The organism is Isoptericola halotolerans, from assembly GCF_045689585.1.
GTDB lineage: Bacteria > Actinomycetota > Actinomycetes > Actinomycetales > Cellulomonadaceae > Isoptericola > Isoptericola halotolerans_B.
In genome coordinates this window covers 563,347-618,393 of record NZ_CP140108.1, presented here as the reverse complement: position 1 = coordinate 618,393, position 55,047 = coordinate 563,347, and the positions used below count along the sequence as shown (strand labels likewise).

Sequence of the window (55,047 nt, the reverse complement as noted above, 5' to 3'; positions counted from 1 at the left end):
GCGCCGAACGTCGCCGTGACGAGCGGTGCGAAGGTCTCGACGTCCGGGCACAGCACGACGACGTCGCGTGGTTCGAGCGTGGGGTCCGCGGCGAACAGGCCCACCAGGACGTCGCGCAGCACCTCCACCTGCCGGGAGCGGCCGTGGCAGGCGTGCACCTGCACGCTGCGGTCCGCCCGGGCGAGCTCGATGCGTCCCGCGGGGTCGGGGGCGTCCGTGCGCAGCGACGTCTGCAGCGCGCCGAGCAGCGTCGCCGGGGGAACGGGTGCCGGGTGGTGCGTCACGGCGGCCTCTGCCTCGTCGGGGTCGTGCACCCCGGAGAGCCGCACCTGGAGCTCGACGGCGTCCCGTGCCGTCGACGTGAGCAACGGGTGGCGGGCGGCCGACGGCAGGTCCGCACGCCGCGGGCTCCGGCGGGCCTCCGTGGAGGAGTCCACGGCGTCCCACAGCGCTGCCGACGGGTGCGGCAGCCACAGGTGCACGTCCCGGTCGCGCGCGAGGGCGCGCAGCACCCGCCGCTCGTCCTCCGGCAGCCGGGTCGGGCCGAACACGGACAGCCGGGACGGCAGGTCGACGACGTCCGGGTCCCGTCCCAGCGCCGTGACGGCGTCGCTGAGCGCCTCGGCGGGGCTCGGCGCGTCCAGCAGGTCGCGGACCCGCCGCCACAGCTCCCGCTGCCAGGCCAGGTCGGCCGGTACCGTCCCCCCGGCACCGTCCTTGGCGTCGCCGTCGTGCCACGCCACCAGCAGCGCCGGTCGCTGGCGTGCGTACGCGGTGAACAGGTCGGCCACCCGCTGCGCCAGCGCGAGCCGCCGCGACCGGCGCACCACGTCGTCCGGCCCGCCCACGTACCGGGCCAGCGGTGCCGCCCACGGCTCGTCCAGCGAGTCGTCCACGACCTGCAGCACCGGCCAGACCAGGCGCTCGCGGCGCCACGGGTCGTCGTCGGGCTCGACGCCGGTCACCGCGGCGACGGCGGAGGCGACCAGCCGGGTGGTCGAGCCGAAGTCGACGTTCGCGCACACCCCCGCGCCCGAGCCGCCGTCGCCCAGGTGGTGCGCGAGCCGTTGCGCGAGCCACCGTTCCACGCCACGCGTCGGCACCGCCACGACGTCCGGCGTGAACGGGTCGGTCGGCGGCTCGGCCAGCACCTCGGCCAGGGGCGCGACCAGCGCGTCGGCGCGCTCCGACCGGTGGATGTGCAGCACGCGGTCAGGCTACGCGCGCCCCCCGACAAGCGCCGCGTGGCTCTCATCCCCGTCTCATCGGGCCCTTCTAGGGTGCCGCTCCGGAGGTGGGTCGATGACGAGACGTCTGGCGCGCGAGCTGGGGGTGGTCGGCGGACCGGCCGGCGGGCTGCTGGTGCTGATGTGGACGGTCCTGGCGGGGCTGGTGCTGGCGCACGTCGGGTTCCGGACCTGGCGGGTGCCGGCGGACCCCGGGTACGGCCTCGGCCGCGACCGCGGGTACGGGGACGTCTACTTCACGGTTCTCGTGGTGTGGGTCGTGCTGATGTGCCTGCTGCTGGCGGTGCGCCACCGGTCCGTCCTGCTGGCGGCGTGGGCGACGGCGTTCGGCGTCCTCGCGGTCGACGACTGGTTCGGCCTGCACGAGCGGTTCGGCGTCGTGATCGGCGCCCGGCTCGGCACCACGAGCGGCCTCGGCGAGCTCGTGTGGCTGGGCGGGCTGGCGCTGGTGATCGGCGTGCTGCTGGTCGTCGGGCACCTGCGCGCGGGCGGCCCGGTACGGGCGACGTCGACGCTGCTCATGGTCCTGTGCGCCGGCCTGTTCGTGTGCGGGGTGGTGGTCGACGCGGTGCACGCGGCGGTCTCCGGCGAGCACTGGAACACCGTGGCGCTCGTCGTCGAGGACGGCGGCGAGATCGCGGTGCTCTGCGTGGTGGTGAGCTTCCTGTTCGCCGTGACGTTCTGCGGGCACCGCCCGGCGCCGTTCGCCGGGCGGTGGCGGCGCCTCAGGCCCGCAGGGCCTGGTCCACGTCCTCGATGATGTCCAGCGGGTCCTCGAGCCCGACGGAGAGCCGCACGGTCGTGTCCCGGATGCCGACGCCGGCACGGCCGTCCGGACCCAGCTTGCGGTGCGTCGTCGTCGCCGGGTGCGTGACGATCGACTTGGTGTCGCCGAGGTTGTTGGACAGGTCCACGATGCGCAGCGCGTCCAGGAACCGGAAGGTGCGCTGCTTCGCCTCGTCCGGGGTGGCGCCGTCGGGCACCGCGAGCTCGAAGGTGACCACGGTGCCGCCGCCGGTCTGCTGGGCCTTCGCCAGCTCGTGCTGCGGGTGGGACGGCAGGAACGGGTAGCGGACGCGGGCGATCTCCTCGCGTCCTTCCAGTGCCGTCGCGACCTGCAGCGCGGCGGCGTTCTGGGCGCGCACCCGCACGTCGAGGGTCTCGAGGCCCTTGAGCAGCACCCAGGCGTTGAAGGGGCTCAGGGAGGGCCCGGTGTGCCGCAGGAACGTCTGGACGGGTCCGGAGAGGAACTCCTCGGACCCGAGGATCGCCCCGCCGAGCACGCGCCCCTGCCCGTCGATGTGCTTGGTCGCGGAGTAGACGACGACGTCGGCGCCGAGCTCGAACGGCTTCTGCAGGATCGGCGTGGCGAACACGTTGTCCACCACGACGACGGCGCCGGCCGCGTGGGCGAGCTCGCAGACGCGGCGCACGTCGACCAGGTCCTGCATGGGGTTCGACGGCGTCTCGAAGAACACGACGTCGGCGGGGGTGGCGAGGGCCTCCTCCCACTGGGACGGCACGTGCCCGTCGACGAGGTCGACCCGCACGTCCCACTTGGCCAGGATCTCGTCGTAGATGACGTTGGTGGAGCCGAAAAGGGCACGGGCGGAGACGATGCGGGACCCGGAGGACGCGAGCGCGGCGAGGGTCGTGAACACCGCGGACATGCCGGTCGCGGTGGCGTAGCAGGCCTCGGCGCCCTCGACGAGGCGCAGCCGCTCCTCGAACGTGTGCACCGTCGGGTTGCCGTACCGCGAGTACATGAACCGTGAGGTCTCGCCCTGGAACGCCGCTTCGGCGTCGGCGGCGGAGCCGTACGTGTAGCCCTGGGTGAGGAAGAGCCCCTCGGACATCTCCTCGAAGTCGGAGCGCCGGTGCCCGCCGCGCACGGCGAGCGTCGCCGGGCGGACGCCGTCGGGCAGCGGACCGCGCCCCGACCCGCCGGGCCGCGTCGGGTCCGCGCCGGGGCCGGTGGGCACCTCGGTGCCGGTCACGCGGTGGCCTCGTCGTAGGAGCCCCAGGGCAGGCCGCGCACCTTCCAACCCTGCTGGTCGCGCACCCCGCCGAAGCCGGGCGCGCCCTCGAAGCCCTCGAGGACGTTGTAGGACGGGCCGATGCCCGCGGAGGTGGCGAGCCGAGCGGCCCCGATGGAGCGCTGGCCGGAGCGGCACAGGAAGACGACCGGCCGGTCGGGGCCGACGCCGGCGGTCTCCAGCTCGGCGAGGAAGGCCGGGTTGGGCCGGCCGTCCGCCGTGACCCACTGGGTGAACACGGTGTCCTTGCCGATCCCGGTGAGGTCGGGGACCCCGATGGTGCGCCACTCGCCGTCGGTGCGGACGTCGACGAGCACGGCGTCCGGCTCGGCCGAGAGCAGGTCCCATGCCTGCTGCGGGGTGATGTCCCCGGCGTAGTCCTGTGCGGGTCGCGGTTCGATCGGCGGTTCGGTCGGTGCGTTCACGGCACTCCTCCCATCGGTCGTGGCGGTAGCACCGCGTCCGAGGGCTGGAGGGCCCCCGCGGGTTGCTGCGGCGTCGACGTGCCACGTCACTCGGCCGCTCGGGATGGTCGGTGCGATCGTACGACACCGCGTCCAGGGAGCGGGACGGGCGTCTCGCTGGCTGGTCGCCCTGCCATTGATTCACATCCTGAGACGCGCCGCCCATTTGTTGACACTCCCCGGTGGATCGGTGAACCTGAGAGCAGGTCATGAGCGCCAGCGCGAAGCCCCGGCTCGCTGGCCGGCAACCCTCCCTCGCGGCGGGGTGCCCCGGGTGACGACCTGGCACGGCGCCGACCGGCGACCGGCAAGCGCGGGGAGCCCCTCCCCGGAACGAACGAGGAGGACGTCATGACCACGCTCACGGAGAACCCCGCCTGTCCGGGCGCCGAGGCCGCCGTCGCGGACCTCGCCCCGCTGCTGCCCGTCGTCGGGCACGAGACCCTCGCCCCCCTCGTCGACGGCCGCCGGCTCCCGTACGCGAACCTCGACGTCGCGGCCTCGGCCCCGGCGCTGCAGGCCGTCGCCGACCGCATCACCCGCACCCTCCCGCTGTACGCGTCCGTGCACCGCGGCGCCGGGTACCTCTCGCAGGTCTCCACCTCGCTGTACGAGACGGCGCGCCGCACCATCGGTGAGTTCGTCGGCGCCCGCGACGGCGACGCCACGCTGATCGTGCGCAACACCACCGACGCGCTGAACCTGCTCGCCGGCTGCCTCCCCGCCGCCGACGGCGAGCCCGGCCGGGTGCTCGTCCTCGACGTCGAGCACCACGCGAACTTCCTGCCCTGGCAGCGCGGCGCGGACGCCACGGTGCTGACCGGGCGCGCGACGGCCGCCGCAACCGTCGCCGCGCTGCGTGACGAGCTGGCCGCCGGAGCCGCCGCCGGACGGCCCTACGCCCTCGTGGCCCTCACCGGCGCCTCCAACGTCACCGGCGAGGTCCTGCCGGTCGCCGACGTCGTCAGCGCCGCCCACGCCGTCGGCACCCGGGTGCTCCTCGATGGTGCCCAGCTCGTACCGCACCGCCGCTTCTCGCTGGCCGAGACCGGCGTCGACTACCTCGCGTTCTCCGGGCACAAGGCATATGCGCCGTTCGGTGCCGGGGTGCTGGTGGGCCGGCGTGACTGGCTCGACGCCGGCACGCCCTACCTCGCGGGCGGCGGCGCCGTGCGCAGCGTGCGCGTCGACGGGGCCGAGTGGCACGACGGCCCGGCCCGGCACGAGGCCGGCTCGCCCAACGTGCTCGGCGCGGTGGCGCTCGCGGCGGCCTGCGAGGCGCTGGCGGACGTCGACCCGGTCGCGCTGCGCGAGCACGAGGACGCCCTGCGCGAGCGGCTCGTGGCGGGGCTCGAGGCGGTCGAGGGTGTCGAGGTGGTGCGGCTCTGGGCCGACGCGGCCGACGCCGTCGGTGTGGTGACGTTCACCGTCGCCGGGTACGAGCCCGGCGCGGTGGCCGCGTACCTGTCCGCCGAGCACGGCATCGGGGTGCGCGACGGCCGGTTCTGCGCGCACCCGCTCCTCTCCCGCCTCGGGTACGGCGCGGGGGCGGTCCGCTCGTCCGTGGGCGTCGGCACGGCGGGGGAGGAGGTCGAGCGCCTGGTCTCGGCCGTGGCCGCCCTGGTGGCCGACGGCCCGCAGGCGCGCTACGACGTCGTCGACGGCCTGTGGATCGTCGTCGACGACCCGCGCCCCGTGCCCGAGGGCTCCGGCCTCGAGGGGCTGCTCGCCACCGCCGGGCCCGGCCGCGACGAGGCGTTCGGCTGTGTGCCCGAGGACGCCTGACCCGGCTCTCGGACTGTCGCCAGGCGGGCCAGCGTCTCGCGGACCCCGTCCGCCGAGAAGCTGGTGACCGGCAGCGCGGACGTGCGCGCCGATCGCACCACGCCGCGGACGTCGAGGACGAAGGTGCCGCTGTGCTGCAGCAGCGCGACCTTCCGCAGCCCGGCGTCCGCGTGTCACCGGCGGCCCACACTTCCGCGGCCGGGGCCCGCTGCGCCACGCGTGCGGCGGCGGTCGCGGCCTCGGCGGCAGCGCCCGGTGCGAGCAGCAGGAAGGTCGCGTCCCCGAGGTCTCCGGCGTCGTGCCGGGGACTTGGGGGTGGACCGCCTGCGGGAACAGCTCAGGTCGCTCGCCGCCCGAGAGCCCGACCGTCCCTGACGGACGACAGCCCGACGGGCACCCGCCGGACGTTCACCAGACCGGCGGGTGCCGCTCCGGCCAGCGCAGCACGTCCTCGAGCTGCGCCGCCAGGGCGAGCAGCGTGAGCTCGCCGCCCGGACGGCCGATGAGCTGGATCCCCACCGGCAGGCCGTCGTCCGTCCAGTGCGTGGGGACGGTGAGCGCCGGGAGCCCCGCGACGTTGAGCCACGAGGTGAACGGCGTGTACTGGCACTGCTGGGCGAAGTTGCGGTCCGGGTCCTCGGCGTCGAACCAGCCGACCGGCCGCGGCGTCATGGCCAGCGCCGGGGTCACCACCGCGTCGAGGTCGCCCAGGCCCGCGATGAGCCGACGCTCGAACGTGGACAGGGCCCGCAGCGCCTCGACCAGCGCGCGGGCGGGCACCTCGCGCCCCCGTCCGATCAGCCACCGGGTCAGCGGCTCGAGCTCGTCCAGCGCGGCCTCGTCGTCGATCGGCACCGCCGACGCGCCACCCATCCACAGGCTGCGGAACGCGTCGCCGTACTCGGGTGCCGGGTCCCAGGCGTGGTCGACGACGTCGTGGCCCAGCCCGGTCAGCGCCGCCACCCCGGCGTCCAGCGCCGCGGTGGCCTCCGGTGCCACGGTGATCTCGTAGTAGTCGTCCCAGGCCGACCAGGTGGTCACCCCGAGGCGGAACCTGTCGACCGGGCCGCCGTCCCGCTCGACCACCGCGCCGCGCTGCGCCGCGGCCAGGTATGCCCCGGCCGGCGCGGCGGGGGTGCGGAGCGTGAAGGGGTGCGCCACCGCACCGTCGGGCCGCCGTGCCAGCATCCCCTCCAGCAGCAGCGCGGTGTCCGCGGTGGTCCGGGCGAGCGGCCCGTTGACGACGAGCCCGCCCGGTGACTCGATCCCCGAGCCCGACGGCAGCAGCCCGCGCGACGGCTTCAGCCCGACCACCCCGCAGGCCGCGGCCGGGATGCGCACGGAACCTCCGCCGTCGGACCCCGGGGCGAAGGGGAGCAGCCCGGCCGCGACGGCGACCGCCGCGCCACCGCTGGACCCGCCCGCCCCGCGCTCCAGGTCCCACGGGTTGCGCGCGACCGGCCCGGCGAGCGGCTCGGTGTAGGCGGGAAAGCCGAGCTCGGGTGCGGTGGTGCGCCCGAGGCTGACCGTGCCCGCCGCGTCCAGGTCGAGCACGACGCCGTCGGAGACCTCCGGCACGAACCCGGCCAGCGCGCGCGAGCCGAATCCCGTCGGCACACCGGCGCGGGCGAACAGGTCCTTGTCGCCCGTCGGCATGCCCCACAGGGCGCCCGACGGCGGCCCGAGCGCCGCGACGCGTTCCCGCGCCAGGTCGGGGGTCACCTGGGAGAACGCTCCGAGGCGGTCGTTGCGGGCCGCGATGCGGGCCAGGAAGTGCTCGCTCACCTCGGCCGGGGTGAGCTCGCCGGCGCGGAGGCGGTCACGCAGCTCGACGGCGGTCAGCTCGTGCAGGGCGTCCATGCCCCCGACCCTACGACGGCGCCGAGCAGGAGGTTGGGCCCGAATCGATGGCCCAAAGCGGGCGTATCCTCCTGCTCGGCAGGCTCAGAGGGGCGTGACCGTCCCCGAGAAGTGCTGCTGGCGCCGCCGGCCGTTCCAGCCGACGTAGCCGAACCCGTCCTGCTCCTGGGTCACCGCGAGGTCCACCGTGCCGGGTAGCAGCACCGGCTTGGCGAACTCCACCGTCCACCGGTACGTGTCCCCGCGCTGGTGCCCGACGTCGGCCAGGGCCCGGGCGGCGGTGTACATGCCGTGCGCGATCGCCCGCGGGAACCCGAACGCCTTCGCCGACAGCGCGGACAGGTGGATCGGGTTGCGGTCCCCGGAGACGGCGCCGTAGGCGCGACCCGTGCCGGGGCCCAGCGCCCAGCGGCCCGTCGGCAGGGGCGGGTGCCAGTCCGCGCGGGGCTCGTGGTCGGGCGCCGGCCGGTCCGGGAGCTCGAAGCCCTTGGCGAGGTACGTCGAGACCCCCCGCCAGACGGGCCGCCCCGTCGTCGGGTCCGCGGCGTCGCGCCAGACCTCCGCGACCAGGTCCACCTGCACGCCACGGCGGTGGGGACGCAGGTTCTCCGCCCACGCCCGCACCTCGAGCTCGTCCCCGAGCCGGACCGGCTCGCGCAGCTCGACGGCGTTGGCCAGGTGCACCATGCCGAGCAGCGGCAGCGGGAAGTCGCCCCGCACCATGACGGCGGTGGCCAGCGGGAACGCGAGCACGTGCAGGTAGCCCGCGGGCAGCACGTCCCCGACGGGCTCGTGCAGCAGCCGCTGGTACTCGTGCAGGTGGCGGGCCAGGCGCGCGGTCGACACGCCCGGGACCCGGTAGGCGACGTCGGGCAGGGTCAGCTGGTCGCCCGTCGCGTCCTCGGCACCCCGGCCGTCCGAGGGCGGGCGCCCCGCGCCGACGACCGGGAGCGCCGGCAGGGCCCGGCCGGCGGCGATCCGGCCCGACGCCGCTGCTCCGCGCGCGTAGAGCCCGCCGAGCCCCGGGAGGCTCGGCTGGCTCTCGACCCGCAGCGTCGCGCCGTCGCTGGTCCGCAGCGGTTCGGCCGTCACTGGCCCACCATGTGCTGACCGCACACCCGCAGCACCTGCCCGTTGACACCGGCCGCGGCCGGGGAGGCGAGGAATGCGACCGCCTCGGCGACGTCGACCGGCTTGCCGCCCTGCGCGAGCGTCGGCAGCCGGCGCGCCACCTCCCGGGTGGCGAACGGGATCGAGGACGTCATGTCGGTCTCGATGAAACCGGGAGCGACGGCGTTCGCCGTCCCGCCCCGGGCCGCCAGGAGCGCCGCCGTCGCGCGCGTGTGCCCGATGACGCCGGCCTTGGAGAACGCGTAGTTGGACTGGCCCTTGTTCCCGGCGATCCCGGACGTCGAGGCGAGGGAGACGATGTGCAGCCCCTCCAGCCCCGCGGCGAGCAGCGTCTCGTTGATCCGCAGCTGCGCGGCGAGGTTCACCGCCACGACCGACTCCCACTGGGCGGGCCTCATGTTCGCGAGCAGCTTGTCGCGCAGGATGCCCGCGTTGTGGACGACGACGTCGAGGCCGCCGTGCCGCTCGCGGGCGTGGGCGAGGATGCGCGTCCCCGCGTCCTCGGCGGTCACGTCGAGCTGCAGGGCCGTGCCACCCACCGCGTTGGCGGTGCGGCTCAGACCCTCGCCGGCCGCGGGGACGTCCACGCAGACCACCGTGGCGCCGTCGCGCGCGAGCGTCGTCGCGATGGCCGCCCCGATGCCGCGGGCGGCGCCGGTCACGACGGCGACCTTGCCCGCCAGCGGGCGGTCGGTGGTGAGGTCCGCGGCGTCGGCCGACCCGCCCGGACCGACGCGCAGCAGCTGCCCGTCGACGTAGGCGCTCTTGGCGGACAGGAAGAACCGCAGCGCCGCGAGGGTCGGGCCCGCGTCGACGGCCGCGCCGCCGGTCAGCATCACACCGTTGCCGGTGGCACCGCCGCGCAGCTCCTTGGCGAGCGAGCGCAGGAAGCCGTCGACCCCGTTCCGGGTGGCGGCCACCGCGGGCGAGTCACCGTCGGCGGGTGCCCGGGAGACGGTCACGACCCGGCCGTTGCCGGCCAGCTGCCGCAGCACGGAACCGGCGGCGAGGACCGGAGCGGCCACGTCGGTGGGTGCGGACGCCTCGGTGAGGACGAGGATCACGGCACCCCAGCGGACGTCGTCGGCGGGCTGGCGGCGGACGTCGAGGTCCCAGCCGAGCAACGCCTGGGCGACGGCGTCGGCGTCGCCCTTCGAGGCGTCGTCGGACACCAGGAGGACGGGGCCGACGGTGAGCGGTTCGCCGGCCCGGAACCGCCGCAGGATGGCGGGCCGGGGGAGTCCCAGCTTCTTGGCGAGGGTCTGGGTGAACCCGGAGTTGACGGCCTGGGTGTAGCGGTCGGTCATCAGGTTTCCTTCCCGGGTCAGACGGACTCGACGATCGCGGTGGCACCGAGCCCGCCGGCGGCGCAGACGGAGATCAGGGCTCGAGCGGTCTCGCCCGTCTCGGCGGCACGCTGCGCCACCAGCTTGGCGGCGGTGGCGACGATCCGCCCGCCGGTCGCGGCGAACGGGTGCCCGGCGGCCAGCGACGAGCCGTTGACGTTGATCCTGGCGCGGTCGACGGTGCCGAACGCCCCGGTCAGGCCGAGCTCGTTCTTGCCGTAGTCGGGGTCCTCCCAGGCGGCGAGCGTCGTCAGCACGGTGGAGGCGAACGCCTCGTGGATCTCGAAGAAGTCGATGTCGTCGAGGGTGAGGCCGTTGCGGGTCAGGAGGCGCGGTACGGCGTGCACGGGGGCCATGAGCAGGCCCTCGCGGCCGTGCACGAAGTCCACGGCGGCGGTCTCGGCGTCCACGAACCGGGCCAGCACGGGCAGGTCGTGCGACTCGGCCCACTCGCGCGAGCCGAGCAGCACCGTCGAGGCGCCGTCGGTCAGCGGCGTGGAGTTGCCGGCCGTCATCGTGGCGGGCGTCTCGAGCGACCGGCCGAACACCGGCTTGAGGCCGGCGAGCTTCTCCAGGGAGGTGTCCGCGCGCAGGTTGTCGTCGCGCGTCAGGCCCCGGAACGGCGTGACGAGGTCGTCGAAGAACCCGGACTCCCACGCGGCGGCGAGGTGCTGGTGGCTGGCGAGGGCGATCTCGTCCTGCGCCTCGCGGGAGACGCCCCAGCGGGCGGTGGTGATCGCCTGGTGCTCGCCCATCGAGAGCCCGGTGCGGGGCTCGTCGGTGGCGGGGGCCATCGGCTTGAGGTCGCCGGGCCGGACGGAGGCGAGCGCCTTGGCGCGGGCCTGCCAGGTCTTGGCGTGCTGGGCCTCGAGCAGGGCGCGGCGCAGACCCTCGCTGACGGCGATGGGGGCGTCGGACACGGTGTCGGTACCGCCGGCGACGCCCGACTCGATCTGGCCGAGCCGGATCTTGTTCGAGATGTTGATGGTGGCCTCGAGGCCGGTGGCGCAGGCCTGCTGGAGGTCGAACGCGGGGGTGCTGGGCGACAGCGAGGAGCCGAGCACCGACTCGCGGACGAGGTTGAAGTCGCGCGAGTGCTTGAGGACGGCGCCGCCGACGACCTCACCGAGGCGCTCGCCCTGCAGCCCGAAGCGGGCCACGAGGCCCTCGAGCGCGGCGGTGAACATCTCCTGGTTGGAGGCGTCCGCGTACTTCTTGCCGGCGCGGGAGAACGGGATGCGGTTGCCGCCGACGACGACGGCGTCGCGGACGCTCTGCGGGTCCGCAGCGGCGCTGCGGGCCGTGCTGGTCTTCTGACGTGTAGCCACTGCGTGCTTCCTTACACTCCGACGGTTGTTCAGGTAGTACTCACAGTACCTGATACTCTGAGTCTCGTGAGACGAGTCACAGGGGGTGGCCGATGACGGTCGCAGCACAGGGACGCACGGAGAGCTCCTCCCGTCCACGGCCCGACGGTCGGTCGACCCGGTGGGACGATCATCGCGCCCAGCGGCGCACGTCGCTCGTGCGCGACGCGCGAAGCGCGATCCACGAGCTCGGCCCCGGTGCGTCGATGGACGAGATCGCGGCCGTCGCCGGGACGTCCAAGTCGATCTTCTACCGGTACTTCGACGACAAGGCGGGCCTGCGGCTCGCCGTCGCCGAGTCCGTCGTCGCCGGGATGCACCGCAAGCTCGCCGAGGCCGCCCACGAGGCCCCGACGCCGCACGCCGCCCTGCGGGCGATGGTGCGCGTCTACCTGCAGACCATCGAGCGCTCGCCCCACGTCTACTGGTTCGTCACGCGCACGGCCATCGGCGGCAACGTGCCCGACGACGGCGCGTCCGGCCAGGTGGAGGCGCTCGGCGCCTACCTGGACTCGGTCATCACGCTCGTCGCCGAGCCCGCCGCCCAGGCGGCCGGCGTCCCGCCGTCGACCGCGGCCGCCTGGGCGGCCGGCGCCGTCGGCTTCGTGCGGGGCACGGGGGAGTGGTGGCTCGGCCACACCCTCGCCGCAGGGCTGTCGCGCGACGAGCTCACCGACCAGATCACCACCTGGCTCTGGAACGGGCCCGTCGGGGTGCTGCACCACGACACGACCGGCCGGCCCGTCGCCCCGACGGAACAGCCCATCACCGAGAAGCAGGAGTACCGATGACGACGACGTCCGACCGCACCGAGCACAGCGGCACCACCTCGGCCCGCGGCACAGCCACCGACGCGGCGGACCGCATCGACGTCCCCGGGCTGACCGAGCTGCTGCTGGGCCGCTGGCCCGAGCTCCGCCGCCGTGCCCGGGCCCGTTCGGGGGACCCGCGCTTCCACAAGGACGAGACGCTGACCCCTGGCGAGCACCGCGAGCGCACGCTCGAGCAGATGCGCGAGATGGTCGCGGACGACGACAAGATCACCTGGCTGGCCTTCCCTGAGCGCATGGGCGGCCGGGACGAGCCCGGCGCCAACCTGGCGTGCTTCTCCGAGCTCGTCACGGCCGACCCGTCGCTGCAGATCAAGGCGGGGGTCCAGTGGGGGCTGTTCGGTGCGGCGATCCTGCACCTGGGCACCCCGGAGCAGCAGGACCGGTTCCTGCCCGCGGCCATGGACCTGACCGTCCCGGGCGCCTTCGCCATGACGGAGACCGGCCACGGGTCGGACGTCGCCTCGATCGGCACCACGGCCACCTACGACCCGGCCACGGAGGAGTTCGTCATCGACACCCCGTTCCGCGGGGCGTGGAAGGACTACCTCGGCAACGCCGCGCAGCACGCCACCGCCGCGACGGTGTTCGCCCAGCTGATCACCAACGGTGTCGACCACGGCGTGCACTGCTTCTACGTGCCGATCCGCGCGACGCTCCCGGACGGGTCGGCCGGTCCCTTCCTGCCCGGCGTCGGCGGCGAGGACGACGGCCTCAAGGGCGGCCTGCGGGGCATCGACAACGGGCGCCTGCACTTCTCCGGCGTCCGGGTGCCGCGCACCGACCTGCTGGCCCGCTACGGCTCCGTGGCCCCCGACGGCACCTACTCGTCGCCGATCGACAGCCCCGGACGCCGCTTCTTCACCATGCTGGGCTCGCTCGTCCAGGGCCGGGTCTCCCTGGACGGGTCCGCCGTCAACGCGGCCAAGATCGGCCTCGCCATCGCCGTGAAGTACGCCGCCGAGCGCCGGCAGTTCGCCGGTCCCGGCGTCGACGAGATGGTGATCCTCGACTACGCGACGCACCGCCGGCGCCTGTTCCCGCGCATCGCGGAGGCCTATGCCGGGCACTTCGCGAACGAGCGCCTGCTCGACCTGTTCGACGACGTGTTCTCCGGCGAGCACGACACCCCGGAGAACCGTGAGGACCTGGAGACGACGGCGGCGGCGCTGAAGTCGACGTCGACGGCGTTCGCGCTCGACACGCTGCAGGAGTGCCGCGAGGCGTGCGGCGGCGCCGGGTTCCTCACCGAGAACCGCATCACGTCGCTGCGCGCCGACCTGGACGTGTACGCCACGTTCGAGGGCGACAACACGGTGCTGGCGCAGCTCGTCGCCAAGCGGCTCGTCGGCGACTACGGGCGCGAGCTCAAGGGTGCCACGAAGACGCCGGCCGGCATGGCCCGGTTCGTCGTCGAGCGGGCCACGGACGCCGCGCTGCACCGCACGGGCCTGCGCCGGGTCACCCAGGCGATCGCCGACGTCGGCGACCCGCGCCGCGCCGCGGGGCACCTGCGCGACGCCGACACCCAGCGCGAGCTGCTCGCGGACCGTGTCGCCACGATGGTCGAGGAGGTCGCCCTGGCGTTGCGGCCCGCCCAGAAGGCCGAGCCGGCGGTGGCGGCCCGCATCCTGGACGAGAACCAGGTCGCGCTGGTCGAGGCCGCGAGGGCCCACGCCGACCTGCTGCGGTGGGAGGCGTTCACCGACGCTCTGTCGACGATCGAGGACCCGGCGACCCGTCGCGTCATGACCTGGGTCCGCGACGTCTTCGGGCTCACGGTCATCGAGCGCAACCTCACCTGGTACCTGCTGCACGGGCGGCTCTCCGACCAGCGGGCCCGGACGGTCACCGGCTACGTCGACCGCCTGCTGTCACGGCTGCGCCCGCACGCCGTCGACCTGGTGGACGCCTGGGGCTTCGGCCAGGAGCACCTGCGGGCCAAGATCGCCTCCGGCGCGGAGGCCGAGCGTCAGGAGGAGGCCCGCGCGTACTTCGCGGCCCGGCGGGCCAGCGGCGACGCACCCGTGAGCGAGAAGGCGCTCAAGAAGAAGCGCTGAGCCGTCAGGCGGCGACCGGGGCGGGCTGCCCCACGGCGGCACCTGCCTCGGCGTCGTCGGCGTCCGGGTGGGTGAGGGAGCCGACGACCGCCGCCTCCTGCTCCTCGGCGGTGACCTCCCGCAGGGGCAGGCCCAGGGTGATCGTGTCCGGCCGCTCCGGCGCACGGGGAGGTGGCGTCATCAGCACGACGCGGAGGGTCCCCGCGACGGCGAGCACCCCCGCCAGCGTCGTCAGCACCGGCCCGCCGAGCGCGAGCGCCGCACCGAGCAGGAGCCCGCCGCCGAACGCGACAGCAGCCCCCTCGAGCACTACCCGTTGCATGTCCTACCTCCACGGTCCGCCTCATCCGTGCTCCCAGGACACGACAGATGGTCGCCCCGCGCATCCGCAGGGGCGTCCTGGCGGGTCACAACTCCGTCTCGACCGGTCCGGGACCTCAGAGCGAACTCAGGGACTCGTGAAGGTCGGGCCTTTCACGCGTGCGTGTGGCGCCCGGTGAGGCTGTGGCCGAGCAGGAGCGGTGACGGTGGTGCCGCGGCCTGGCGGTGGACCTCGCCGGAGAGGCGCAGGGCGAGCTCGAACCGGACCGCCACGACCGCGTCGGCGCTGAAGCGGCCACCGAGCAGCGGGTGCGGCATGAAGGTCAGGACCTCGTCCTCGCGGGGGACGACGCCGTGGCGGGAGGTCTCCACGACGAGGTCCTCCAGGAGCAGGTCGGTCCGCCCGTCGGGGGACTCGAGCTCGGCGGTGAGCTCGACGGCGTTGGGCCAGCGCATCTCGAGAGTGCCCTCGACGGTGTCCAGGAACCACCACCCCTCGAGCGACTCGAGGAAGACGTCACCGAACAGGGTCGCGAACCGCGGGGTCTTGCCCTGGATGCCCAGCCACGACCAGGACGCCAGCCCGTAGGCGAAGGCGGCGGGGGTGAAGGGTCGCAGGAGGTCCACGAGCGCATCAAAGCACGGTGTGCGCTGCTCGCAAACCCCCCTCCCGTGATGAACAAGATGTGACCGGCTTCACGGGCGAACGTCACGTGGTCCAAGGGTTGTTCAATTCGGCGTCGGCGGGGAACCGGCCGGCGCCCCGGCTCGTTGGCCCCCGTATGAGCCAGACCGACAGCCCTGCCCGTCCGTCGTCCGAGCCCGCCGGTGTGGACCTCCGGTCCGTCGCGGTCAGCGGGCTCACGACCTTCGCCTGGTACGCGGTGCCCGACGTCGTCCGGCCCCGGTGGGCCCGTGCCCTGGCCAAGACCGCGGTGCTGGCGGCGGGCGTCGCCCTCGGCACGGTGACCACGCGGGAAGGTGCGGAGGCCCGGGCGGCCGCCCGGGCCGTCCAGGACGAGATCCGGTCCGCGAGGGAGGCGTCTGCGGCGGCCTCTTCCGGCACGGGGGCGACGGACACGACGACCGAGGCTGCGGTGTCCGAGCCGCCGGAGCCGGGCGCCACCGGGGCCGGCCGGGCGGTGGTCGCCACGGTGGCCGTCGTCGTCGGCGGGGTGGCGGCGGCCGGCGCGGTCGTCGTCCTGGGCGAGCGGTGGACCTACCGGTTCGCCGAGCGTCTCCGGGGGCGAGGGGTGCGTGCCCCGCACGTCGCCGTCGGGCTCGTGCTGGGGGCCGCCGCAGCGGGGCTCGACGCGCTCGAGGGGCCGTTCATCGCAGGGCGATCCAGATCAGGAGCTGCGTGACCAGGAACCCGGTGACGATGTTGAGCCAGAGGAACCGGCGCCACCCGGCGTTCGCTCGTTCGCAGTCGGCGTCGGTCAGGTTCCGGAACGGCGCGACGCTGACCACGTAGGGGATGACCAGCAGTGCAGCGAGCATCCCCGGCCAGCCCGTGGCGAGTAGCACGAGGCCGCCGACGGCGTAGCACGCCATGGCGGCCCGCACGGTACGGCCCGCACCGAGCCAGGTGGCCACGGATCCGAGCCCGGCCGCGCGGTCCGCCTCGACGTCCTGCACCGCGCCGAACGCCTGCGAGGCCATGCCCCAGCAGAAGAACCCGGCCAGGGCGGCGAGCACGGGGACGGTGAAGGCCCCGTCCGCCAGCGCGATACCGAACACCGCGGGGCTGACGAAGTGCGTGCTGGAGGTCGCCGAGTCCAGGACGGGGCGCTCCTTGAAGCGCAGTCGAGGTGCCGAGTACGCGACGACCGCGAAGACGCTCACGGCGAGCACCGCCGTCGAGGCCGCGTCGCCCACGACCACCAGGTAGGCGAGGAACGGCAGGTTGGTGAGGACCGCCGCCCACACCGTCAGGCGGTGCCAGCGCCGGGACAGCACCACGCCCTCGATGCCGCCCTTGCGCGGGTTGCGCAGGTCCGACTCGTAGTCCCAGACGTCGTTGAGCCCGTACATCAGCAGGTTGTACGGGATCAGGAAGTACAGGGTCCCGAGCACCAGCTCGGCCACGCCGGTGCCGGCGATGCCGCCCACCATGACGTACGCGGCCGCGAACGGGTAGGCGGTGTTGATCCAGCTGATCGGGCGTGACGACCCGACGACCTGGCGCAGCGCGGCGCCCGCTCCGTGCACGGTCGGGGTGGTCATGCGGGCGTCTCCCTCGGTGTGGCCAGCGCCCACAGGCTCGGCAGCAGCAGCGCGGCGACGACCGGCCAGGCCAGGTCCTCGACCGGTGTCAGCCAGACGGTGGCTCCCAGCAGGGCCTCGTCACCGTAGCGGAACAGGTCGGCGGCGATCATCAGGCTGTCGAACACGACCGTCAGGGCCACCAGGACGACGGCGGTGAGACCGACGGCCGCCCACCACCGTGCTCCGAGCCCGCGCACGGCCGAGGCCACCGCGGCGACGGCCAGCGACCCGGCCACGATCAGGACGGCGAGCAGCGCGTACGTCATCGGGTCTCCCTCCCGGTCCGGCGGGCCCGCGCGGCGGACCACCGTGTCAGCAGGCCGTGCAGCACCAGGGTGACGTAGCAGAGGAACAGGATGAAGAACAGCTCCTCGAGGGGCAGGTGCGGGGCCAGCTCGATGCCCGTCATGGCGGCGCCGCCGCGCTCGTAGTAGTCCTCCGCGATCGCGACGACGTCCCAGGCGAGGAAGACGACGGTGCCGACGACGAGCACGACGGCGCCGCGGACCGGGTGCGCCGAGAAGAGCAGCAGCCGGGCGCGGTGGTCGATCAGGGCCATGCACGCGAGCGCGCCGAGCAGCAGTCCGAGGTAGACGAGGTGGTCCCCGGTCACGAGGCTCCCGCCGTCGTCGCGTCCGGCACGGGCACGGCGCCGGCGGTGGTGTCGCCCCGCAGCCGTTTGAGCACGAGCTCCGCACTGATGAGGCACATGGGCAGGCCGATCCCGGGGATGGTGGAGCCGCCCGCGTAGAGCAGCCCGCCCACGCGGCGGGACCGGTTGCCGGCGCGGAACATGGCGCTCTGCCGCAGCGTGTGCGCCGGACCGAGCATCCCGCCCGACCACGACGACAGGTCGGCGGCGAAGTCGCCCGGTCCGACGGTCCGGCGGACGGCGACGCGGTCGCGCAGGTCCGGCACGCCCGCCCACTCGGCGACCCGGTCGATCGCGGCGTCGGCCACCTGCTCGACGAGGGTGTCGCCCGCGCCGTCCACCCCGCCACGACCGATCCCGGGGTCGGCGGGGACCGGCACCAGGACGAACAGGTTCTCGTCGCCGCCGGGGGCGACCGTCGGGTCCGTGCGCGAGGGTGCGCACACGTACAGCGACGCCGGGTCGGGCACCCGGCCGGCGGCGATGTCACCGAAGTTGGTACGCCAGTCGGCGGTGAAGAACAGCGAGTGGTGAGCGAGCTCGGGCAGCCGCCCGCGCACGCCCAGCATCGCGAGCACGCCGCCGGGGCCCGGGTCCCGGCGGTCCCACCAGCGCTGCGGGTAGGTCTGCAGCGCGGGGGGCAGCAGCTCGGTCTCGACGTGGTGCAGGTCGGCGGCCGCGACGACGACGTCGGCGTGCGTCTCGTGCACCGTCCCGGCGGCGTCGGTCCACCGCACCCCGGTGGCGTGGGCACGGCGTGGGCCCGGCGCGGGGCCGGGGCCGGACGCCGTCGTGACCTGCGTGACGCGTGCGCCCGTGGTCACCCGGGCGCCGGCCTGCTCGGCGAGCCGCGCCACCGCCGTGACGAGGGCGTGGAACCCGCCCTGGGGGTAGCGCACGCCGCCGTCGAGGTCGAGGGCGCTCATGAGGTGGTACATGCTCGGGGCGCGGTCCGGCGAGGAGCCGAGGAAGACCGCCGGGTACCCGAGGACCTGGCGCAGGCGGACGTCGTCGAACGACCCGGCGACGAACGACTCGAGCGACCTGCCCAGCAGGGTGCCGAGGCGCGGCAGGCGCGCCAGCACCTCCCGGGAGGCGAGGCCGCGCCACGACGCGAAGGTCGTGTACAGGAAGTGTCGCACCGCCATGTCGTAGGTGTCGTGCGCGGAGTCGAGGTAGCGCTCGAGCCGGGCCCCGGCGCCCGGTTCGATCCGCTCGAAGGCGGCGGCGTTGGCGGCGCGGTCGCGATCGACGTCCAGGGGGTCGGCGTGGCCCTCGAAGAACACCCGGTACGCGGGGTCGAGCGGGTGCAGGTCGAGCTCGGCGTCGGCGGTGAACCCCATGAGCCGGAACCAGTGGTCGAAGACCTCGGGCATGAGGTACCAGGACGGCCCGGTGTCGAAGCGGAACCCGTCGGCCTCCCAGGAGCCGGCGCGGCCGCCCACCTCCGGGTGGCGCTCCAGGACCTCGACGTCGTGGCCGTCCCGGGCGAGCAGGCCGGCGGTGGCGAGCCCGGCGATGCCGGCGCCGACGACGACGACCCTCATCGCCGCACCTCCCGCGCGAGCGCCCCGGCGACGATCCGCGCCTTGACGGCGTCCGGGACCCGGACCCGCCGGTGGCGCAGCGTCCGGGCAGGCGTGGCGCGCAGCCGCCGGGCGAGCTCCGCGAAGAGGTCGTGCGCGACCTGCACCGCGACCCGGCTGGAGCGCGGCAGGTCCCTGACCGCCCGCTGCGCGACGGCGAGGTCGGCCTCGATGTCGTCCAGCAGCCGGTCCTTCGTCGCCTCGTCGAACGCGGCGGGGTCGAGGGCGGGGAAGTAGCTCCGCCCGCGGGCGTCGACGTCGTCGGCGAGGTCGCGCAGGAAGTTCACCTTCTGGAAGGCCGCACCGAGCCGGGCCGCGCCGGCCGCGCGCCGGCCGTACGCGCCGTCGGCACCGTCGACGAAGATGCGCAGGCACATCAGGCCGACCACCTCGGCGGATCCGTGCACGTAACGGGCGAAGCTCTCGTCGTCGTGCGTCGTGACGGTCAGGTCGGTGCGCATCGAGGCGAAGAACGGGTCGATCAGGTCGGCACCGATCGCGAACCGGCGGGCGGTGCGCACGAACCCGTGCACCACGAGGTCGTGGCTGTAGCCGCGCTTCGTGGCGAGTGCGACCTCCTGCTCCAGCGCGGTGAGGAGCTCGTCGCGCTCGGCGACGGTGAGGTCGGCCGCGACGTCGTCGACGATCTCGTCGGCCACCCGCACGAGCGCGTAGACGGCGCGCACGTGGTCGCGGACCGCCGGTCCGAGGAGCCGGCAGGCCCAGCCGAACGACGTCGAATAGGTGTCGACGACGGCGGCGGCGGTGCGCCGGGCAGCGCGGTCGAAGTCGGAGACCGGCCCGGAGGCGGCGGTCATGCGGCGACCCCCGCGGCCGTGCAGGGCTCGGTGGTGGTGCCCGGCACCGCTCCTGAGCGCGGCAGAGGGGCGGACGGGTGCACCGCCTGTCTGCGCTCCGTCGTCGTCAGCACGTCCTCCAGCATGGTGCACGGAGCGAGGCCCGGCCACACGGCGTCCAGGACGTCGTCGAGCACCTCGGGCGGTCCCGTCGGGTGCGTGCCCTCCCGCTGGCTGTCCGGCTGTCGTCGGGCCACGCCGTGCCTCGCAATCCTCACCATGCTGAGTAAGTATCTTTCTGGGCGAGATACTAACCACAAGGAGGCTACGATGTCTCCGTGACGCAGGCAAGCACCGGATCGTCGCCGTACTGGTACGGCACCGCGGACACCGAGGCGCGCGGGCTGCTCGACGCCGTGCGCGCCTTTCGTCGCGCCGACGAGGAGATGCGGCAGCGCGCGAGCCGCGACATGGACATGAACGTCAACGACCTGCGCGCGCTGCGGTACGTCATCGCGTGCGAGCAGGGCGGCACGCCCGTGACGCCGCGGATGCTGAGCGCCCGGCTCGACATCTCCACCGCGGCGACGACCAAGCTCGTCGACAGGCTCTGCCGGTCAGGGCACCTGGAGCGCCGGCCGCACCCCAGCGACCGCCGCTCCGTCGTCGTCGCCGCCACGCACGACGCCCACCACGAGGTCCGCGAGCGGCTCGGGGGCATGCACGCCCGCATGCGCGACATCGCCCAGGCGGTGCCGCCGTCGGCCCGCCCCGCGGTGCGCGACTTCCTGCAGGCGATGGCCGCCGAGCTCGCGCGGGAGCACGACGACGCCGCGACGCACGTCGTCACCGACTCTCCGGACGGCCCGGACACCGACGGGCCGGGGACCGGGCCCGCGCCGGTAGACTGACCCTGCGCCGCCCCCGTCCCGCGTCGAGCCGCGCTCGTGGACCGCCGGGGCACGGGTCGCGCGCGACCTGGCCCGGACCGACGCCGGATCCCGTAGCCGTGCGGCGACCGCCGTGCGGGCACGGAGATCACCCGGTCTGGCATCCCGTGCGACCCGAGGGAAGTTGATGACCGCCGCTGCCGACCGTGCCGCCACCCCGCCGACCCCGCGCCCGACGCTCGACACCGTCGAGAACGCTGCGTCGACACCCGACGAGACGCAGCCGTACGGCGAGCTCGGGCTCAAGGCCGACGAGTACCAGCGGATCCGCGACATTCTCGGACGTCGTCCCACGGCCGCCGAGCTCGCCATGTACTCGGTCATGTGGTCCGAGCACTGCTCCTACAAGTCCTCGAAGAACCACCTGCGGAAGTTCGGCGACCGGGTGACGCCCGAGATGACCGAGCACCTGCTGGTCGGCATCGGCGAGAACGCGGGCGTCGTCGACATCGGTGACGGCTGGGCCGTGACGTTCAAGGTCGAGTCGCACAACCACCCCAGCTACGTCGAGCCCTACCAGGGCGCCGCGACGGGCGTCGGCGGGATCGTGCGCGACATCATCTCGATGGGTGCCCGCCCGGTCGCCGTCATGGACCAGCTCCGCTTCGGGGCGGTCGACCACCCCGACACGGCACGCGTCGTGCACGGCGTGGTCGCCGGTGTGGGCGGCTACGGCAACTCGCTGGGTCTGCCGAACATCGGTGGCGAGCTCGTGTTCGACTCCTGCTACCAGGGCAACCCGCTCGTCAACGCGCTGTGCCTGGGTGTGCTGCGGCACGAGGACATCCACCTCGCCAACGCCTCCGGCACCGGCAACAAGGTCATCCTGTTCGGTGCGCGCACCGGCGGCGACGGCATCGGGGGCGCCTCCATCCTCGCGTCCGAGACGTTCGAGGACGGCGTGCCCGCCAAGCGGCCGAGCGTGCAGGTGGGCGACCCCTTCATGGAGAAGGTGCTCATCGAGTGCTGCCTCGAGCTCTACGCGGCGAAGGTCGTCGAGGGGATCCAGGACCTCGGCGCCGCCGGCATCTCCTGCGCCACCTCCGAGCTCGCCTCCAACGGCGACGGCGGCATGCACGTCGACCTCGACGACGTCCTGCTGCGCGACCCGTCCCTGAACGCGGGCGAGATCCTCATGTCGGAGTCGCAGGAGCGGATGATGGCCGTCGTCACACCCGAGAAGCTCGACGCGTTCCTGGCGATCACCGACCGGTGGGACGTCGAGACCTCCGTGATCGGCGAGGTCAACGGCTCGGGCCGCCTTACCATCGACCACCACGGGCAGCGCATCGTCGACGTCGACCCGAAGACCGTGGCGCACGAGGGCCCGGTCTACGACCGTCCGTACGCACGGCCCGTGTGGCAGGACGAGCTGCAGAAGGCCTCGGTCGCCGGTCTCGGGCTCACCCGGCCGGAGGCCGCCGGCGAGCTGCGGGCCACGGCGCTGCGCCTGCTCGCCTCGCCCAACCTCGCCTCGCCCGCCTGGGTGACGGACCAGTACGACCGCTACGTGCAGGGCAACACCGCGCTGTCGCAGCCCGACGACGGCGGCGTGGTGCGCGTCGACGAGTCGACCGGCCTGGGCGTGGCCCTGGCCACCGACGCCAACGGCCGGTTCGGCAAGCTCGACCCGCGGGCCGGCGCCCAGCTGGCGCTGGCCGAGGCGTACCGGAACGTGGCGACCACGGGCGCGACTCCGCTCGCCGTCACCGACTGCCTGAACTTCGGCTCTCCGGAGCACCCCGACTCGATGTGGCAGCTCGTGGAGGCGATCGAGGGCCTCGCCGACGCCTGCCAGGAGCTGGGCGTCCCGGTCACGGGCGGGAACGTCTCGCTGTACAACGGGTCCGGCGAGCCCGGGCAGATCGACTCGTCGATTCACCCGACCCCGGTGGTCGGCGTCCTGGGCGTGCTGGAGGACGTGCGCACCGCCCTGCCTTCCGGCTGGCGCACCGAGGGCGAGCCCGTGCTGCTGCTCGGTGCCACGGCCGACGAGCTCGACGGTTCCGCGTGGGCCGACGTCGAGCACCACCACCTCGGTGGCCTGCCGCCGCGCGTGGACCTCACCGCCGAGCGCGCCCTGGCGGGCGTCCTCGTGTCGGCTCGGCGCGAGGGACTCGTCACGGCCGCGCACGACCTGTCCGAGGGCGGGCTCGTGCAGTCGCTGCTCGAGGCGTCGCTGCGCTACGGCGTCGGCGCCGCCGTGTCGCTCGACGCCCTGACGGCGCGCGACGGCGTGACCCCGTTCGCCGCGCTGTTCAGCGAGTCGACCGCCCGGGCGCTGGTCGCGGTCGCGCCCGAGCGGGAGGCCGAGGCCGTGGCCGCCGCCGAGGCGGCGGGCGTGCCGGTCGCGCGGCTGGGCGTGACCGGCGGCCCGTCGCTGTCGGTCGCGTTCGGCGACGAGTCGTTCGAGATCGCCCTGGACGAGGCGCGCACGGCGCACGAGGGCACCCTTCCCCGCATCTTCGGCTGAGGCAGGGTCGACCTTTCCGTAGACGCTGTCTCGATCAACGAGACGGTTCGCTCGTCTCGCACGAGCGCGTCATAGTGGCCGGACCGCCCGAGACCTGCGCCCCGGCGCGCGTCCGCCACCGAGCTGAGGAGTACCGATGGAAGACCGACTGCAGGACACCTTCGACGAGGTGCTGCGGCGCAACCCTGGCGAGGCGGAGCTGCACCAGGCTGTGCGCGAGGTCTTCGAGTCGCTCGTCCCGGTGCTGCGCAAGAACCCGCAGTACACCGAGGCAGCCGTCCTCGAGCGGATCTGCGAGCCGGAGCGCCAGATCATCTTCCGCGTGCCGTGGGTCGACGACGCCGGCCGGGTGCAGATCAACCGCGGGTTCCGGGTGGAGTACAACTCCGCCCTCGGCCCGTACAAGGGTGGCCTTCGCTTCCACCCGTCCGTCTACCTGGGGACCGTCAAGTTCCTCGGGTTCGAGCAGGTCTTCAAGAACGCCCTGACGGGTCTGCCCATCGGCGGCGGCAAGGGCGGTTCGGACTTCGACCCGCGTGGCCGCTCCGACGGTGAGGTCATGCGGTTCTGCCAGTCGTTCATGACGGAGCTGTACCGGCACATCGGTGAGTACACCGACGTCCCGGCCGGGGACATCGGGGTGGGTGCCCGCGAGATCGGGTACCTCTTCGGCCAGTACAAGCGGATCACCAACCGGTACGAGTCGGGTGTCCTGACCGGCAAGGGGCTCACCTGGGGCGGTTCGCTCGTCCGCAGGGAGGCGACCGGCTACGGGTGCGTGCTCTTCGCCCAGAGCATGCTGGCGACCGAGGGGCAGGACGTCGACGGCCTGCGCGTCTCCGTCTCCGGGTCCGGGAACGTCGCGATCTACGCGGCCGAGAAGGCTCAGCAGCTCGGCGGCCGAGTGATCACCTTCTCCGACTCCTCGGGGTACGTGGTCGACGAGGCCGGCATCGACCTCGACCTGCTCAAGCAGATCAAGGAGGTCGAGCGCGGGCGGGTGTCCGACTACGTCGACCGCCGTCCCGCCGCCCGGTTCGTGGCGGAGGGCAGCGTGTGGGACGTGCCGACCGATATCGCCCTGCCGTGCGCCACGCAGAACGAGCTCACCGGGGCGGACGCCAAGCAGCTCGTGGCCAACGGCGTGCGTGCGGTCGCTGAGGGCGCCAACATGCCCTGCACGCCCGAGGCGGTGGCCTTCTTGCGCGAGCAGAGGGTTCCGTACGGGCCGGGCAAGGCGGCCAACGCGGGGGGCGTGGCCACGTCGGCGCTGGAGATGCAGCAGAACGCCTCGCGGGACTCCTGGAGCTTCGAGTACACCGAGCAGCGGCTCGGCGAGATCATGACCGGGATCCACGACCAGTGCCTCGCGACCGCCGACGAGTACGACGCCCCCGGCGACTACGTCGTGGGCGCCAACGTGGGTGGGTTCACCCGGGTGGCCGACGCCATCATCTCGCTCGGCGTCGTCTGAGCCGGCCGGCGGAGTCAGGAACACGACGGCGCGGTCCCTCGACGAGGGACCGCGCCGTCGTGTTCCCGGGTGCGCGGGGCACGCCGGAGCAGATCGACTCAGGCCTCGGTGTTCTCCGACGAGATCATCCATGCCTGCTTCTCCAGGTCGGCGATGATCTCGTGCAGCAGGTCGGCGGTCGTCGGGTCCTCGGCGTCGACGTCGTCGTGCACCTCGCGGGCGACCTCGACGGTCTGGGCGATGCGCTCGGCGACCGCGTCGACGGTGTTGCCGACGGAGACGAGGCCGGCCGGGTACGGCGAGAGGTCGGTCTTCGTCGCGACGGTCTCGGCGCGACCGTCCGGCACCGCCTGGAGCGCGCGCAGCCGCTCGGCCATGGTGTCGCTGTGCTCGCGGGCGACGTCGACCAGCTCGTCGAGCTGGAGGTGCAGGTCGCGGAAGCCGCGGCCGGTCACGTTCCAGTGCGCCTGCTTGCCCTGGACGTGCAGGTCGACGAGGGCCACGAGGACCCGCTGCAGGTGGCCGTGGAGCTGTTCGGACGCGGTGGCCCGGTCCGTGCTGCGGTGGATCGACGGGGTGGTCATGGTGTTCCTCGCTCTCTCGGGGATCGCCCGGTGGCGGTCACCGTGCTTCGTTCTCTTGAACGATTCCAGGCTAGGTGTGTTCCCGCAGGTCCGCCAGCAAGGTCAGGCGTGCCTGCGCGGGCAAGGTTTCGCTCGCCTGGCTGCGGTTCCCTCACTACGATGTGAGCAGGAGGCGCACGATGTCGTGGCTTGCGATGTACCTGCTGGCGCTCGGGCTCGCCGCCGTCGGGCTGGCGGCGCGGTCCTGCTTGCGCTCGGCGGGGCACCGGGAGGCGGTGGCGCGCCGTCGTCGTCGACGGGCGGGTCCGGACCCCTGGGAGACGCTCGCCATCCAGGTGCGGCTCGGCGAGCTCGCCCGCGAGCTGCGGACGGTGACCGACGACCCCGGGATCTACGCGCGGGCCCACCACTGGCATGCCGTGCAGGACGCCTACGACGCCATGCTGCGCGACGCCTGCCGGGTGGCCGGGCTCGCCGTCGTCGACGTGCCTTGGCGGGCCGACGAGCACACCGGCGAGGAGGAGCGGCTGCGCGAGGAGCTGGAGCTCAGCGCCCGCGGCTGGTCCTGGTGACCCGCCGAGGTAGCGCAGGCCGTGCCGAGGTAGCGCTGGGCCCGGCGAGGTGTGCTACCTCGCCGGGCCCAGCGCTACCTCGCGGGGGTCAGAAGGTGTCGATCGCGGTGTTCAGGGTCTTCGACGGGCGCATCACCGCGGCGGCCTTGTCGCCGTCCGGGTAGTAGTAGCCACCGACGTCGACCGGGTTGCCCTGGGCGGCGAGGAGCTCGTCGACGATCGTCGGCTCCTGCTCGGCGAGCCGGGCCGCGAGCGGGGCGAACGCCGCGGCGAGCTCGGCGTCCTCGGTCTGCGCGGCCAGCTCCTGCGCCCAGTACAGGGCGAGGTAGAAGTGCGAGCCGCGGTTGTCGATGCCGCCGATGCGCCGGGTCGGCGACTTGTCCTGGTCCAGGAACGTGCCGGTCGCGCGGTCCAGGGTGTCGGCGAGCACCTGGGCGCTGGCGTTGCCGGCCACGCGGGCCAGGTGCTCGAACGACGCGGACAGCGCGAAGAACTCGCCGAGCGAGTCCCAGCGCAGGTAGTTCTCGGCCAGGAGCTGCTGGACGTGCTTCGGCGCCGAGCCGCCGGCGCCGGTCTCGAAGAGCCCACCGCCGTTCATCAGCGGCACGATCGACAGCATCTTGGCCGAGGTGCCGACCTCGAGGATGGGGAAGAGGTCGGTGTTGTAGTCGCGCAGCACGTTGCCGGTCACGGAGATCGTGTCCAGGCCCTCGCGGATGCGGTCCAGGGAGTAGCGCGTCGCCTCGGCCGGGGCCATGACGAGGATCTCCAGCCCGTCCGTGTCGTGCTCCGGGAGGTACTGCTCCACCTTGGCGATGAGCTGGGCGTCGTGCGCACGGTTCGCGTCGAGCCAGAAGACGGCCGGGTCGCCGGTCTCGCGGGCACGGCGGACGGCCAGCGCCACCCAGTCGCGGATCGGGGCGTCCTTCGTCTGGCAGGCGCGCCAGACGTCTCCGGCCGCGACGTCGTGGGAGAACAGCACCTCACCGGCGGCGTTCACGACCTCGACCGTGCCGTCGGCCGGGATCTCGAACGTCTTGTCGTGCGAGCCGTACTCCTCGGCCTTGCGCGCCATGAGGCCGACGTTGGGCACGGAGCCCATCGTGGCGGGGTCGAGCGCGCCCTTGGCCCGGCAGTCGTCGATGACGGCCTGGTAGACCCCCGCGTAGGAGGAGTCCGGGATGACGGCGAGGGTGTCGTGCTCGGCACCGTCCGGGCCCCACATGTGACCGCCGATGCGGATCATCGCGGGCATCGAGGCGTCGATGATGACGTCGGAGGGCACGTGCAGGTTGGTGATGCCCTTGTCCGAGTCCACCATGGCCAGCGCGGGCCCGTTCTCGAGCCCCTGGGCCACGGCCGCCTTGACGGCCTCGCCGTCGGGCAGAGCGTCGACGCCGGACAGGATGCCGCCCAGGCCGTCCCGCGAGGAGAGGCCGGCGGCCTTGAGCTGGGCGCCGTACCGCTCGAAGACCTCGGGCAGGAACGCCTCGACGATGTGGCCGAAGATGATCGGGTCGGAGACCTTCATCATGGTGGCCTTGAGGTGGGCGGAGAACAGGACGCCCTCGGACTTCGCGCGCTCGATCTGCTCGGCGAGGAAGCGGTGCAGCGCCGCGACCGACAGGAAGGTCCCGTCGACGACCTCGCCCTCCTCGACGGCCAGGCCGTCCTTGAGGACCTGGGTGCCGTCGGCCGTGCGGAGCCGGATGGTGAGGGTGTCCACGGCCGGCATGGTCACGGACTTCTCGTTGGAGAAGAAGTCGTCGGCGCCCATCGTGGCGACCTGGGTCTTCGAGTCCGCCGACCACTCGCCCATGCGGTGCGGGTGCTTCCTGGCGTAGTTCTTCACGGCGGCGGGCGCCCGGCGGTCGGAGTTCCCCTCGCGCAGGACGGGGTTGACCGCGGAACCCTTCACCTTGTCGTAGCGGGCCCGGGCCTCGCGCTCGGCGTCCGTCGTCGGCTCCTCCGGGTAGTCCGGGATCGCGTAGCCCTGGCCCTGCAGCTCGGCGATCGCGGCCTTGAGCTGGGGCACGGAGGCCGAGATGTTGGGGAGCTTGATGATGTTGGCCTCGGGCGTCGTGGCCAGCTCACCCAGCTCGCCGAGGGCGTCGCCGACGCGCTGGTCCTCGGTGAGGTGGTCGGGGAACTGGGCGAGGATGCGCCCGGCGAGGGAGATGTCCCGGGTGTCGACCTCGACGCCGGCCTTGGCCGCGTACGCCTGGACGATCGGGAGGAACGAGTACGTCGCCAGCAGCGGGGCCTCGTCGGTGTACGTGTAGAGGATCCGGGCAGGGTTCGGCTGAGGCTGGGTCGTCATGCGGAGCGGCTCCTGAGGACGTCGAGATTGCTTGATATCAAGATACTTTGCCGCGACGGGCCGTGTCGAAACAGGGTCTCCCTCCGCGCGCGCCCATGCACGGGCAGAACTACGGTCGTGGCGTGCCCACCCGAGACCTCCGGCTCGCGCCCGCCAGCCCCGACGACGTCGTGTCCGCGCTCGCCGCGCTGCGTGCCGAGGTGGGCATCCCGGCCATGTACCCCGCCGACGCCCGGGCGGAGGCGGAACGCGCCGCGCGGGGCGACCTCAAGGACTTCCGGCAGGACCGCCGGGACATCGACTTCGTCACGATCGACCCGCCGGGCTCCCTGGACCTCGACCAGGCGGTCCACGTCGCGTCGTCGGGCCACGGCTACATCGTGCGCTACGCGATCGCCGACGTCGCGGCGTTCGTCTCGCCCGGCGGTGCCCTGGACCGCGAGGTGCACCGCAGGGCGCTGACCTTCTACGGGCCGGACTCCCGCACCCCGCTGCACCCGACGGTCCTGTCGGAGGGCGCGGCCAGCCTGCTGCCCGACCAGGACCGGCCGGCGGTGCTGTGGACGGTCGCGGTCGACTCCTCCGGCGAGATCACGAGCACCACCGTCACGCGGGCCGTGGTCCGGTCGCGGGCACGCCTGACCTACGGCGAGGCGCAGACCGCGCTCGACGCCGGGACCGCACCCGAGTCGCTGACGCTCCTGGCCGACGTCGGACGGCTGCGGCACGCGCGCGAGCAGGAGCGCGGCGGGGTCTCGCTGGCGGTGCCGGAGCAGGAGGTGGTGCGGCGTGCGGACGGCGCCTACGACCTGGAGCTGCGCCGCACGCTGCCCATCGAGGAGTGGAACGCGCAGATCTCCCTGCTCACCGGGATCGCCGCCGCCCGGCTGATGAGGGAGGCCGGGGTCGGCATCCTGCGGACGCTGCCGCCGCCCGCGACGCGCGACGTCGCGCGGCTGCGACGCACGGCCGGGGCGCTGGACATCGCGTGGCCCGCGGAGATGACGTATGCCGAGCTGCTGCCGCGCCTGGAGTCCCGGCGGGCGGCCCACGCGGCGTTCCTCAACGAGGCGACGACGCTCTTCCGCGGCGCGGGATACCTGGCCTTCGGAGTGGCGGGGCCCGATGGCGGCCACCGCGTCGAGCTGCCGGCCGACGCCCGGCACGCGGCGACCGGTGCGGAGTACGCCCATGTGACGGCGCCGTTGCGACGGCTCGTCGACCGGTACGGCACCGAGGTGTGCCTGGCCCAGTCGGCCGGTCGGGACGTGCCCGAGTGGGCCCTGGCGGCGCTGCCCGGGCTGCCCGGGACCATGCAGTCGGCCGCCCAGCGTGCGAGCGCTTTCGAGAGGGCGTGCGTCGACATCGTCGAGGCGGTGCTGCTGGGCTCGCGCGTCGGGCGCGCGTTCGACGCCGTGGTGGTCGACGCCGATCCCGTGCCGGGCGGGGACGGGGAGCCGCGGCGGGCCAGGGGCCAGGTCATGCTCCGCGAGCCGGCGGTCCGGGCCGCCGTGCTCGGCGCCGAGGGCGCCGAGCTGCCGTTGGGGGAGCGCGTGCGGGTCACCCTGGCGGAGGCGTCGGTGGCCGAGCGGCGGGTCCTCTTCACGCTGCCCTGAGCCGTCCCGGGCCTCCGTCGGTCCCCCCCACCGCGTGGCACCGCTCTCAGAACACGGTTTGGTAACACTCCTGTCATACATCGATGGAGATGCTGGCGCCGACTCCCTGGATGTTTGTTAGGTTGCCTGCCAACCGAGCGGTTACCCCTCCGGCGCGAAGACGCGTCGTGGACCGGCGCACAGGAGCGCCGCGAAAGGAAGGACCACCATGCACGGACGCACGAGGCCTCAGCGCTGGCTCACCGCCACCGCGCTCGCCGCCAGCGTGACCCTCCTCGCCGCCGCGTGCGGCGGTGGCACCGACGCCGAGACGCCCGACGAGGGGACGACGCAGGGCGAGACGGGAGCCGCCGGCACGGACACCGACCGCGAGCTCGTCATCTGGGCCGGGTCGCAGACACCCATCACCGCCAACTTCAACCCCTACGCCGTCGGGGTGCTGCACGTCGCCAACGGCGGCGTCTACGAGACGCTCTTCGCCTACAACAAGGCCGCCGACACCGAGCCGATGCCCCTGCTCGGCACGGACGCGACGTGGAACGACGACGGCACCGAGCTCACCGTCGCGATCCGCGACGGGGTGACCTGGAACGACGGGGAGCCCTTCACGGCCGACGACGTCGTGTACTCCTTCACCAACGACGCGGCGAGGCCGGCCTACCTGGCCGGCGCCGAGGCGACCGACGCGTCGACGGTGGTGCTCACCTTCGACGAGCCGCAGTTCACCAACGAGTTCGCGCTGCTCGGTTCGACGTACATCGTCCCCGAGCACGTGTTCGCCGCCCACGAGGACGACTCCACCGAGACCGAGGACGGCGAGGCCCTCGAGGGCCTGGTCGCCTGGGCCAACGCCGAGGCGCCGGTCGGCACCGGCCCCTACCTCGTCGAGACCAGCTCCGACGCCAACTACACGGCCGTCGCCAACCCGGACTACTGGGGCGGCGAGCCGGCCGTGAAGAACCTGCGCTACGTCGGCATCGACTCCAACCAGTCCGCGGAAGACCTGCTCTCCACCGGCAAGGTCGACTGGGCCACGATGTTCGTGCCCGAGCCGCAGCGCATCCAGGACGCCGGCTACGGCTACCTCAACACCCCGGTCGACCCGACGGTGCTGTACACCTGCGCCAACGCCGACCTCGGCTGCGAGGGCGAGCAGACCGACGTCGCCGTCCGCCGCGCCCTCAGCGTGGCCATCGACCGGGGCGCCATCAACGAGAAGGCCTTCGTCGGCCTCGCCCAGGAGATCTCGCCGACGTTCGCGCTGCTCGGCCGCGACGACAAGTGGATCGCCGACGGCATGCCCGCCGCCATCGAGCAGTCCGCGGACCCGGCGCAGGCCGCCGAGATCCTCGAGGCCGCCGGGTATGAGAAGGGTGCCGACGGTTTCTACGCCTCCGACGGCGAGCCCCTCGAGCTGACGCTCACCTCCGTCGACGGCTGGACCGACTACAACAACGCCGCCAAGCTCATCGAGGAGCAGGCCGCCGAGGCGGGCATCAAGGTCGTCTCCTCGACGATCTCCTGGAACGAGTTCGCCGACGCCCGGGTCTCCGGCGAGTTCGAGCTCATCATGGGCGGCGTCGTCGGCACCTCGATCGCGGACCCGTACCAGATCTACCGCGACTGGTTCTCCGGCGACTACACCACCCCGGTCGGGACGGCGCTGGAGCCCGGCTTCTGGAACTTCTCCCGGTACGACAACGACGCCGTCGACGAGGCCGTCGAGGCGGCCGGCAGCACGAACGACGAGGCGGTCAAGGCCGACGCCTACGCCGAGATCCAGGAGCACATCGTCCACGACGTGCCGTACATCCCGCTGGTCGTCAACGCCTCGCAGACGTTCTACAACCAGGACGACTACACGGGCTGGCCCACCGAGGAGGACCTGTACCTCTTCCCGCCGGCCTGGCAGGGGCCGTCCTCGGGCGTGATCCTCAGCCAGCTCGCCGGCACCGAGTGACCCGGACCGCGTGACCTGCTGACCCGGCACCGAGGAGGAGCCCGATGCGCCCGACGAACGACGAGACACGATGAGGTTCTACGCCAGACGGATCGGCTTCTACGCCGTGACCCTGTGGATCGCCGTCTCCCTGAACTTCCTGCTCCCGCGGCTGCTGCCCGGCGATCCGTACACGATCCTGATCGCCAAGCTGCAGCGCAACGGAGAGATCTCGCCCGCCATCCAGCAGAGCATCCAGCTCCTCCTCGGTGCCACCGAGGACCAGTCCCTCGGGGACCAGTACCTCAGCTACTGGGGCAACCTGCTGCGCGGAGACCTCGGCGTCTCGGTGACGCAGTTCCCGACGCCGGTCACCGACCTCATCGGCGGGGCGCTGCCCTGGACGATCGGTCTCGTCGGCACCGCGACCGTCCTGTCGTTCGTCCTGGGCGTCGGCCTCGGCGCCTGGGCCGGGTGGCGGCGCGGCTCGTGGGTGGACGGCGTCATCCCGTCCACCACGCTCCTGCAGTCCCTGCCCTACTTCTGGGTCGCGCTGCTGTTCATCTACGTCTTCAGCGTCGAGCTGGGATGGTTCCCGATCATCGGCGCGTACGACGTCTTCACGTTCAACGGGCCCGAGGCGAGCTGGGCGTTCGCCGGCTCCGTCGCGTACCACGCGATCCTGCCGGCGATGACGATCATCATCTCCTCCGTGGGCGCCTGGATGCTCGGGATGCGCAACATGATGGTCTCGACGCTCTCGGAGGACTACATCACCACCGCGCGGGCGAAGGGGCTCGGCACCCGCCGCATCGCGCTGACCTACGCCGTGCGCAACGCCGCCATCCCGTCGGTGAACGGGTTCGGTGTCGCCCTGGCCTTCGTCGTGGCCGGCTCCCTCGTCACCGAGCAGGTCTTCAGCTATCCCGGGCTGGGCAAGCTGATGATCGAGGCGGTCCGCAACAACGACTACGCGCTCATGCAGGGCGTCTTCCTCATGATCACGCTCGCCGTGCTCGCCGCACTCCTGGTCATGGACCTCGTGCACGGCCTCATCGACCCGAGGGCCCGCCACCGTGACTGAACCGACCGAACACCCGCACGTCCGCCGCGAGGCCCGCCGAGGTCTGCGCCCCCGTCCGGCCGGCGACGGCAAGCTCGTCGTCGGCCTCACCGTCGTCGTCGCCGTCGTGCTCTTCGCGCTCGTCGGGCCGATGCTCACGCAGGACCCCCGCGACTCCGACAACCCCGTGCTGATCCCGCCGGAGCCCGGCCACTGGCTGGGTACGACGAACCTCGGGTACGACGTGCTGGCCCAGCTCGCCGAGGGCGCTCGCGGTTCCCTGCTGGTCGGGGTCGTCGCGGGACTCCTCGCGATCGTGCTGTCCCTCCTCTTCGGGGTCGTGGCGGGCTACGCCCGCGGCGCGACGGACGAGGGGCTCTCCCTCGTCACGAACGTCATGCTCGTCATCCCCGGTCTGCCCCTGATGATCGTCGTCTCCAGCTACCTGGAGGTGCGCAGCCTGTGGGTGGTCGCGATCATCCTGGGCGCCACCGCCTGGCCCGGTGCCGCCGTCGTGCTGCGCCTGCAGACCCGGTCGCTGCGCAACCGCGACTACGTCTCGGCGGCCCGCGTCGCCGGGGAGTCCACCCCGCGCCTGCTGGGCCTGGAGATCATGCCCAACCTGCTCCCGCTGCTCACCGCGCAGTTCCTCTTCGCAGTCGTGCTGTCGATCCTGGGCGAGGCCGGGCTGTCCTACCTCGGGCTGGGACCGAACGGCTCGATCACGTGGGGCACGATGCTCAACGAGGCGCAGGGCGGCGGGGCGCTGACCCGCGGCGCCTGGTGGTGGTTCGTCCCGCCCGTCCTGATGATCGCGGTCCTCGGCTGCGCGATGAGCCTCATCAACTTCGCGATCGACGAGATCATCGACCCCAAGCTGCGCCAGGCCCCCACGGCCGCGAAGATCCAGCGCCGCGCCCGCCGGGCCGGTCTCGACGTCACGGCGCACCACGACGACGCGCACGCCGGTGCGCGAACCATCCCCGGCGACCACGACGGGTCCGGCGGTCGCGCCGCCGGGCACGAGCCCGAGCGGGGCGAGCAGAAGGAGAGGGTCCGGTCATGACCGCACCGACGACGACGGCGGCCGCGCCGCTGAGCTCCGACGTCCACGCCGCGTACGTCCGCGGCCTGGACCCCGTGCTGACCGTGCAGGACGTGTCGATCGAGTACGAGGTCGACCCGCCCGTCCGCGCGGTCCGGGACGTCTCCCTCACGCTCCACCGCGGCGAGATCCTCGGGCTCGCCGGGGAGTCCGGCTGCGGCAAGTCCACGCTGGCCTACGGGCTCGACCGGCTGATCAAGCCGCCTGCCGTCATGACGTCGGGCCGGGTGACGTTCCACGACGCCGACGGGACCGACACCGACGTCGTGGCGCTCGACGGCGAGGCGCTGCGGGCGTTCCGCTGGGACAAGGTCTCCATGGTGTTCCAGGGGGCGATGAACTCACTCAACCCGGTGATCAGCGTGCGCGCCCAGCTCGAGGACGTCCTGACGACCCACCGGCCGTCGACGACCAAGCAGGAGCGGCGGGCGCGCTGCGCCGAGCTGCTCGAGCTGGTCGGCGTCGACCCGGACCGGCTCGACGCGTTCGCCCACGAGCTGTCGGGCGGGATGCGGCAACGGGTCATGATCGCCATGGCGATGGCGCTCGACCCGCAGGTCATGATCATGGACGAGCCGACGACAGCCCTCGACGTCGTCGTCCAGCGCGACATCCTGCGCGAGATCATGCGGCTGCGGGAGCAGTTCGGCTTCGCGGTCGTGTTCATCACGCACGACCTGCCGCTGCTGCTGGAGATCTCCGACCGCATCGCCGTCATGCGGGCCGGCGAGATCGTCGAGCTCGACACGGCCGAGCAGCTGTACACCGACGCCCGGCACGAGTACACGCGCACGCTGCTGTCCTCGTTCCCGAGCCTGCACGGGGAGTTCTCCTACGACGAGGAGGAGCGCCGATGAGCACCCTCGAGGTCCGTCACCTCGCCAAGGACTTCCGGGTCCGGGGCGGCCTGCGGCGGGGCACGCTGCGCGCCGTCGACGACGTCTCGTTCACCCTCGAGGCGGGCCGGACCGTCGCGATCGTGGGGGAGTCCGGATCCGGCAAGTCCACGGTCGCGCGGATGATCGCCCAGCTCGAGACACCGACGTCCGGCGAGATCCGGCTCGACGGCGAACCGGTCGCCCGCCGCGGACGCGCGCTGGCGCGTTACCGGCACCAGGTGCAGATGGTCTTCCAGGACCCGTTCGCCTCCCTGAACCCGTACCACCCCGTGGCGTACCACCTCGAACGGCCGCTGAAGATCCACCGGGTGGCGCGCGGCAAGGGCGTGACCCCGGCGGTGCACCGGCTGCTGGAGAGCGTCGAGCTCACCCCGGCCGAGGTCTTCGCCGCCAAGCGCCCGCACGAGATGTCCGGCGGGCAGCGCCAGCGCGTCGCCATCGCGCGGGCCCTCGCCCCCGGTGCCCGGTTCCTCGTGGCCGACGAGCCGGTCTCCATGCTCGACGTGTCGATCCGGCTCGGCGTGCTCCACCTGCTGGCGCGGCTGCAGAGCGAGGAGGACCTGGGCGTCCTGTACATCACGCACGACCTGGCCACGGCCCGCCACTTCAGCGACGAGATCGTCGTCATGTACCGCGGCCAGGTCGTCGAGCAGGGGCCCAGCGACCAGGTGATCCTCGACCCGCAGCACGAGTACACCAGGACGCTGCTCGCTGCGGCGCCCGAGCCGTCGCGGCACGGCCGGCTGCGCGACGAGGTCCGGGCCGAGCTCGCGGCGCAGACGTCCTGACCGGTGCCCCGTCGGCATATCCTGGGCCCATGCCAGCACGACGACGCACGGACCCGGCCGCGGGGCGCGCCGCGGTGGCCCGGTGGCTCGCCGGGGACGCGGACCGGCGCACCACCACGACGGCGGTGCGGTTCACGCTCGAGGAGCTGGCCGCCGTCGCGCCCGGCAACGCGGTGGAGGTGCGGGTCCCGCCGGCCGGTGCGGTCCAGGCCGTCGAGGGTCCGCGGCACACCCGGGGCACGCCGCCGAACGTCGTGGAGACCGACGTCGAGACGTGGATGGCGCTCGCCACCGGACGGGTCCCGTGGCCCGACGTCCTGGCAGCCGGGCGGGTGCACGCCTCGGGCGAGCGCGCGGACCTGTCCCCGTGGCTGCCGCTGCAGGCTGCCCGCGCCCGCTGAGGCGACGCCCTCCTGCGGGCGAGATGATCGGACGTGTGCCGACGGTCGGTACGCACCTGCCGCAGGACAAGGAACCGGTACATGAGCATCTCGTCATACCCCGAAGAGTTCGCCCGCCGTGCCGCCGCCGTGCTCGGCGCCGACATCGAGACGAGCGTCATGGTGCGCGAGCACGGGGTGTCGCTGCGTGCCGGCAGCAGCTCCGCGGCCGCTGCTCGCTGCGACCAGGCCGAGTCGATGGCGAACGCCGGGCCGTGCATCGACGCGATGGACCAGCACTCGGCCCTGGTCGTCCCGGTGGTCGCCGAGGCCGAGAGGTGGGACCGGTGGCGCGAGCAGGCGCTCGCCGGACGGCTACGTCTCCGCGCTGGCGGTCCCCGCCGTCGTCGACGACTCGGTGTCCGTCGCGCTCAACCTCTACTCGCGGGCGCCCGACCCGTGGACGCCCGAGCTGATCACCGCCGCCGACGGCTACGCCCAGCTGGTCGGTTCGATGGTGCTGACGCACCTGGACCTCGCCGAGCTGGAGGACGCCGCGGCCGGCCTGTACCGGAACATGTCCGACGCCCTCGTCGCCGAGCGCGCCGTCGGCGCGATCATGCACACCAACGCGTGCAGCGAGGACGAGGCGCGGCGGATCCTCGAGTCCGCGTCGAGGCACCGCCGGATCGGCGCGCGCGAGGTCGCGGAGACCATCCTGCGCGCCCTGGTCGACGTCCGCACGACCGACCAGGGGTCGATGTCCTGACCGCCGGTGGACGCTCCTCGAGCGCCCGTCGGTGGCCGGCGGTACCGTCACGGGCACCGGCCTCCTGCCGGCAGCGCGGCGGTGACCTGCGGTTCAACCGGGGTTCACACGGGGCTGCTTGGCTGAGCCCGCCCTGTCGACCCTGATCGAGGAGGACCAGCGTGACCACCACGTCACCGACCCCGCGGCGCTCGCGGAGGGTACGCACGGCGGCGCTCGCCGTGCTGCTCGTCCCGGCGGCCACGATCTCGGCCGTCCCCGCGACCGCGACGCCGTCGTCCGACTCCGCCGTCCTGATCGACGAGGTCTACGGGGGTGGTGGGAACAACGGCGCCGTCTACGACCGGGACTTCGTCGAGCTGTACAACCCCGGCGACGACCCGGTCTCCCTGGACGGCTGGTCCGTCCAGTACGGCTCGGCCGGGGGCAGCACGTGGTCCGGCCAGACCGACCTGACGGGGGAGATCCCCGCGGGCGGGTCGTTCCTCGTGGCCCAGGAGTACGGCAGCAACACCGACCTGCCGGACCTGCCCACGCCCGACGCCGAGGGCACCATCTTCATGTCGGGGTCGGGGGCGAAGGTCGCGCTGGTGTCCTCGACCGACCGGCTGGACTGCCTCGGCGCGGCCTGCTCGGACGCCGCCGACGTGATCGACCTCGTCGGCTGGGGCGGGGCCAACACCTACCTCGGCAGCGGGCCCGCGCCGCGCACCAGCAACCCGACGTCGGTCGCGCGCGTCGCGCACGCCCACACCGTCGACAACGCCGCCGACTTCGTCGTGGGCGCCCCGACGCCCGCGAACAGCGGCACCGACCCGGACCCGGAGCCCACGCCCGACCCCACCGAGGACCCGGAGACGGTGACGATCGCCGAGATCCAGGGCACGGGCAGCTCGTCGCCGATGGAGGGCGCGACGGTCACGACCCGGGGGGTCGTCACCGCGGCGTACCCGACCGGAGGCTTCGACGGCCTCTACCTCCAGACGGAGGGCACCGGTGGCGACCCCGGCGCCGACACGACCCCGGGCGCGTCCGACGCCGTGTTCGTCTACTCGGCCGAGGCCGCGGGCCAGGTCGAGGTCGGCGACCACCTCGAGGTGACCGGTGTGGTGGGCGAGTACTTCGACCTGACGCAGGTGACGCCGTCGTCGTGGACCCTGCTCGACGAGCCCGCAGAGGCCGTGAAGCCCACGACCACCCCGTGGCCCGCCGACGAGGCCGGGCGCGAGGCTCTCGAGAGCATGCTGCTGGCGCCGCAGGGCGACTTCACCGTGACGGACAACTACTCCACGAACCTCTACGGGACCGTGGGGCTGGCCGCGGGGGACTCGCCGCTGGTGCAGCCGACGTCGGTCGGCCGGCCCGGCTCCGACGAGGCGGCCGCGCAGGCGGCCGACAACGCGGCGCGCGCCGTCCAGCTCGACGACGGCTCGAGCTGGAACTACTCCGGCTCGTCCCGCTCGGGCACCCCGCTGCCGTGGCTGGACGGCACCGACCCCGTACGCGTCGGCGCGCCGGTCACCTTCACCGGTCCGGTCGTCCTCGACTACCGGTACAGCGCCTGGTCGTTCCAGCCCCAGGAGCAGCTCACCGGCGAGAACGCCGACGGCGTGCAGCCGGCCACGTTCGCCGACACCCGGGAGGCGGCGCCCGACGACGTGGGCGGCAACCTCGCCGTCGCCACCTTCAACGTGCTCAACTACTTCACCACCACCGGGGACCAGCTCACCGGCTGCCAGTACTACACCGACCGCGCCGGCGACCCGATCAGCGTGCGCACCGGCTGCCTCGCCCGCGGGGCCGCCGACGCCGAGAACCTGCAGCGGCAGGAGACCAAGATCGTCGCGGCGCTCGGCGCGCTCGACGCCGACGTCGTCGCGCTCGAGGAGATCGAGAACTCCGCCGCCTTCGGCAAGGACCGCGACCAGGCACTCTCCGACCTGGTCGACGCCCTGAACGCGGCGCAGGGCGCCGGTACCTGGGCGTACGTGCCCTCGCCGGACCAGGTGCCGGCGGACGAGGACGTCATCCGCAACGCATTCATCTACCGCCCGGACGCCGCCGAGACGGTGGACGACTCGCGGATCCTCCTCGGTTCGGACGCCTTCGGCAACGCGCGCGAGCCGCTGGCGCAGGTGTTCCAGCCCGCCGGCGGCGCGTCCGGCGACACGGGAGACGACGTGCTGGTCGTCACCAACCACTTCAAGTCCAAGGGGTCGGCCGGGCCGTGGCCCGGGGACGTCGACACCGGCGACGGCCAGGGGGCGTCGAACGAGTCGCGCGTGCGCCAGGCCAGCGCGCTCGTGGACTTCGCCGACGAGGTCGCGGCCGACGCCGGCACCGACCGGGTGCTGCTCGCGGGCGACTTCAACGCCTACGAGCAGGAGGACCCCGTCGTCGTCCTGACGGACGCGGGGTACACGAACCTCGGCCCCACCACAGGGAAGTACACGTACCTGTTCGGCGGCCAGGTGGGGTCCCTCGACCACGTGCTGGCCTCGCCCGCGGCGCTCGACGCCGTGACCGGGGTCGACATCTGGGACATCAACGCCGACGAGCCCGTCGCGAACGAGTACAGCCGGTACAACGGCAACGCGACGCTCCTGTACGACGAGACGCCCTTCCGGTCCTCGGACCACGACCCGCTGCTGGTGGGCCTGGACCTCTCCGCGGGCGGGCCGGTGGAGCCCACCGAGCCGGTGTGGGAGGGCGACGTCGTCTACACGGCCGGTGACCGGGTGAGCCACGACGGGCGCGTCTTCGAGGCGCTGTGGTGGACCCGCGGTGAGACCCCGGGCTCCAGCCCCTGGGGGGCCTGGGCGGAGGTCGGCGAACCGGTCGAGACCGGTGCCGGCACGTTCCCGGCGTGGACCGCCTCGCAGGTGTACGTCGGCGGCGAGACCGTCGTGCACGACCGCGAGCGGTGGCAGGCCCGGTGGTGGACGCGGAACCAGGAGCCGGGCGACGCCCACGGCCCGTGGGAACGGATCGGCTGACCTCCACGGTCTGCGCGGGAGATAGGCTCGAGGCGTGAGCAGCACCAGCCCCGAGCCATCTCCCGCGCAGGCCGACGAGCCGGACGAGCACCTGCTGGTCGACCCCGCCCGCGTGCGTCGCGCGCCGCGGTACCGGGCGTTCTTCACGGTCGGTGCCGTCGTCGGTGTCGTCCTGGGCACGGTGCTGGGCGTCTGGCTGACCGGCATCGCCACCGACGACGGCGCGCTCCTCCTCAAGCCCGGCGTCTTCGTCTCCGTCATCGTGCTCAGCACGACCACCCTGGGCGTGCTGGTCGCCGGTGCTCTCGCGGTCCTCGCGGACCGTCGGAGCCTCCGCCGCAGGTGAGGACGGCGATGGTCCGAACCGTCGTCTGTGGGATACTCGGGACATGCCCTTGCGCCCCGACGGCCGTCTGAACCACGACCTCATGCCCGGCGAGAAGGGGCCGCAGGACGCCTGCGGTGTCTTCGGCGTCTGGGCACCCGGCGAGGAGGTCGCGAAGCTCGCGTACTTCGGCCTCTACGCGTTGCAGCACCGCGGCCAGGAGTCCGCGGGCATCGCCACCAGCAACGGTGAGCAGATCCTCGTCTACAAGGACATGGGCCTCGTGTCCCAGGTGTTCGACGAGACCGCGCTCAACGCCCTGACGGGGCACATCGCCGTCGGTCACTGCCGCTACTCGACGACGGGCGGCGTCACCTGGGAGAACGCCCAGCCGACGCTGGGCGCGACGGCGTCCGGGACGGTCGCGCTCGGGCACAACGGCAACCTCACCAACTCCGCCGAGCTCGTCGACCTGGTGGCCGAGCGGTACGGCGCCCAGCGGCGCGGCGAGCTGGCCCGCGGCAACACCACCGACACGGCGCTGGTCACCGCGCTGCTGGTCGGCGACGAGGACCACACGCTCGAGCAGACGGCGCTCGAGGTGCTGCCGCGGCTGCGGGGCGCGTTCTCGCTGGTCTTCATGGACGAGCACACGCTGTACGCGGCGCGCGACCCGCAGGGCGTCCGCCCGCTCGTGCTCGGCCGCACGCAGCGCGGCTGGGTGGTCGCCTCAGAGACCCCGGCCCTCGACATCGTGGGGGCGTCCTTCGTCCGGGAGATCGAGCCCGGCGAGCTGGTCTGCATCGACGACGACGGGCTGCGCTCCACGCGGTTCGCGCAGCCCGAGCGCGCCGGCTGCGTCTTCGAGTACGTCTACCTCGCCCGCCCGGACACGTCGATCAACGGCCGGCCGGTGCACGCGGCCCGCGTCGAGATGGGCCGGGTGCTCGCCCGCGAGCACCCGGTGGACGCCGACCTGGTCATGCCGGTGCCCGAGTCCGGTACCCCGGCCGCCACCGGGTACGCCGCCGAGTCCGGGATCCCGTTCGGCCAGGGCCTGACGAAGAACGCCTACGTGGGCCGGACGTTCATCCAGCCCTCCGACACGCTGCGCCAGCTCGGCATCCGGCTCAAGCTCAACCCGCTGCGCGAGGTCATCCGGGGCAAGCGGCTCGTCGTCGTCGACGACTCGATCGTGCGGGGCAACACGCAGCGCGCCCTGATCCGGATGCTGCGGGAGGCCGGTGCCGCGGAGGTGCACGTGCGCATCTCGTCGCCGCCGGTGAAGTGGCCGTGCTACTACGGGATCGACTTCGCCTCCCGGGCGGAGCTGATCGCCAACGGCCTCACGCCCGAGGAGATCGGACAGTCGCTCGGGGCGGACAGCCTCGGCTACATCACGACCGAGGGCATGATCGCGGCGACGGAGCAGCCCGCGTCGCAGCTCTGCGCCGCCTGCTTCACCGGCACGTACCCGATCGAGCTGCCCGAGGCCCACCAGCTCGGCAAGTACCAGCTCGAGCAGGCGGAGCTGCCCCTCGGCGCCCCCGAGGACGGCCTGACCCGGCTCGCCGTGGGAGTCGGTGGCCAGTCGGCCCTCGACCACCCGTGACCGACCACCTTCCCGCACCCTCCTGGAGCCTGACCCCGTGACTGATGGACTGACCTACGCCGCCGCCGGCGTCGACACCGAGGCCGGGGACAAGGCCGTCGAGCTCATGAAGGACGCCGTCCGGCGCACCCAGGGCCCCGCCGTGCTGGGCGGGGTGGGCGGGTTCGCCGGTCTCTACGACCTCTCGGCGTTCCAGCGGTACCGCAAGCCGCTGCTCGCCACCTCGACCGACGGCGTCGGCACCAAGGTGGCGATCGCGCAGGCCCTGGACAAGCACGACACCATCGGGTTCGACCTGGTCGGCATGGTCGTCGACGACATCGTCGTGGTCGGCGCCGAGCCGCTGTTCATGACCGACTACATCGCCACGGGCAAGGTCGTGCCCGAGCGGGTCGCCGACATCGTGCGCGGGATCGCCCAGGCCTGCGAGGTCGCAGGCACCGCGCTGGTGGGCGGGGAGACGGCGGAGCACCCGGGGCTCCTCGCGCCCGACGAGTACGACGTCGCCGGTGCGGCGACAGGGATCGTCGAGGCCGACGCGGTGCTCGGCCCCGAGCGGGTCCGGGCCGGGGACGTCCTCATCGGCATGGCGGCCAGCGGCATCCACTCCAACGGCTACTCGCTGGTGCGCGCGGTGATCAAGCACGCCGGGTGGGAGCTCGACCGTCACGTCGAGGAGCTCGGACGCACCCTCGGCGAGGAGCTGCTCGAGCCCACCCGCGTCTACGCCCGCGACTGCCTGGCGCTGGCGCGCGACGAGGCCGCGCAGGTGCACGCCTTCACGCACGTCACCGGGGGTGGGCTCGCGGCGAACCTGGCCCGCGTGCTCCCGCAGGGGACGGTCGCGACCGTGGACCGGTCGTCGTGGGAGGTCCCGGCGATCTTCCGGACGGTGCGCGAGCTCGGCTCAGTGCCGCGCCGCGACCTGGAGAACACGCTCAACCTCGGCGTCGGGATGGTCGCGATCGTCGGGGCCGACGGCGCGGACGCCGCGCTGGCACGGCTCGCCGCGCTGGGCGTGGACGCCTGGACGATGGGGACCGTCGCCGAGCACGATCCCGCCGCGCCGCCCGAGGACCTCGTCGCGGGGACGAAGGGTGTCCGTGCCGGAGCCGTGCGGCTGGTCGGGGACTACCGCTGAACACACGAAAGGTCGGACGGCTGGCGCCGTCCGACCTTGTCGGTGCTCGTGCGGGGGTCGATCGTCCGGCGGCTCAGCGCCGGTCGTCGTCCCACGGGGCGTAGCTGTTGTCGTACCCGGAGTCCACGCTGTCGCTCCAGCGGTCCTCGGTGACGACGTCGGTCGACTGGTCGGCCTTGAGCTCTTGCTCCAGAGCGTGGTAGTTCGTCTCGGGGCTGTAGTACTTCAGCTCGCGAGCGACCTTCGTGTGCTTAGCCTTCTGACGGCCCCGGCCCATGGCTCCGACCCCCTCAACGTAAGAGCGGGGCGGCAACGTCGCAGACGTGCGGCCCCGAGAGAAGATTTCGTCTGTTCAGGTTCCAACGGTACATGCTGTGGCGGCATTCCCTCCACTCGGCGTGTCGACGGCGAACGGCGAGGTCGCCACTGGTCAGGCCGGGGAGAGGGCCGTGGTGACGCAACTCACGTCGCCCGGCACCTGGGGGCCGCGCCGGGGGGCTCGATCCGGACCGACGGGGCGAGCTGGACCCGGCGGCCGCAAAGCCCACGCTCGGTTCAAGTCGCCTCAATCCCGCTTTCTGCACACAATGGAACGACACGGCCGTGGAGTACTTCGGGCGCCGTCCGAGCCGGTCGCGTACCAGGAGGTGCAGGGGATGTCGTTCCATGGAGACTCCGAGGTCCTGTTGACGCCCGCCGAGGTCGCCAGTCTCTTCCGTGTCGATCCGAAGACCGTGACCCGCTGGGCCAAGGCCGGCAAGCTCTCGTCCATCCGTACGCTAGGTGGGCACCGTCGCTACAAGGAGTCCGAGGTGCGGGCCCTGCTCGGTGCGGCCTCGGAGGCCGCCGAGGCCGAGGCGGCGGCCAACGCCGCGGCTGCCGAGAACACCGACGACACCAAGAGGTGAACCGGCTCCCCGTCCGGTGGTCGGGGAGCGTGCGGCCGGGTCGGCGTCGGAGGCTGCCGTCAGCGCCGGACGACGCGGACCACGAGGACCGCGACGGCCACCGCCCCGACGGCGGCGGCCCCGAGGAGGACCTTCGCGTTGCGGGACCGGTGCGGGTCCTGCGTCGGCAGCCCGTTCCCTGACAGCAGGCCCCGGACGTCGGCCGCGGCCTGCTTCGTCCCGTGGGCGAGCTGTGCCGCCTGGTAGGACGGCGACAGCCGGGTGGTCAGCTCGTCGAGGGCGGAGCCGAGCTCGCGGCGGGCCTCCCGCACCTGGTCCTCCAGCTCGGACCTGCTGGGTGCTGTCTCGTTCTGTGCCGGCCGGGCGGCGGGGTCCGGGCTCATCGCTTGATCCCTTCCTTGAGCGCGGCGACGTCGTCCTTCACGCGGTCGATCGTCTCCGGCCTGCGGGCTGCCTGCTTGAGCTGGCGGACGCCCACCAGCACCAGCACCGCGGCGAACAGCACCATCGCCACGCCGACGACGAGTGCGGAGAGCCACAGCGGCCACACCACGTCCAGCCCGAGGATCGCCGACCAGACGAGGACCCCGACCGCGTAGAGCACGACCACCAGGGCCGCGCCCAGCAACCCGATGCCGACGGCGGAGCGCTTCGCCTTCTCCGCCAGCTCGGCCTTGGCCAGGGCGATCTCGGCGCGGACCAGCCGGGTCGCCTGTTCCGAGAGCTGTTCCACGAGCCGGCCCATGCTGGGCGGCCGATCTGCCGGCGGGGTCTGCCCGTCGTCCCAGTCTGTCATCGGCTGCTCCGATCCTCGACGAGTGTGTGTGCGGTCCCCACTCAACCCGTCCTGGCTGGTCCAGGCAATTCCAGAGAGGCCGGCGCGTCGTCGGGACCCCGTGCGCCGGTGGTTCCGGGAACGACGAAGACCCTCGGGCTGCTGCCCGAGGGTCTTCTGCGGTGGCTCCGACCGGCGTCGATCCGGTGACCTTTCGATTTTCAGTCGAACGCTCTACCAACTGAGCTACAGAGCCTTGCCGTGACACGAACGCCCGGGGCGCCGTTGCCGACGAACCGGGCGCATCATGCGCGACCCTGACGGGACTTGAACCCGCGACCTCCGCCGTGACAGGGCGGCGCGCTAACCAACTGCGCTACAGGGCCAAGATCGGTCGTGCTCCACCGATCGAGGGGCTCTTTCCGAGCCGAGGAAAAGCGTACCCCATGCTTGCCTGGAACCTGAAATCGATCCCTGACCAGGCGTTTCACCCGGTCCGGACGAGCGGAGCGTTCCGTGGGCACCCGGCTGAGCACCCGACCGAAACCCACCGGAGTACCCCCAACGGGATTCGAACCCGTGCTACCGCCGTGAAAGGGCGGGGTCCTAGGCCGCTAGACGATGGGGGCCGGTCGGCACAGCATACCGGCCGAGGCGTCGTCGTCGACATCCACGGCCGTGGGGGAGGATGGGCACGTGGTGGAGATGTCGCGCGAGGACTTCGAGGCAGCGGTCTCGGAAGGACTGGACCAGGTCCCGGAGGAGCTGACGAGGCTCATGGACAACGTGGTCGTCCTCGTCGAGGACGACGCCCCGGCCGAGGATCCCCAGCTGCTCGGCCTCTACGAGGGCGTGCCGCTGACCGAGCGGGGGGAATCTTGGGCCGCGGGATCGCTGCCCGACCGGATCACCATCTACCGCAACCCGACGCTGGCGTTCTGCGAGTCGGTCGACGAGGTCGCCGACGAGGTCGCCGTCACCGTGGTGCACGAGATCGCCCACCACTTCGGGATCGAGGACGACCGGCTGCACGCCCTCGGCTGGGGCTGACCCCAGCACCCCGCAACCGCTGCGGGTGCACGACGCGCCGTCGCGGCATTCCTTCCGACGGCGTGTCCTGCACCCACAGCGGGGATCAGGGGGCCTTGTACTCCCAGTGCCAGGCCTCCGGCTTGGAGCCGCCGGCGCGTGCCCAGCCGGGGTTGTCCCAGCCGAACTCCGGCGCGTTCGCGCGCAGCCACTCGTACCGCGCGGTGCCGAACGACTCGACCCCGCCACTGAGGTCCACCGCGACGCCCCACCCGTGGTTCGAGTACCCGGGCACGGCGGCGAGATAGCCCTTCGCGGCCTTCGTGGCGACCTGCGACTCGTACGAGCGGTAGGAGTCCCTGATCGAGAGGTGCGCACCGAACTCCGCTCGGTAGGCGGCGTCGAGCCGTTCGAGCTGGGTGGCCGCGTCGCAGCGGAGCATCTCGCCGGAAGCGAAGGAGAGCTCGCACATCACGTCCGAGGGGATCCTGCCGTTGGCGTAGTCGGCGGTCGAGCCACCCTTCGCGGCGAGCTCGTCGGCCGCGGCAGCGGCCTCCTTCTTCTGCGCGGCGAGGATCTCGGCGGGCGTCGCGGGAGCCGCCTCCACCTCGACGTCGCTCTCGGCCTTCTTCAGCAGCGACGTGAGCTCCTGGGTGGCCTCGGCGAGCTCGTCGTCCGACGCCTCGCCCGTCGGTGCCTCGCCGCCCTCCGGGGAGGTCTCGGCGTCCTCGGGCTCCGCCGTCGGTGTCTCCTGCCCGGCGGGCGACTCGTCGGCGGGCGACTCGTCGGCCGGGTCGGCGTCGGCGGAGCCGGCCGCGGAACCGTCCGTCGGGTCGGGCACAGGAAGCGGCGTGCGCTCCGCCGAGCGTGACGCGGCCGCGTCGTCGCGCGTGCCCAGGAGCTCGGCGACCTGGTCGGCCTCGGCCTCGATCCGGCGCTCCTTCTTGGCCGACAGGGTCGTCGACTCGGAGGTGACCTCCTGGGCGCGCTGCAGCGCGGTCGTCGCGGCGACGGTGGTCGTGTAGGAGGGCTCGGCGGTGGCGTCGGGCGTCTCCTCGGGGGAGTCCTCGTCCGTCGGCGTCTCGTCCGGGGTGACGGCGACGACGGAGGGTTCGTCCACCGTGGTCGTCCCGTCGGCCAGGGGGCTGACGGCGGTCGCGGTGCCGACGGTCAGGGCCAGGAGGGCGATGGCAGCGGCGACGCCGGTGCGGGAGGTGCGTGCGGCGTCGGTGGTCCGGCGGGCACGCGGTCGGAGGTGGCTGCCGGGCTTGCGGGTCGGGCGCCGCCGTGGCAGGTGGAATCGACGTGTGGTCAAGGGGATTCGTCCTCGGGTCTCGGGGCCGTTGTCCATCGTGGGCCCCGGTTGTGACCGGTCCCTGCAAGGGCTGCGACAGTTGCTGGCCCGTCTGGGGTGGGGATTGGGTGAGGTCGGTGAAGATCGGGCCGATGCCGCGTCTGCACCCTTGACAGTCGGTGTGATCGCCGCCACGTCCGGATCGTGGGACGGGTGGGTCCGTGGCTGCGCGCGGCGCAGCGTGCGGACGTCGTGGCCACAACACTGGCCGACATGAGTCCCGCACCCGTCACCGTCTCGATCCATCGCGTCGTGAGCCCCGAGTGGGTTCCGGAGGTGACGTCGTGGGTGCAGGCGGGTGTGAACCTCGCCAACCGCTGGCCCGGGTTCCTCGGCTCGGGGTGGATCCGGGCCGCCGAGGGGTCGCACGACTGGGTGATGCTCTACCGGTTCGCCGACGCCGAACGGCTCGAGGCGTGGGAGGGCTCCGCCGAGCGCCGGGCCTGGCTGGCCCGGGGCGAGCACCTGGTCACCGAGCAGGCCGTCACCCGGCGCACCGGGATCGAGGGCTGGTTCGACCCGCCGGTCCGCCAGGACGAGCCGTCGGGGGCGCCGCTGCTGCCGGCACCACCGCGGTGGAAGCAGTCCGTGGCGATCTGGCTCGGGTTCTTCCCCGTCAACCTGGCCTTCACGCTGCTGGTCGCCGCCCTGGTCCCGGCGTTCCGCGGGCTGCCCCTCGTGCTGCAGGTGCTCGTCTCGACGCTGGTCCTCACGCCGGTCATGTCCTTCTGGGTGCTGCCGTGGGTGACCGGCCGGCTGCAGGGCTGGCTGCACCGGCCGCCACGGGGCCGCTGAGCGAGCCGGCTCCTCCCGGCACCCAGCGCACGCTCGGACGACCTGCCTAGTCTGGGGACATGTTCCTGGACAGCGACCCCGCGATCGACCCGGACGCGGTCAAGTCGACCGTGTCCCTGACCGTCACCCTGGCCTGGGCGGCCGCTGCGCTGGTGATCGCCTACATCGTCGTGACGCTGCTGTCGGTGCTCATCCGGCGGTTCGCGAGCCGTCGACCGCTGCTGCACGACCTGGCGACGCGTCTGCGCCACCCCATGCGGGTCCTGCTGATGATCGTGGCGGTCTGGTTCGCCTTCCGGCTCTCGGCGCACGAGAACGAGGCCTGGTTCGACTTCCTCCAGCACGGCCTCCTCATCGCGACGATCGTCGCGGGGGCGTGGCTCGTCGGCGCCATGGCGTTCGTGGTCGAGGACCGCACCCTCGCGCGGGCGAGCGTCGCGTCGAACGACCGGCACGCGCGCCGCGTCAAGACGCAGATCTCGATCCTGCGTCGGGTCACGGTGGCGATCATCGTCATCCTCGCCATCGCGGCGGTGCTGCTCACCTTCCCGGCGATGCGGGCGGCGGGTGCGTCGATCCTGGCCTCGGCCGGTGTCCTGTCGGTCGTCGCCGGCATCGCCGCCCAGTCCAGCCTCGCCAACACCTTCGCGGGGATGCAGATCGCGTTCACCGACGCCATCCGCGTCGACGACGTCGTCGTCCTGGACGGGGAGTTCGGCCGCATCGAGGAGATCACGCTCACCTACGTCGTCGTGCACGCCTGGGACGACCGTCGGTTGATCCTGCCCAGCACGTACTTCACGACCACGCCGTTCGAGAACTGGACGCGCCGCGCCGCCGACCTGCTCGGAACGGTGGAGATCGACGTGGACTTCAACGTCCCGCTGCCGGCGATGCGCGCCGAGCTCGAACGCCTCCTCGAGGCGTCCTCCCTGTGGGACGAGCGTCTCGGCATCCTGCAGGTCACCGCGGCGACCGGCGGCGTGGTGCAGGCCCGCGCGCTGGTCAGCGCCGCTGACGCCGGGTCCCTGTGGGACCTTCGCTGCCACGTGCGCGAGGGCCTCGTCGAGTGGATCCAGCGCGAGGCGCCCTACGCCATGCCGCGGCGCCGCTACGACCGGGCGGCGGCGCTGCCCGAGGGCGGTGTCCCGCGGGCGCCGGAGGCGGGCGTCGCGGAGTCCCCGGCCGAGCCGGAGGCGCCCGAGCCCGTCGAGCTGCCGGCCACGGTCGAACCGCCGTCGAGCGCCGCGTCGGCCGCTTCGGCGCCGCGGGTCGGACGGCGCGGCAAGCCGGTCGTGGTCCCGGGAAGGACCGGCGCCGACAAGCCCCGCCGCCCGTCGGTGCTCCACCGCCAGCGCCGCCGGGACGGTGTGCCGCCGTCGGCCGCCGATGAGGGCGCGACCGTGATCCTGGGCGACGTCTCCCTGCCGGCGCGGGCCGCTGAGGCCACCGCCGTCATGCCGCCGGCCCAGCCGGCCGGGCTGTACAGCGGCAGCGAGGAGGCCGAGGCGCGGCGCGAGAACTTCGAGGGGCCCGGGCAGGAGGCCATCGAGGAGCGCGAGGCCCTGGCGGAACGTCGGATGACCGGCGAGGTCGAGACGGACGACGACGGCGAGGCGCGGCCGGCGTCGCGCGGTACCGGCAGGAACCGGGTCGCCCCGGACTCCGGCGACGGTGGGCCGACGGACGGCCCGGCCGAGAGCGGTGGACGCGGCGGGGACGGTGACGGCGGGCTGTAGACCCGGGCCGCAGCGGGCAGCGGCCGGTGCCGGTCGGCGCCGGTGCCGGTCAGCGCAGGGCCGTGCCCGACCGGCCGGCGAGCCAGCCGCGCAGCTCGCCGGGCCGGTCGGTGATGATCGCGTCGACGCCGGCGGCCAGCAGCCCCTCCCACTCGCTGGTCTCGTTGGCCGTCCAGGGCATGACCCGCACGCCTGCCGCGTGTGCCCGGGCCACCAGGTCCGGGTCGGCGAGCACCGCGGCGACCGACGGGTTGACGGTGACGACGTCCAGGTCCTCGGCGGCCCGGAGGAGGTCCTCCGGCGCCGCGTCGCAGAGCAGGCCGCGGGGAAGGTGGGGCGCGGCCGTGCGCAGCGCGGAGACCGTGCGGCGCCGGAAGCCCTGGACGATCGCACGGCCCGCGAGGCCGGAGCGATCGATCGCCGCGACCGTCGGCGCGAGGGTCTCGGGCGTCCACACGCCCTTGTACTCGCACAGCAGGTCCATGCCCGGACGTGCGGCGAGGAAGTCGACGGCGTCGGCGAACGTCGGGATGCGCTGCCCGGCGTAGACGGGGGAGAACCGGGACCCGGCGTCGAGGCCCCGGATCGTGGCGGCGTCGAGCGCGTCGACCGCGCCCTCGCCGTCGGACACCCGCTCCACCACCGGATCGTGGATGACGACCGGGACGCCGTCCGCGCTGAGGCGCACGTCCAGCTCCAGGGCCGGCGCACCGGCGCGCCAGGCGGCCTCGAAGGCGGCGAGTGTGTTCTGCGGGGCCACGGCGCTGTAGCCGCGGTGGGCGACGACGACGGGGCCGGCGGGGTGCGGTGCGTCGGGGAGGAGCGTGGTCACCCGGCCCATCCTGTCGCGCGAGACGTCCCGGGGCCAGCGCCTGCGGGTGCGGTCGGTCGCCCGCCGCCCCGGCGGTGCGGACGCGGTCCGGTGATGGCGCGCAGGCTGGGCGTCAGCGTCGCGACCAGCCGCTCCGGGGGAGCGGAGCGCAGAGGACCGACCCCGATCACGTAGCGGCCGAAGACGATGCCGATCACGATCGTCAGGGTGGCGCTCGCGCGCTCGCTCGCCGCGGGGCCGCCGAGGTGCTCCACGAGCCGGCCGAAGATCTCTCGCTCGAGGTACTCCCGGAACGCCTGCAGCACCTCGGGGTGCTGCATCCCGGTGGCGACCAGACGGGTCAGCGACGCCTGGACGTCGGGGATGTCCCAGGCCTGGACGACGAGGGCGGCGAGGTGCTCGGGGACGGTCGCCGGATCACCCTCGAACGCCTTCTCGAGCACCAGCGACGGTCCGAGCGAGAGGGCCATCGCGCGGGCGAACAGCTCCTTCTTGGAGCCGAAGTGGTAGGCGATCAGGGCGGGGTCGCAGCCGGCCCGACCGGCGATCGTGCGCAGCGTCGCCCCGTCGTAGCCGTGGTCCGCGAACAGGTCGCGGGCCGCTGCGAGAAGCCGCTCCTTGCCGTCGTCGTCGCCGGTGCGGGGACGACCGCGTCTTTTATTCATCGGTGTTGAGCCTAGCAGCGCGACGCGTCAGGCTCCCGGGGACGGACCGACGGAGATCCTGTCGGTGGCCGCGATCGTGCTGCCCGCGATCGTCGCGACGGCCGGGGTCGGCGTGCTCGCCGCGGTGCTGCTGGGCACGCACCGGGCGATCCAGCCCGTCCTGATCCTGCTGGCGCTCGGCAGCTACTTCGCCAGCGGGGGATTCGTCCCCGTGTCCGGGCTGCCCCCGCTCGCCCGGGCGGTCAACACCTGGTGGCCGCCGTCGTACGTCTTCGAGTGGGCGAACCCGCTGCTGCACGGCTTCACGAGCCGGCCCTCCGCGGCGGTGGTGGCCGCCGCGGTGGTGGCCGCGGCCCTCGCCGTGATCCTCGCCGCCGTGGCCACGCAGCGGGCGAACCGGCGGAAGGTCACCCACGGCCAGTGACGACCGGGCGCGGGGTGGGCCCCCCGGGGATCGAACCCGGAACCCGCGGATTAAAAGTCCGCTGCTCTGCCAGTTGAGCTAGAGGCCCGCCGGCCGCTCGGGAGCGGCGGCTGCGGGCCAGCCTACGCGGGCGGCGCTCCCGGCGGGATCCGTCCCGGCAGCGGTGTGACCAGCCTCTCGGAGGCCCGGAGGGCAGCGTACGGCGGGCACGGAGCCGCGGCAGCGGATGTCTCGGTCTCCGAGAGATCACGTGACGATTCGTCCCCCGCGTTGCGTGACGCCCCCCGGTGCTGCTTCGGTGGAGAGGTCGCGTACCCGACGAGAGGAGCAATCGTGCTCACCGTGACCGACAACGCCCGGACCGCTGTCGAGTCGTTGGCCCAGCAGGCCGGCGTCCCGAACGAGGGAGGGCTGCGTATCGCGCAGTCGGCCGAGCAGCCGGGGAACTTCGAGCTCGCGCTCGTCCCCGCACCCCAGCCCGACGACTCGGTCGTCGACGACTCCGGCGAGACCAAGGTCTTCGTCGACAACGAGGCGGCGTCCGCCCTGGCGACGCTGCAGCTCGACGCCGAGCCCTCCACCGGGGGCCCGGGATTCGTGCTCACGCCCCAGCAGGCCTGAGCTCTCCGCTCCTGGCCGACGGCGGGCCTCCCTCGCGGGAGGCCCGCCGTCGTGCTGTCCGGGGTGCGGGCAGGTCAGCCCCGGACCCATGTCAGGCCCCGCGCGGCCACGAGGACGCCGTCGGGGCGTTCGACCACGACCATCAGCACGTCGGCGCAGGCCCGGCAGCGCACCACCCAGCCCATCGGATGGTCGAACACCGCCGCCCGCGCCAGCACGGCGACGTCGCCGCACCCGGCGCAGCGCCCGGTCGCGACCGTGACGTCCACCGCCCAGGTCCCGGCGAGCGGCCCTGCGAGGACGTTCCCGTCGAGCGCCATCACGCACCTCCGAAGCGTTCGGTCCGGACCAGGCCGGGGTCGTGCCCGGCACCGAGCAGCAGCCCCGCGGCCGTCTCCACGAAGCCGGTCGGCCCGCAGACGAACACGCGCGGGCGGTCACCCGGCGGGATCACGTGCGCCGCGACGTCGTCGGCCGAGAGCCGGCCCGCTGGACGGGCGCCGCCCGGCGACGCCTCGCGGGTGTGGATCCAGGTGGTCCGCACGCCGGGGGCCGTCGACAGCTCGTCGGCCCAGAAGGCGTCCGCCGCCGTGCGCACCGAGCACAGCAGGCGGAACGGGGCGCGGGAGCCGGACGCCGTCCGCGCCCGCACCATCGCCGCGAGCGGCACGACGCCGGATCCTCCTGCGACGAGCTGCACCGGGCCGACGTCGTCGGGGCGCCAGACGAAGAACCCGCCCAGCGGGCCGCGGACCTCCATCTGGTCGCCCACCTGCGCGTCGTCGACCAGGTAGCCCGAGACCTCGCCGCCGGCCACGCGGTCCACCGCGAGCTCCACGACCTCGTCCCGGCCGACCCGCGCCAGGGAGTACGACCGCACCGCCTGGTACCCGTCCGGGGCGGTGAGTCGCACGTCGACGTGCTGCCCGGCGACGGCACCGGTGAAGCCGGGGGCGGCCAGGATCAGCGCGCGGGCGCTCGCGGTGAGACGTTCGGCGGCGACGACCTGCGCGACGTGCCAGACGTTCACGAGTACCGCTGCTCCGACCAGGGGTCGCCGTACAGGTGGTAGCCGTTCTGCTCCCAGAAGCCCGGCTCGTCGTGCTCGTGCAGCGTCAGCGCGCGGAGCCACTTGGCGGACTTCCAGAAGTACAGGTGCGGGACGAGCAGCCGCACCGGCCCGCCGTGCACCGGCGCGAGCGGCTCGCCCTCGTACTCGTAGGCCACCCACGCACGGCCGTCCAGCAGGTCGTCCAGGGGCAGGTTGGTCGTGTACCCGCCGGACGAGTGCGCGACGACGAAGTCCGCGGCGGTCTCGACGTCCACGAAGAACGCGTCCACCGGGACGCCGCGCCACTGCGTGTCGTGCTTGGACCAGCGGGTCACGCAGTGGATGTCGACGGTCACGTCCTCCGCGGGCATCTCCTGCAGGGCCGACCAGCCCCAGCGGTGCTCGGTGCCGGACTCCGTGCGGACCGTCAGCCCCCACCGCGACTCGTCGACGTTCGGGGTGGGGCCCGTCGACAGCACCGGGAAGTCCGCCGTCAGGTGCTGACCGGGCGGCAGCGGGCGCTCGGCCTCGGGGCGACGCCCGCCGAAGCCTCGGGTGAACACGGCCATGACGGCCTCCTGGTGTCGTGGTCCGGGTGCTGCCTCCGTCAGTCTCGCGCGGTGCGGCGGGCGGCGCGCGACGAGCCGATGGCGCGCACGGCGGATGTGCGACAGGGTGTCGACGACGCCGCGAGACCCGTGGCGGACGGAGGTGACCGGTGTCTGCACGAGGACCAGGGCAGGGAGCGGCTCGCCGCGCCCAGCACAGCACGGGGCTGCGCGCCCTGGCGCGCGGCGGATACGTCGCCTCGGGGGTGCTTCACCTGCTGATCGGCTGGCTGGCGGTCCGGCTGGCGCTCGGGTCCTCCTCCGGCAGCGCCGACGAGTCCGGTGCCTTCCGGCAGCTCGCGAGCGCTCCCGGCGGGCCCCTGGCCCTCTGGGCGGTGACCGTCGGCTTCGCCGCTCTCGCGCTGTGGCAGCTCGCCGAGGCCGTCGTCGGCGTCCCCGGCGTGGCGGACGCCAAGGAGGTCGGCACCCGCGTCAAGTCCGCCGGCAAAGGCGTCCTCTACGGCGTCCTGGCCTTCTCGGCGGCGCGCTACGCCACGGGCGACGGCGGGGGAGGCGGTCAGCAGGAGAGCCTGACCGCGATGCTCCTGCAGGCACCGGCCGGCCGCTGGCTCGTCGTCGCGGTCGGACTGACGGTCGTCGGCGTCGGGGTGTTCCACGTGGTCAAGGGGTGGCGCAAGAAGTTCCTCGAGGACCTGCGGGGGACGGGTGGCGGCGCCGTCGGCACGGCCGTCGTCCGTCTGGGACAGGTCGGCTACGTGGCCAAGGGGGTGGCGCTCGCGGTGCTGGGCGGGCTGTTCGTCACGGCCGGGGTCACGCACGACGCGGACAAGGCCGGCGGCCTCGACGACGCGTTGCAGACGATCCGGGACCAGCCGTTCGGCACGGCGCTGCTGGTCGTGACGGGTGCGGGCATCGCCGCCTACGGGGTCTACTCGTTCGCCCGGGCCCGGTACGCGCGGCTCTGACGGCCCGGTGGGAGCTGGCCGGCGGCCTCAGGGGGAGACCGGACCCACGATCCAGGTCGCCCCGAGGGCCAGGCAGCCGAGCGTGACGAGCGCGAAGACGACCACCCACACGACGCCCGGCACGCCGGTGAGCCGCCCGAGCTGGTCGGCGTCGGAGGACCGCGCCCGGCCCCGGGCCCGCTGGGCCTGCAGCTCGAGGACGGGCCGGACGGCGCCGAGCAGGAGGAACCAGGTCACGGCGTAGGCGACCGCGGACTGCGTCGCGGGCTCCAGCCACCAGGAGACGCCGACGAGCGCGGCCCCGCTGACGAGCACCGACCACAGCCCGAACCAGTTGCGGATCTTGAGCAGCAGCAGCGCCAGGAGCGCCACGAGCAGCCACAGCAGCCCGACGGCGTACCCGGCCCGCAGCAGCCAGGCGGCGCCGAGCCCGACCAGTCCTGGACCCACGTACCCGGCGAACGCCGTGAGCACCATCCCGAGCCCGCGGGGCCGCCCGGCCGTGACGGTCAGCCCCGACGTGTCCGAGTGCAGGCGGATGCCGTCGAGGCGCCGTCCGGTGAG

The 55,047-nt window shown here is 73.5% G+C and carries 55 protein-coding genes, 4 tRNA genes and 1 riboswitch (2 of these 60 cut by a window edge); of the genes, 28 read left to right on the top strand and 31 right to left on the bottom strand.

Annotation, left to right across the window (positions count from 1 at the left end; genetic code table 11):
- On the bottom strand, positions 1–1,208 hold the beginning of the coding sequence (recC, locus tag UQW22_RS02940) for an exodeoxyribonuclease V subunit gamma (protein WP_407319348.1). 2,173 nt of this gene lie to the left of the window's left edge; 1,208 of the gene's 3,381 nt are visible here — the first part of the coding sequence; it begins with the start codon at positions 1,206–1,208; its stop codon lies beyond the left edge, outside the window.
- A 94-nt stretch (positions 1,209–1,302) separates the two neighbouring features.
- On the opposite strand from recC, the gene UQW22_RS02935 reads away from it, so the two are divergent.
- Positions 1,303–2,007, top strand: a complete 705-nt coding sequence (locus tag UQW22_RS02935) for a hypothetical protein (protein WP_407319347.1) — start codon at positions 1,303–1,305, stop codon at positions 2,005–2,007.
- Here the strand turns inward: UQW22_RS02935 and UQW22_RS02930 are convergent.
- Positions 1,973–3,244 (bottom strand): O-succinylhomoserine sulfhydrylase, encoded by a 1,272-nt coding sequence (locus tag UQW22_RS02930; protein WP_407319346.1) that lies wholly within the window; start codon positions 3,242–3,244, stop codon positions 1,973–1,975. The two genes, UQW22_RS02935 and UQW22_RS02930, sit on opposite strands and share 35 nt — an antisense overlap.
- Positions 3,241–3,708 carry a rhodanese-like domain-containing protein gene (locus UQW22_RS02925; protein WP_407319345.1) on the bottom strand — a complete coding sequence of 156 codons (468 nt, stop codon included), beginning with the start codon at positions 3,706–3,708 and terminating at the stop codon, positions 3,241–3,243. The genes UQW22_RS02930 and UQW22_RS02925 overlap by 4 nt, the downstream gene beginning before the upstream one ends.
- A 244-nt stretch (positions 3,709–3,952) precedes the next feature.
- Positions 3,953–4,067: riboswitch (SAM riboswitch) on the top strand.
- 31 nt (positions 4,068–4,098) lie between these two features.
- Between UQW22_RS02925 and UQW22_RS02920 the strand changes: the two genes are divergently transcribed.
- Positions 4,099–5,532 carry an aminotransferase class V-fold PLP-dependent enzyme gene (locus tag UQW22_RS02920; protein ID WP_407319344.1) on the top strand — a complete coding sequence of 478 codons (1,434 nt, stop codon included), beginning with the start codon at positions 4,099–4,101 and terminating at the stop codon, positions 5,530–5,532.
- 408 nt (positions 5,533–5,940) lie between these two features.
- On the opposite strand, the gene UQW22_RS02915 is transcribed toward UQW22_RS02920, so the two are convergent.
- The 4 genes from UQW22_RS02915 to UQW22_RS02900 form a co-directional block, all read right to left on the bottom strand.
- The gene (locus tag UQW22_RS02915; RefSeq protein ID WP_407319343.1) at positions 5,941–7,392 is read right to left on the bottom strand and encodes an amidase; all 1,452 of its coding nucleotides are present in this window, start codon (positions 7,390–7,392) and stop codon (positions 5,941–5,943) included.
- A gap of 84 nt (positions 7,393–7,476) precedes the next feature.
- Positions 7,477–8,484: a MaoC family dehydratase gene (locus UQW22_RS02910; protein ID WP_407319342.1), complete on the bottom strand. Its 1,008-nt coding sequence runs from the start codon at positions 8,482–8,484 to the stop codon at positions 7,477–7,479.
- Positions 8,481–9,830 carry a 3-oxoacyl-ACP reductase gene (locus UQW22_RS02905; RefSeq protein ID WP_407319341.1) on the bottom strand — a complete coding sequence of 450 codons (1,350 nt, stop codon included), beginning with the start codon at positions 9,828–9,830 and terminating at the stop codon, positions 8,481–8,483. The genes UQW22_RS02910 and UQW22_RS02905 overlap by 4 nt, the downstream gene beginning before the upstream one ends.
- A gap of 17 nt (positions 9,831–9,847) precedes the next feature.
- A complete protein-coding gene (locus UQW22_RS02900; protein ID WP_407319340.1) occupies positions 9,848–11,197 on the bottom strand; it encodes an acetyl-CoA C-acetyltransferase in 1,350 nt (449 codons plus the stop codon).
- Positions 11,198–11,289: 92 nt separating this feature from the next.
- Here UQW22_RS02900 and UQW22_RS02895 point away from each other — a divergent pair, with 92 nt between their 5' ends.
- Together UQW22_RS02895 and UQW22_RS02890 are read left to right on the top strand one after the other, a co-directional pair.
- On the top strand, positions 11,290–12,027 hold the full coding sequence (locus tag UQW22_RS02895; RefSeq protein WP_407319339.1) for a TetR/AcrR family transcriptional regulator: 738 nt from the start codon (positions 11,290–11,292) through the stop codon (positions 12,025–12,027).
- Positions 12,024–14,126 (top strand): acyl-CoA dehydrogenase, encoded by a 2,103-nt coding sequence (locus UQW22_RS02890; RefSeq protein ID WP_407319338.1) that lies wholly within the window; start codon positions 12,024–12,026, stop codon positions 14,124–14,126. Before UQW22_RS02895 ends, UQW22_RS02890 begins: the two co-directional genes overlap by 4 nt.
- A 4-nt stretch (positions 14,127–14,130) precedes the next feature.
- On the opposite strand, the gene UQW22_RS02885 is transcribed toward UQW22_RS02890, so the two are convergent.
- Both UQW22_RS02885 and UQW22_RS02880 read right to left on the bottom strand, forming a co-directional pair.
- Positions 14,131–14,448 (bottom strand): hypothetical protein, encoded by a 318-nt coding sequence (locus tag UQW22_RS02885; protein WP_407319337.1) that lies wholly within the window; start codon positions 14,446–14,448, stop codon positions 14,131–14,133.
- Positions 14,449–14,600: 152 nt separating this feature from the next.
- Positions 14,601–15,074 (bottom strand): hypothetical protein, encoded by a 474-nt coding sequence (locus UQW22_RS02880; protein ID WP_407319336.1) that lies wholly within the window; start codon positions 15,072–15,074, stop codon positions 14,601–14,603.
- 155 nt (positions 15,075–15,229) lie between these two features.
- On the opposite strand from UQW22_RS02880, the gene UQW22_RS02875 reads away from it, so the two are divergent.
- Positions 15,230–15,811: a hypothetical protein gene (locus tag UQW22_RS02875; RefSeq protein WP_407319335.1), complete on the top strand. Its 582-nt coding sequence runs from the start codon at positions 15,230–15,232 to the stop codon at positions 15,809–15,811.
- Here the strand turns inward: UQW22_RS02875 and UQW22_RS02870 are convergent.
- Genes UQW22_RS02870 through UQW22_RS02845 form a run of 6 tightly spaced genes read right to left on the bottom strand, consistent with a single transcriptional unit; the run spans position 15,777 to position 20,007 of the window.
- Complete coding sequence (locus UQW22_RS02870; protein WP_407319334.1) at positions 15,777–16,673, bottom strand: prenyltransferase; 897 nt, start codon at positions 16,671–16,673, stop codon at positions 15,777–15,779. The genes UQW22_RS02875 and UQW22_RS02870 overlap by 35 nt on opposite strands.
- Positions 16,670–16,981, bottom strand: a complete 312-nt coding sequence (locus UQW22_RS02865; protein WP_407319333.1) for a lycopene cyclase domain-containing protein — start codon at positions 16,979–16,981, stop codon at positions 16,670–16,672. Before UQW22_RS02865 ends, UQW22_RS02870 begins: the two co-directional genes overlap by 4 nt.
- Entirely contained in the window at positions 16,978–17,328 is a 351-nt protein-coding gene (locus UQW22_RS02860; protein WP_407319332.1) for a lycopene cyclase domain-containing protein, read from the bottom strand. Before UQW22_RS02860 ends, UQW22_RS02865 begins: the two co-directional genes overlap by 4 nt.
- Positions 17,325–18,914, bottom strand: a complete 1,590-nt coding sequence (gene crtI / locus UQW22_RS02855) for a phytoene desaturase family protein (protein WP_407319331.1) — start codon at positions 18,912–18,914, stop codon at positions 17,325–17,327. The genes UQW22_RS02860 and crtI overlap by 4 nt, the downstream gene beginning before the upstream one ends.
- Positions 18,911–19,771: a phytoene/squalene synthase family protein gene (locus UQW22_RS02850; RefSeq protein WP_407319330.1), complete on the bottom strand. Its 861-nt coding sequence runs from the start codon at positions 19,769–19,771 to the stop codon at positions 18,911–18,913. The genes crtI and UQW22_RS02850 overlap by 4 nt, the downstream gene beginning before the upstream one ends.
- Positions 19,768–20,007: a hypothetical protein gene (locus UQW22_RS02845; protein WP_407319329.1), complete on the bottom strand. Its 240-nt coding sequence runs from the start codon at positions 20,005–20,007 to the stop codon at positions 19,768–19,770. The genes UQW22_RS02850 and UQW22_RS02845 overlap by 4 nt, the downstream gene beginning before the upstream one ends.
- An 81-nt stretch (positions 20,008–20,088) precedes the next feature.
- Between UQW22_RS02845 and UQW22_RS02840 the strand changes: the two genes are divergently transcribed.
- The 3 genes from UQW22_RS02840 to gdhA all read left to right on the top strand — a co-directional run bounded on the left by UQW22_RS02840 (position 20,089) and on the right by gdhA (position 24,647).
- Positions 20,089–20,661 (top strand): MarR family winged helix-turn-helix transcriptional regulator, encoded by a 573-nt coding sequence (locus UQW22_RS02840; RefSeq protein ID WP_407319328.1) that lies wholly within the window; start codon positions 20,089–20,091, stop codon positions 20,659–20,661.
- Positions 20,662–20,827: 166 nt separating this feature from the next.
- A complete protein-coding gene (purL, locus tag UQW22_RS02835; protein WP_407319327.1) occupies positions 20,828–23,173 on the top strand; it encodes a phosphoribosylformylglycinamidine synthase subunit PurL in 2,346 nt (781 codons plus the stop codon).
- A 136-nt stretch (positions 23,174–23,309) separates the two neighbouring features.
- A complete protein-coding gene (gdhA, locus tag UQW22_RS02830) occupies positions 23,310–24,647 on the top strand; it encodes an NADP-specific glutamate dehydrogenase (protein ID WP_407319326.1) in 1,338 nt (445 codons plus the stop codon).
- 98 nt (positions 24,648–24,745) lie between these two features.
- Here the strand turns inward: gdhA and UQW22_RS02825 are convergent, their stop codons facing one another.
- Positions 24,746–25,231: a Dps family protein gene (locus UQW22_RS02825; RefSeq protein WP_407319325.1), complete on the bottom strand. Its 486-nt coding sequence runs from the start codon at positions 25,229–25,231 to the stop codon at positions 24,746–24,748.
- Positions 25,232–25,410: 179 nt separating this feature from the next.
- On the opposite strand from UQW22_RS02825, the gene UQW22_RS02820 reads away from it, so the two are divergent.
- A complete protein-coding gene (locus UQW22_RS02820) occupies positions 25,411–25,803 on the top strand; it encodes a hypothetical protein (protein ID WP_407319324.1) in 393 nt (130 codons plus the stop codon).
- 88 nt (positions 25,804–25,891) lie between these two features.
- Here UQW22_RS02820 and UQW22_RS02815 read toward each other — a convergent pair whose 3' ends face one another.
- Positions 25,892–28,123, bottom strand: a complete 2,232-nt coding sequence (locus UQW22_RS02815) for an NADP-dependent isocitrate dehydrogenase (protein ID WP_407319323.1) — start codon at positions 28,121–28,123, stop codon at positions 25,892–25,894.
- A gap of 122 nt (positions 28,124–28,245) precedes the next feature.
- Here UQW22_RS02815 and UQW22_RS02810 point away from each other — a divergent pair, with 122 nt between their 5' ends.
- The 12 genes from UQW22_RS02810 (at position 28,246) to purM (ending at position 42,756) form a co-directional block, all read left to right on the top strand.
- Positions 28,246–29,739, top strand: a complete 1,494-nt coding sequence (locus UQW22_RS02810) for an RNB domain-containing ribonuclease (RefSeq protein ID WP_407319322.1) — start codon at positions 28,246–28,248, stop codon at positions 29,737–29,739.
- Positions 29,740–29,947: 208 nt separating this feature from the next.
- Positions 29,948–31,699 carry an ABC transporter substrate-binding protein gene (locus UQW22_RS02805; RefSeq protein WP_407319321.1) on the top strand — a complete coding sequence of 584 codons (1,752 nt, stop codon included), beginning with the start codon at positions 29,948–29,950 and terminating at the stop codon, positions 31,697–31,699.
- 70 nt (positions 31,700–31,769) lie between these two features.
- Positions 31,770–32,762 (top strand): ABC transporter permease, encoded by a 993-nt coding sequence (locus tag UQW22_RS02800; RefSeq protein ID WP_407319320.1) that lies wholly within the window; start codon positions 31,770–31,772, stop codon positions 32,760–32,762.
- Positions 32,755–33,807: an ABC transporter permease gene (locus tag UQW22_RS02795; RefSeq protein ID WP_407319319.1), complete on the top strand. Its 1,053-nt coding sequence runs from the start codon at positions 32,755–32,757 to the stop codon at positions 33,805–33,807. Before UQW22_RS02800 ends, UQW22_RS02795 begins: the two co-directional genes overlap by 8 nt.
- Complete coding sequence (locus UQW22_RS02790; protein ID WP_407319318.1) at positions 33,804–34,703, top strand: ABC transporter ATP-binding protein; 900 nt, start codon at positions 33,804–33,806, stop codon at positions 34,701–34,703. Before UQW22_RS02795 ends, UQW22_RS02790 begins: the two co-directional genes overlap by 4 nt.
- A complete protein-coding gene (locus UQW22_RS02785; protein WP_407319317.1) occupies positions 34,700–35,533 on the top strand; it encodes an ABC transporter ATP-binding protein in 834 nt (277 codons plus the stop codon). Before UQW22_RS02790 ends, UQW22_RS02785 begins: the two co-directional genes overlap by 4 nt.
- Before the next feature lie 29 nt (positions 35,534–35,562).
- Positions 35,563–35,934: a sterol carrier family protein gene (locus tag UQW22_RS02780; protein ID WP_407319316.1), complete on the top strand. Its 372-nt coding sequence runs from the start codon at positions 35,563–35,565 to the stop codon at positions 35,932–35,934.
- A gap of 397 nt (positions 35,935–36,331) precedes the next feature.
- Positions 36,332–36,682, top strand: coding sequence for an ANTAR domain-containing protein (locus tag UQW22_RS02775; protein ID WP_407319315.1), 351 nt, complete (start codon positions 36,332–36,334; stop codon positions 36,680–36,682).
- 161 nt (positions 36,683–36,843) lie between these two features.
- Entirely contained in the window at positions 36,844–39,678 is a 2,835-nt protein-coding gene (locus UQW22_RS02770) for an ExeM/NucH family extracellular endonuclease (RefSeq protein ID WP_407319314.1), read from the top strand.
- A 34-nt stretch (positions 39,679–39,712) separates the two neighbouring features.
- Positions 39,713–40,024, top strand: coding sequence for a histidine kinase (locus UQW22_RS02765; protein WP_407319313.1), 312 nt, complete (start codon positions 39,713–39,715; stop codon positions 40,022–40,024).
- Between the two features lie 43 nt (positions 40,025–40,067).
- Positions 40,068–41,615 carry an amidophosphoribosyltransferase gene (gene purF, locus UQW22_RS02760; RefSeq protein WP_407319312.1) on the top strand — a complete coding sequence of 516 codons (1,548 nt, stop codon included), beginning with the start codon at positions 40,068–40,070 and terminating at the stop codon, positions 41,613–41,615.
- A gap of 37 nt (positions 41,616–41,652) precedes the next feature.
- Positions 41,653–42,756, top strand: a complete 1,104-nt coding sequence (gene purM / locus UQW22_RS02755) for a phosphoribosylformylglycinamidine cyclo-ligase (protein WP_407319311.1) — start codon at positions 41,653–41,655, stop codon at positions 42,754–42,756.
- 73 nt (positions 42,757–42,829) lie between these two features.
- Here the strand turns inward: purM and UQW22_RS02750 are convergent, their stop codons facing one another.
- Positions 42,830–43,033 (bottom strand): DUF3073 domain-containing protein, encoded by a 204-nt coding sequence (locus tag UQW22_RS02750; protein ID WP_407319310.1) that lies wholly within the window; start codon positions 43,031–43,033, stop codon positions 42,830–42,832.
- Positions 43,034–43,412: 379 nt separating this feature from the next.
- Between UQW22_RS02750 and UQW22_RS02745 the strand changes: the two genes are divergently transcribed.
- A complete protein-coding gene (locus tag UQW22_RS02745) occupies positions 43,413–43,664 on the top strand; it encodes a BldC family transcriptional regulator (RefSeq protein WP_407319309.1) in 252 nt (83 codons plus the stop codon).
- A gap of 59 nt (positions 43,665–43,723) precedes the next feature.
- On the opposite strand, the gene UQW22_RS02740 is transcribed toward UQW22_RS02745, so the two are convergent.
- The 5 genes from UQW22_RS02740 to UQW22_RS02720 form a co-directional block, all read right to left on the bottom strand.
- Positions 43,724–44,047 (bottom strand): DUF3618 domain-containing protein, encoded by a 324-nt coding sequence (locus UQW22_RS02740; protein ID WP_407319308.1) that lies wholly within the window; start codon positions 44,045–44,047, stop codon positions 43,724–43,726.
- Positions 44,044–44,460, bottom strand: coding sequence for a phage holin family protein (locus tag UQW22_RS02735; protein ID WP_407319307.1), 417 nt, complete (start codon positions 44,458–44,460; stop codon positions 44,044–44,046). The genes UQW22_RS02740 and UQW22_RS02735 overlap by 4 nt, the downstream gene beginning before the upstream one ends.
- A 162-nt stretch (positions 44,461–44,622) precedes the next feature.
- Positions 44,623–44,695: transfer RNA gene (locus UQW22_RS02730), tRNA-Phe, on the bottom strand.
- A 56-nt stretch (positions 44,696–44,751) separates the two neighbouring features.
- Positions 44,752–44,825, bottom strand: a tRNA-Asp gene (locus tag UQW22_RS02725).
- A 170-nt stretch (positions 44,826–44,995) separates the two neighbouring features.
- Positions 44,996–45,068, bottom strand: a tRNA-Glu gene (locus tag UQW22_RS02720).
- Between the two features lie 76 nt (positions 45,069–45,144).
- Between UQW22_RS02720 and UQW22_RS02715 the strand changes: the two genes are divergently transcribed.
- Entirely contained in the window at positions 45,145–45,489 is a 345-nt protein-coding gene (locus UQW22_RS02715) for a metallopeptidase family protein (protein WP_407320711.1), read from the top strand.
- Positions 45,490–45,574: 85 nt separating this feature from the next.
- Here the strand turns inward: UQW22_RS02715 and UQW22_RS02710 are convergent, their stop codons facing one another.
- Entirely contained in the window at positions 45,575–46,783 is a 1,209-nt protein-coding gene (locus tag UQW22_RS02710; protein WP_407319306.1) for a M15 family metallopeptidase, read from the bottom strand.
- A 252-nt stretch (positions 46,784–47,035) separates the two neighbouring features.
- Between UQW22_RS02710 and UQW22_RS02705 the strand changes: the two genes are divergently transcribed.
- Together UQW22_RS02705 and UQW22_RS02700 are read left to right on the top strand one after the other, a co-directional pair.
- Complete coding sequence (locus tag UQW22_RS02705) at positions 47,036–47,617, top strand: antibiotic biosynthesis monooxygenase (protein ID WP_407319305.1); 582 nt, start codon at positions 47,036–47,038, stop codon at positions 47,615–47,617.
- A gap of 59 nt (positions 47,618–47,676) precedes the next feature.
- A complete protein-coding gene (locus UQW22_RS02700) occupies positions 47,677–49,356 on the top strand; it encodes a mechanosensitive ion channel domain-containing protein (RefSeq protein WP_407319304.1) in 1,680 nt (559 codons plus the stop codon).
- A gap of 49 nt (positions 49,357–49,405) precedes the next feature.
- On the opposite strand, the gene UQW22_RS02695 is transcribed toward UQW22_RS02700, so the two are convergent.
- Complete coding sequence (locus UQW22_RS02695) at positions 49,406–50,188, bottom strand: glycerophosphodiester phosphodiesterase (RefSeq protein WP_407319303.1); 783 nt, start codon at positions 50,186–50,188, stop codon at positions 49,406–49,408.
- Entirely contained in the window at positions 50,185–50,853 is a 669-nt protein-coding gene (locus tag UQW22_RS02690; RefSeq protein ID WP_407319302.1) for a TetR family transcriptional regulator, read from the bottom strand. Before UQW22_RS02690 ends, UQW22_RS02695 begins: the two co-directional genes overlap by 4 nt.
- A 64-nt stretch (positions 50,854–50,917) precedes the next feature.
- Between UQW22_RS02690 and UQW22_RS02685 the strand changes: the two genes are divergently transcribed.
- On the top strand, positions 50,918–51,277 hold the full coding sequence (locus tag UQW22_RS02685; protein ID WP_407319301.1) for a hypothetical protein: 360 nt from the start codon (positions 50,918–50,920) through the stop codon (positions 51,275–51,277).
- A 15-nt stretch (positions 51,278–51,292) separates the two neighbouring features.
- On the opposite strand, the gene UQW22_RS02680 is transcribed toward UQW22_RS02685, so the two are convergent.
- A tRNA-Lys gene (locus UQW22_RS02680) sits at positions 51,293–51,365 on the bottom strand.
- A gap of 245 nt (positions 51,366–51,610) precedes the next feature.
- On the opposite strand from UQW22_RS02680, the gene UQW22_RS02675 reads away from it, so the two are divergent.
- Positions 51,611–51,898 (top strand): Fe-S cluster assembly protein HesB, encoded by a 288-nt coding sequence (locus UQW22_RS02675; RefSeq protein ID WP_407319300.1) that lies wholly within the window; start codon positions 51,611–51,613, stop codon positions 51,896–51,898.
- A 74-nt stretch (positions 51,899–51,972) separates the two neighbouring features.
- Here UQW22_RS02675 and UQW22_RS02670 read toward each other — a convergent pair whose 3' ends face one another.
- The 3 genes from UQW22_RS02670 to UQW22_RS02660 are packed head-to-tail and all read right to left on the bottom strand — an operon-like array spanning position 51,973 to position 53,518.
- Positions 51,973–52,218 carry a DUF6510 family protein gene (locus tag UQW22_RS02670; protein WP_407319299.1) on the bottom strand — a complete coding sequence of 82 codons (246 nt, stop codon included), beginning with the start codon at positions 52,216–52,218 and terminating at the stop codon, positions 51,973–51,975.
- Positions 52,218–52,928: an FAD-binding oxidoreductase gene (locus UQW22_RS02665; RefSeq protein ID WP_407319298.1), complete on the bottom strand. Its 711-nt coding sequence runs from the start codon at positions 52,926–52,928 to the stop codon at positions 52,218–52,220. The genes UQW22_RS02670 and UQW22_RS02665 overlap by 1 nt, the downstream gene beginning before the upstream one ends.
- The gene (locus UQW22_RS02660) at positions 52,925–53,518 is read right to left on the bottom strand and encodes a molybdopterin-dependent oxidoreductase (protein WP_407319297.1); all 594 of its coding nucleotides are present in this window, start codon (positions 53,516–53,518) and stop codon (positions 52,925–52,927) included. The genes UQW22_RS02665 and UQW22_RS02660 overlap by 4 nt, the downstream gene beginning before the upstream one ends.
- Positions 53,519–53,667: 149 nt before the next feature.
- Here UQW22_RS02660 and UQW22_RS02655 point away from each other — a divergent pair, with 149 nt between their 5' ends.
- Entirely contained in the window at positions 53,668–54,483 is an 816-nt protein-coding gene (locus UQW22_RS02655) for a DUF1206 domain-containing protein (protein ID WP_407319296.1), read from the top strand.
- Positions 54,484–54,510: 27 nt separating this feature from the next.
- On the opposite strand, the gene UQW22_RS02650 is transcribed toward UQW22_RS02655, so the two are convergent.
- A protein-coding gene (locus UQW22_RS02650) for a M50 family metallopeptidase (RefSeq protein ID WP_407319295.1) crosses the window boundary here: on the bottom strand, positions 54,511–55,047 show its 3' portion. It continues 213 nt past the right edge of the window; only the last 537 of its 750 coding nucleotides appear in the window; its start codon lies beyond the right edge, outside the window; the stop codon is at positions 54,511–54,513.

What these genes read in the sequence shown, in the direction of transcription:
- UQW22_RS02935 (WP_407319347.1), top strand. Translation starts at nt 1,303, where the DNA reads ATGACGAGACGTCTGGCGCGCGAGCTGGGGGTGGTCGGCGGACCGGCC.
- UQW22_RS02920 (WP_407319344.1), top strand. Translation starts at nt 4,099, where the DNA reads ATGACCACGCTCACGGAGAACCCCGCCTGTCCGGGCGCCGAGGCCGCC.
- UQW22_RS02915 (WP_407319343.1), bottom strand. Translation starts at nt 7,392, where the DNA reads ATGGACGCCCTGCACGAGCTGACCGCCGTCGAGCTGCGTGACCGCCTC.
- UQW22_RS02905 (WP_407319341.1), bottom strand. Translation starts at nt 9,830, where the DNA reads ATGACCGACCGCTACACCCAGGCCGTCAACTCCGGGTTCACCCAGACC.
- UQW22_RS02895 (WP_407319339.1), top strand. Translation starts at nt 11,290, where the DNA reads ATGACGGTCGCAGCACAGGGACGCACGGAGAGCTCCTCCCGTCCACGG.
- UQW22_RS02890 (WP_407319338.1), top strand. Translation starts at nt 12,024, where the DNA reads ATGACGACGACGTCCGACCGCACCGAGCACAGCGGCACCACCTCGGCC.
- UQW22_RS02885 (WP_407319337.1), bottom strand. Translation starts at nt 14,448, where the DNA reads ATGCAACGGGTAGTGCTCGAGGGGGCTGCTGTCGCGTTCGGCGGCGGG.
- UQW22_RS02875 (WP_407319335.1), top strand. Translation starts at nt 15,230, where the DNA reads ATGAGCCAGACCGACAGCCCTGCCCGTCCGTCGTCCGAGCCCGCCGGT.
- UQW22_RS02870 (WP_407319334.1), bottom strand. Translation starts at nt 16,673, where the DNA reads ATGACCACCCCGACCGTGCACGGAGCGGGCGCCGCGCTGCGCCAGGTC.
- UQW22_RS02865 (WP_407319333.1), bottom strand. Translation starts at nt 16,981, where the DNA reads ATGACGTACGCGCTGCTCGCCGTCCTGATCGTGGCCGGGTCGCTGGCC.
- crtI (WP_407319331.1), bottom strand. Translation starts at nt 18,914, where the DNA reads ATGAGGGTCGTCGTCGTCGGCGCCGGCATCGCCGGGCTCGCCACCGCC.
- UQW22_RS02850 (WP_407319330.1), bottom strand. Translation starts at nt 19,771, where the DNA reads ATGACCGCCGCCTCCGGGCCGGTCTCCGACTTCGACCGCGCTGCCCGG.
- purL (WP_407319327.1), top strand. Translation starts at nt 20,828, where the DNA reads ATGACCGCCGCTGCCGACCGTGCCGCCACCCCGCCGACCCCGCGCCCG.
- gdhA (WP_407319326.1), top strand. Translation starts at nt 23,310, where the DNA reads ATGGAAGACCGACTGCAGGACACCTTCGACGAGGTGCTGCGGCGCAAC.
- UQW22_RS02825 (WP_407319325.1), bottom strand. Translation starts at nt 25,231, where the DNA reads ATGACCACCCCGTCGATCCACCGCAGCACGGACCGGGCCACCGCGTCC.
- UQW22_RS02820 (WP_407319324.1), top strand. Translation starts at nt 25,411, where the DNA reads ATGTCGTGGCTTGCGATGTACCTGCTGGCGCTCGGGCTCGCCGCCGTC.
- UQW22_RS02815 (WP_407319323.1), bottom strand. Translation starts at nt 28,123, where the DNA reads ATGACGACCCAGCCTCAGCCGAACCCTGCCCGGATCCTCTACACGTAC.
- UQW22_RS02805 (WP_407319321.1), top strand. Translation starts at nt 29,948, where the DNA reads ATGCACGGACGCACGAGGCCTCAGCGCTGGCTCACCGCCACCGCGCTC.
- UQW22_RS02800 (WP_407319320.1), top strand. Translation starts at nt 31,770, where the DNA reads ATGAGGTTCTACGCCAGACGGATCGGCTTCTACGCCGTGACCCTGTGG.
- UQW22_RS02790 (WP_407319318.1), top strand. Translation starts at nt 33,804, where the DNA reads ATGACCGCACCGACGACGACGGCGGCCGCGCCGCTGAGCTCCGACGTC.
- UQW22_RS02785 (WP_407319317.1), top strand. Translation starts at nt 34,700, where the DNA reads ATGAGCACCCTCGAGGTCCGTCACCTCGCCAAGGACTTCCGGGTCCGG.
- UQW22_RS02780 (WP_407319316.1), top strand. Translation starts at nt 35,563, where the DNA reads ATGCCAGCACGACGACGCACGGACCCGGCCGCGGGGCGCGCCGCGGTG.
- purF (WP_407319312.1), top strand. Translation starts at nt 40,068, where the DNA reads ATGCCCTTGCGCCCCGACGGCCGTCTGAACCACGACCTCATGCCCGGC.
- UQW22_RS02750 (WP_407319310.1), bottom strand. Translation starts at nt 43,033, where the DNA reads ATGGGCCGGGGCCGTCAGAAGGCTAAGCACACGAAGGTCGCTCGCGAG.
- UQW22_RS02745 (WP_407319309.1), top strand. Translation starts at nt 43,413, where the DNA reads ATGTCGTTCCATGGAGACTCCGAGGTCCTGTTGACGCCCGCCGAGGTC.
- UQW22_RS02740 (WP_407319308.1), bottom strand. Translation starts at nt 44,047, where the DNA reads ATGAGCCCGGACCCCGCCGCCCGGCCGGCACAGAACGAGACAGCACCC.
- UQW22_RS02735 (WP_407319307.1), bottom strand. Translation starts at nt 44,460, where the DNA reads ATGACAGACTGGGACGACGGGCAGACCCCGCCGGCAGATCGGCCGCCC.
- UQW22_RS02715 (WP_407320711.1), top strand. Translation starts at nt 45,145, where the DNA reads ATGTCGCGCGAGGACTTCGAGGCAGCGGTCTCGGAAGGACTGGACCAG.
- UQW22_RS02705 (WP_407319305.1), top strand. Translation starts at nt 47,036, where the DNA reads ATGAGTCCCGCACCCGTCACCGTCTCGATCCATCGCGTCGTGAGCCCC.
- UQW22_RS02700 (WP_407319304.1), top strand. Translation starts at nt 47,677, where the DNA reads ATGTTCCTGGACAGCGACCCCGCGATCGACCCGGACGCGGTCAAGTCG.
- UQW22_RS02690 (WP_407319302.1), bottom strand. Translation starts at nt 50,853, where the DNA reads ATGAATAAAAGACGCGGTCGTCCCCGCACCGGCGACGACGACGGCAAG.
- UQW22_RS02670 (WP_407319299.1), bottom strand. Translation starts at nt 52,218, where the DNA reads ATGGCGCTCGACGGGAACGTCCTCGCAGGGCCGCTCGCCGGGACCTGG.
- UQW22_RS02660 (WP_407319297.1), bottom strand. Translation starts at nt 53,518, where the DNA reads ATGGCCGTGTTCACCCGAGGCTTCGGCGGGCGTCGCCCCGAGGCCGAG.